Below are 52,088 nucleotides of genomic sequence, written 5' to 3'. Positions count from 1 at the left end.
ATGATGCCTAACCCATTCGATTTCGTGATGTTCGTGCTGCTGGTCATCAGCGCACTTCAGGGCATGGGGTGGCTGCCATGGTGAGCAAGCTCAAACAGCGGCGCTTGCGCCGCCTTAAAGCGGATGTAGCCTGGTGGATGGCCGAAGCGCAGGACTGGAAGGATATCGCGCTGGAGCACGCAGTCGAGATAGACAGACTCAAAAAGCTGGTTATCCGCGTTCCGATGCCAGTGGTGGTGCCGGAGTCCGTGGCCGATGAACTGAAACTGAGAGAGGTTGGATGATGCATTTGTTTACTATGCCTAAATGGGCTGCGCTTATTTTGTCAGTAATTTTTGGACCGTTTATTACCGCCATAGTGATATCTATCCTCCTGCGTAATAGCGACTACAACATCAACGGGGTATTGGCTGGTGTCATGATTTGCATCTTCTGCAGGGAGGTGAAGAAAGTGTGGGGGAAATACAGAAATGGCTAACGTAACCCAGGAATCGCTGGCCGCCCGTATCGCGGAACTGGAATCCGGCCCGCGCTCGCTGAAGGAGGATTTTGCGCTGCAGGCGTACCGGATGCTGTTGCCTCATATTAGCGCAGACCCGAATGAGTTTACCGAGGTGTGCGGTCCGGTTTTCTATGATGCCGTCCATTCTCTGGACGCAAAGATGTACCACCTGAATATGGACGATGTTGCATTCGAAATTGACGGTGAGACGATCGCGCGCAGAACAGGCCCCAGAAGTCTTCACGAGTCTGAATCTTTTTACCTCAAGAGGAAATTTGTCGGGGTGAGCAATGGCTAAGACAGCAGCAGAGCGCAAAGCAGCGCAGCGCGCCCGCCAGGCTGAAGCCGGTGAACGCAAGCTGGAGCTGGTGCTCGACGAGCAGGAAATGGAGATGCTGGCGCGGAACTGCGCCGGGCGTCGACCAGGGCGCGACCCATACGAACTGAGCGAGTACATTGCTCTGCTGATCCGCCAGGATGATGCCCGGGTGCGTGGCCGCATCAAAGCTATCAGCGCCAACCAGTGCGGCAAGTGCGGCGACATCCTGCCGGTGAAGTCCTGCCCGTGCGCCGGTGATTCGGCTTGCTGGGTAACGCAGGGCTGGCATGAAACGAAACTTGCGGTGTGACAGGTCACAGCGTATTGACTAAATCCTCACATGATTATACTGTTTAAATGTACAGTATTTTTATGTGAGGTTCCATATGGGCTTTCCATCTCCGGCAACAGACTACGCAGAATCCCGCCTTACCATCACCAGCATGTGCGGCTACGACGGCAACTGTCGTACCATCGAGACGTCGGCGGGCTACGCAATCATCAACGTTTCCCTCAAACCACATCCGGGTGATACCGTGCTGATTTCGTATTGCGGCCGCACGGAATTCGCGGTCGTTCAGGGAAAGGCGCTGATCACTCCTGACGGTGAAGCACTGGAAGGCGAGGCGCTGGACGACACGACGGTGCACGGCGTGGTGACCCACTTCCTGAATCGCGCAGGCAATCAACGGCCAGACCCGATACCAGTCATGTAACATCTGCGCGGGCGTGATAGTATTACCTACATGGTAATAAAATTACTCAGGTGGTAATGATGCCCGCGACACCAAAAACCCACAAACGCAAATCAACGCAATATAAGCCTCTTACAGCGATGCAGGAGGCTTACTGCCAGTCCTACATTAAGACACCTGAAAATCAGTCTCAGGCGGCGATTGACGCAGGATTTTCGCCTAATACGGCAGCGGTCAAAGCCAGCGTGATGATGCGAGATGAAAGAATCCAGAAACGAATCGCTGAACTGATGGAGGAGCGCAACAAGCGCATGCGCGTCAGCGCTGATTACGTCCTAATGCGCCTGGTGGAAATCGACCAGATGGATGTGCTGGATATCCTGAACGACGACGGCAGCCTGAAACCGATCAGCGAGTGGCCGAAAATCTGGCGTACCACGCTCAGTGGGTTCGACCTGTCCTCAACCATCATGAACATGAACGAGGATTCGATAGAGACCATCCTCAAAAAAATCAAATGGCCTGACAAGGTGAAGAACCTCGAGCTCATCGGTAAGCACGTCGACGTCAACGCGTTCAAAGAGCGTCTGGAGGTTTCCGGCACCGTCACCATCGCCGACCGCATGGCAGCCGCGCGACGCCGCGTCAAAGAGCAGGCTGGTGGTGAAGAATGACAGCCGCAGCCATGTCGCCGGAAGAGCAGCTCGTCGAGGATATTGCTTCGTTCACGTATGACCCGCTGGGATATGCGCTGTATGCGTTTCCGTGGGGAGAAGAGGGCACAGAGCTGGCGCACGCCACCGGGCCGCGTAAGTGGCAGGCTGATGCATTCCGCGAGATACGCGATCACCTCCAGAACCCAGCGACGCGTCACCAGCCGCTGATGCTGGCCCGCGCATCTGGTCACGGTATCGGTAAATCTGCGTTCATCTCGATGCTGATTAACTGGGGCATGTCCACCTGCGAGGACTGCAAGGTGGTGGTGACCGCCAACACCGACAACCAGCTGCGCACCAAGACCTGGCCGGAAATCATCAAATGGTCGAATCTGGCTATCACGAAAGAGTGGTTCACCTGCACCGCCACGGCGATGTACAGCAACGATCCTGGCCACGATAAACGCTGGCGCGCTGACGCAATCCCGTGGTCTGAGCACAACACAGAGGCGTTCGCCGGGCTGCACAACGAGCGCAAGCGCATCATCGTGGTATTCGACGAAGCGTCCAATATTGCAGATCTGGTGTGGGAGGTTGCCGAGGGGGCGCTGACGGACGAAGACACGGAAATCATCTGGGTGGCGTTCGGGAACCCGACGCGTAACACCGGGCGTTTCCGCGAATGCTTCCGCAAATATAAACACCGCTGGAAGTGCGCGCAGATTGACAGCCGCACCGTGGAAGGAACGAACAAGCAGCAACTCCAGAAATGGGTGGATGACTACGGCGAGGACAGCGACTTCGTGAAGGTCCGTGTGCGGGGGATCTTCCCTGATGCTTCTGAGCTTCAGTTTATCCCGACCGGTCTGACCGAAGAGGCAATGAAGCGCGTCGTTACCGCTGCGCAGGTGGCGCACGCACCGGTGATTATCGGCGTCGACCCGGCTTATTCCGGCGTGGATGACGCAGTGATATACCTGCGGCAGGGGCTGCACAGCAAAGTCCTCTGGACAGGAAACAAGACCACCGACGATCTGATTATGGCGAAGCGTATCGCCGACTTTGAGGACCAGTACCAGGCTGACGCGGTGTTTATCGACTTCGGTTACGGCACCGGGCTGAAGTCCATCGGTGACGGCTGGGGCCGGACGTGGCAGCTAATCCCGTTCGGCGGTGGCTCGACCGACCCGCAGATGCTCAACAAGCGCGGCGAGATGTTCAACAGCTGCAAAACGTGGCTTAAGTTGGGCGGCGCGCTGGACGATCAGGAGACTGCCGATGACCTGTCTGCGGCAGAGTACAAAGTCAGAGTGGACGGCAAGATCGTCATTGAACCGAAGGAAGATATCAAAGAGCGCCTGGGTCGCTCGCCGGGCAAGGGTGACGCGCTGCTGCTGACGTTTGCTTTCCCGGTCACGAAGCGCCTACGCATTCCTGGGCAGGAGAGCAAACAGGGTAAGGCAGTTACGGATTACGACCCGTGGAAATAATAAAGCCCGCATTAGCGGGCTTGTTCGATTCTACGTGCAATGATTTGCCTCAGCTCATCGCGGATAAATTCTTTAAATTCCTTCAGTCGAATATCGCTTCTGAGGTAGATGCTTTCATGACGGAAGTGCCAGTCAATGCCATCAGGAAGGATGAAATCCCACTGCACGTATCCCTCACCAGTAAGATGAACATGTTGCTTTTTGAAAAGCGGCTTATCACCATCAGCGTTAAGCGGCGCCATTGCTAACAACTCGTTTTCGTGTGAGAAGTGTTGCTCTTGCATATTCGGTCCCCATTTATCCCATTCAGGCAGTATACACAAAGCCCGCGCATCGGCGGGCTGATTGTGACATGTCACGGCGCTAAAAGTCGTCGAATTCGTCTGTCATTTCTCGCTCAGTTTCTGCTTCAGCAGATAACCTTACAGCATCCAGATTTTATTCACCGCGTTCTCGCGAGCAATCTTGCGGCCGATCTCCGGGTCGAAGTTTTCCGGGCTGGCGCATGCGCTTTCGCCGGTGACGGTGAAGCCGTTGCGCAGAACCAGGACGCAGAAGGTCAGGAGTGATAGCGGCTCATATTCCTTTCCAATGTCGTCTTTGTCATGCCAGATTTGCTCTACTTCTTCACCGCCAGATTTAGCGCCATCATAAGCGGTAAAATAATGTTCACTTTGAATAATGCTCTCAATATGGTCTGACGTAACGCGCGGCGCGGTTAAGCTTTTGGCCTGAATTTCCTGCTCGATAGCCATGCAGGATGGTGCTGGGGATGCGGTTGATACCATGGTTGCTTACCTCAGAAAGTAATTTTATCGAATGCGGCGTTGATCGCTTCTGCTGCATTGTTGGCTGAATTTTTGTCAATGAATGACTGTTTACCAAGCACCTCAGCCAGGCACTGCAATTTGGTGTGGTATAGGTTCTCTTTTCGTAATTGTTCGTCTGATTGATGAACAGTGCTAATGGCTTTAGAGAATTTTTCTTCACGCCATTCATGTTCAGAAATCACGTTTCCTGCATCGTCTGTAAGAGAGTGACCAACGAGGCTGCTAATGATCAGCTCATCCGGGGATTCATGGTTTTCTCTATAGCCAAATAATTGTGATGTCGCTGGATGCATAAAAATACCAGTGGTGTCATTCGGCCACTGATTAAGATACTTTGCTAAAAGCTCTACGGTCTTCATGGTTATCACCTTAAAAAAATGCCCGGACGAACCGGGCGAATAATCAACGGAGTGCCTTCCTTGGCGGGTGATGCAGGGTTTACAGCGCAACGTCATCGGAATGGCGCTCTGCTGTAAAAAGGGCGGTGGTCAGTCCATCATGGGCGCAACTGCCACCGCCAAAGCTACACGCATTGCCTGTACTGCCGTATCACGGTCCTAAGGCGTGATTGGGTTGTGGTGGCATGAATCGAACATGCTTCCATCGGTGCGCTGCCGATTGGGTTACGCGCGACGCACGGATACTTAGCTAGCTTTTCACCGTGAACCTATTCCCTAGCTCGCCATTGAGCTTCACCACAACATTGAGAGCACTGCACTTTGCTTCGTACTCCGTGGCAATCATGTCCACCATGTAAACCTGCAATGCTCTCATCGTTGTATCCTCGTCTCTTCCGAGGTGTCACACCGTATCGCCACGATGGTGAGTCGTCATGTCGTGCATACCGAGAGCATTGACTTGCACATTCCGGCTACCCGCTCGGGGGTAAGGAAACCAAGGAACCCCTCCGGACCGCTGCGGCACATGTGCCATATACCGTACTGCTCACACCTGGAAGCGCACTCACCAGTTTGATTTAGCGACAAGACCTCACAGAACCGACATCAAAGTGCGCTTTCATGTTGTGTTACCTGAAGGGTAATAATTGCACGGCATTATGTCAATACACTACGTAAAATAATCCGTATATGGTTAAATTGGTAATAATTTAATCGTGTGTGAGGTTATCGCTATGTGTATCGGCAGCAAGCCATCAGTGCCAGCGGCACCAGAAGTCCAGGCCGCACCTCAGGAGCAGGACGCCGCTGTGGTCAGTGCCCGCGATGACGAAGAGCGCCGCCGCCGCGCAGCAGCAGGCACCAAATCGACAATGCTGACTGGCGCCCAGGGCGACACCTCCGCAGCCAACACCAGCGGTAAAACGCTGCTCGGTCAGTAACGGAGCGCGCAGAGATGGCGGAAACCGAAAAAGAGCGGCTGCTGAAGCAGCTCGCGCAGCTGAAGAATGAGCGCACATCGTTCGAGCCGCACTGGCGCGACCTGAGCGACTTTATCAATCCGCGCGGTTCCCGCTTCCTGACGTCTGACGTTAACCGTGACGATCGCCGCAACACCAAGATTGTTGACCCGACCGGATCAATGGCTCAGCGCATCCTGTCCAGCGGCATGATGTCCGGCATCACCAGCCCGGCCCGTCCGTGGTTCAAGCTGGCTACGCCTGACCCTGACATGATGGATTACGGACCGGTGAAAATCTGGCTGGAAGTCGTGCAGCGCCGCATGAACGAAGTGTTCAACAAGTCGAATCTGTATCAGTCCCTGCCTGTCATGTACGCCAGCCTGGGTACATTCGGCACCGCCGCAATGGCTGTGCTCGAAGATGACCAGGATGTGATCCGCACGATGCCTTTCCCGATTGGCAGCTACTACCTGGCGAACAGCCCGCGCGGTAGTGTCGATACCTCCTTCCGCCAGTTCTCCATGACTGTGCGCCAGCTGGTGCAGGAATTCGGCCTGGAAAACGTGAGCACGTCCGTTAAGGGCATGTGGGATAACGGCACGTATGAGTCATGGATTGAGGTTAACCACTGCATCACGCCAAACATCAACCGCGACAGCGGCAAGATGGACAGCAAGAACAAGCCGTTCCGCTCTGTCTATTTCGAGACCGGCGGCGACTCCGACAAGCTGCTGCGTGAGTCCGGATTCGATGAATTCCCGATCCTGGCGCCACGCTGGGAAGTTAACGGCGAGGACGTATACGCGTCTTCCTGCCCCGGCATGCTGGCTCTCGGGCAGGTTAAAGCGCTGCAGGTTGAGCAGAAGCGTAAAGCTCAGCTGATCGACAAAGCCACTAACCCGCCGATGGTTGCGCCGACGTCGCTGAAGAATCAGCGCGTTTCGCTGCTACCCGGTGATGTTACCTATCTCGACGTGCTGAGCGGCCAGGACGGTTTCAAGCCTGCTTACCTGGTCAACCCGAACACCGCAGACCTGTTGGCTGACATTCAGGACACCCGCCAGACCATCAACAGCGCCTACTTCGTCGACCTCTTCATGATGCTTCAGAACATCAACACCCGCTCTATGCCGGTGGAAGCGGTGATCGAGATGAAGGAAGAGAAGCTGCTGATGCTCGGCCCGGTGCTGGAGCGCCTGAACGACGAAGCGCTCAACCCGCTTATCGACCGAGTTTTTTCCATCATGGCGCGCAAGAACATGCTGCCGCCGCCTCCGGAAGTTATGCAGGGTATGCCGCTGCGCATCGAGTACATCTCCGTGATGGCGCAGGCGCAGAAATCTATCGGCCTCACCAGCCTGTCGCAGACCGTTGGCTTTATCGGCCAGCTCGCGCAGTTCAAACCTGAAGCGCTCGACAAGCTCGACGTGGATCAGGCTATCGACGCGTTCTCCGAAATGTCCGGCGTATCGCCGACCGTCATCGTTCCTCAGGAACAGGTGCAGGGCATTCGCGATGAGCGCGCCAAACAGCAGCAGGCCGCACAGGCAATGGCTATGGGTCAGGCAGCTGCACAGGGTGCCAAGACGCTCAGCGAGACGCAGACCACTGACCCAAGCGCACTGACCGCAATCACTAACGCAGTGGGGGCGCAGCAGCAATGACGGACTTCGACGAAGAAGAGCTGCGCATCCAGAACGAGCGGAAGAAGCACGATCTGGAACAGCGCGAGAAGGATGACATCAAGTTCGTCATGGATAGCGAGCAGGGCCGCCGTGTCGTCTGGTCACTGCTGGAGAAAGGTCAGGTGTTCGGTGCCTGCTTCAACGTAGACCCGCACATCACAGCATTCAACGAAGGGCAGCGCAACCTGGCGCTGGTTCTGTTTCAGCGCGTCATGGCGCACTGCCCGGATCAGTATCTGAAGATGGCCGCAGAGGCCAGTGAACAGGAGTAACCATGAATTTATTTGAACGTTTGCTGCATCGCCGTCTTTGCAATGAGCAACCTGCTGATGGTGGCGCTGCACCGGCACCTTCTGAGCCATCCGCACCTGCTGCTGATGCTCCTGCACCTGCAGGCGAACCAGCGAAACCAGAAGGCGATAAGCAACAGCCTGGCACTGAAGATGACAAGTCTCAGGAAGGCAAACCTGCTGATGGTGATAAGCCAGCCGATAAGCCTGACGACAAAGAGCAGAAGCCAGAAGGCGCGCCGGAGAAATATGAATTTACCGCTGGCGAAGGCGTTGAGCTTGATACCGAAGCTCTGAAGGACTTCGAACCGGTTGCCCGCGAGCTGAACCTGACCAATGAGCAGGCTCAGAAGCTGGTGGACGCGTACCCGAAAATTTTGGCCGGTGTGCAGCAGCGTCAGGCAGAAGCCTGGCAGGCGCAGACAGAACAGTGGGCAGCCGACGTGAAGGCTGACAAAGAGATCGGCGGCGACAAGCTGACCGCAAATCTCAGCGCTGCTCAGCGTGCACTGGACATGTTCGGTGGCCCTGTTCTGAAAGAATACCTGAACACAACCGGGCTTGGTAACCACCCTGAACTGGTTAAGACGTTCGTGAAAATCGGTAAAGCCATGTCTGAAGACGGCATGGTCGATGGCAGTAATCAAGGCCAGCGTAGTGCGGCCGAAGTGCTCTATGGCAAATAAGAGAGGATATAACCATGGCTGTTAAAGGCTTAACTGCGCTGACGCTGGCTGACTGGGGTAAGCGCATCGACCCAAACGGGAAAGTCGATAAGATTATCGAGCTTCTCGGTCAAACCAACCCGATCCTTCAGGATATGCCTTTCGTTGAAGGCAACCTGCCAACCGGTCACCGCACCACCATTCGTTCTGGTTTGCCGCAGGCTACATGGCGTTTGCTGAACTATGGTGTGCAGCCAAGCAAATCAACCACCGTCCAGGTTACCGACTCAGTCGGCATGCTTGAAACCTATGCCGAAGTCGATAAGTCTCTGGCTGATCTCAATGGCAACACTGCTGAATTCCGCCTGTCTGAAGATCGTGCGTTCATCGAAGGCATGAACCAGCAGATGGCTCAGACGCTGTTCTACGGCGATACCAGCGTGAACCCGCAGCAGTTCATGGGGCTATCATCCCGTTACTCCAGCAAGTCGGCTGGCAACGGCCAGAACATTATCGACGCTGGTGGTACAGGCACCGATAACACCTCCATCTGGCTGGTTGTTTGGGGCGAAAATACCGTTCATGGCATCTTCCCTAAAGGCCAGAAGGCAGGCCTGCAGATGGAAGATAAAGGCCAGGAAACGCTGTTTGATGCCAATGGCGGGCGCTATGAAGGCTACCGCACCCACTACAAGTGGGATAACGGGCTTTCCCTGCGTGACTGGCGCTATGTTGTGCGCATCGCCAACATCGATGTGAGCGATCTGTCAGTGCCAGGATCAGCAGCAAACATCGTAAGCCTGATGGTTAAAGCGCTGCATCGCATTCCAAACCGAGGCATGGGTAAGCCGGTGTTCTACATGAACCGCACCGTCGCCCAGGCTCTCGATCTTCAGTCTCTGGACAAAGCCTCTCTGGCTCTGACCGTAAAAGAGACTGAAGGCGAATGGTGGACTGCGTTCCGTGGCATCCCAATCCGTGAAACCGATGCGATTCTGGAAACAGAAGCGCGCGTTGTTTAACGCCTGTCATTAACTGATGGGCCTTAACCGGCCCATGAATGGAGAAAGAAAATGATCCTCGACAAACTGTTGATGTTCTCCGAAGCGCAGGCGGTTACGGCTTCTGCTGCTTCAACTGACGTTATCGACCTTGCTCCTATCGACGGCACCCGCCGCGATATCGGCGTTGGCGAGCCTCTGGAGTTCTGGGCAAACGTGAACACCACTGCAACAGCAGCTGGTGCCGCTACCCTGAACGTTCAGTTGCAGACCAGCCCGGATAACTCCACCTGGACCACGCTGTACGACAGCGGCACGCTGGCACTGGCGGCGTTGACCGCTGGTAAACGCCTGTTCTCTGCCAAGGTTCCGGCAGGTGTTCAGCGCTATCTGCGCGTCAACTACGTGGTCGGTACCGGCCCGCTGACCGCTGGTGCGTTTACCTCGGGTATTAACCTGGATGTTGACAACAACACTCCATACTACCCAATCCGCTCCAAAGTGACAGGCTAAGGTGACTGCGATGGAAAAAGCAAAATACCGCGTCCTGCGCTTATCCCATATTCACAATAACCTCTGGCCGGAAGGCTCTGAGATTGAATATGACGGTGAGCCAGGTTCGGCGCTGGAGCCGATCAACGCAGCAGCGAAGGCGGCAAAGAAAAAGGCAGAACAGAAGCGCGGCATCTTGCCTGTTGATTCTCAGCCTGAACCTCAGCCTGAACCTCAGATTAAGGATGAGGCAGGGGAAGAGAATGACATCAATGATGCCAATACCTTCAGTGAAGATGAAGCCTCGTTACGTCAGCAGTACGAAGAACTTTTCAACAAGAAGCCTGGCAACATGAATGTTGAAACGATCAAAGAGCGTATTGCTGAAGAGCGGCAGAAACTGGGCGTCTGAGCCTCGCTAATCAAACAAGGGGCTTCGGCCCCTTTATTGCAGGAGTCCGTTATGGAACTGGTAAACCTCAAAACCGGCACCGACAGCTACCAGGATGAATCTGGTGAAACAAAAACACGCGATGATTATCCGTGGGGTCTATGCATCAATCTTGACAATGAAACACTGAAGAAACTCGGTGCAACTCCACAGCCTGTCGGTACTGAAGTGATGATCTCCGCCAAAGCCATAATCAAAAGCATGTCGACTCGCGAAGATGGAGAAGGTGTCCGGCACGATGCCAGCTTGCAGATCACCGATATGGCACTCAGCCCGGTATCAGGTGAAAAGCCAAAAACTGCCGCCCAGACTCTCTATGGCGGGGAGGATGATTAATGGCCTCCGTTATCGAGATCTGCAACCGCGCGCTGAGCAATATCGGCAACAGCCGAAGCATTAACAGCCTGACAGAGGCCAGCAAAGAGGCCGGGCAGTGCTCCCTGCATTTCGATTCATGCCGCGATGCTGCGCTGGCCGACTTTGACTGGAACTTCGCCACCAAGCGCCTGGCTCTGGCAGATACCAATAATCCGCCGCCTGACTGGCAATACGCATACCAGTACCCGACTGATTGCGTGCGCATCACCGAAATTATGGTGCCCGGTGTTCGTAACCCGACGGCTGTCATGCGCATCAACTATGAGGTCGGCTCCAACGGTGACGGCACTGGGAAGCTGATCTACACCGACCAGCCTCAGGCGTGGCTGAAGTACATCGCGCGCGTCACCGACGTGAACATGTTCGATCCCATCTTTATGGAAGCTCTGTCCTGGCGTCTGGCCGCCGCCATTAACATGCCGCTAACCGGCAGCGCAGATCTCGGTAACAACGCCCTGAACATGTACCAAAAAGTCATCCTTAGTGCTGGCTCTCACAGCCAGAACGAATCTCAGGAGCCGCAGCCACCAGTCGATGAGTTTACAGCAGCGAGGTTGTCATAATGGCTATCAGCTGGATACAGCCGAGCTTTGCCGGTGGTGAGATTGGCCCGTCACTGTACGGGCGCATCGATATGTCGAAGTATCAGGTGGCGCTGCGCAAGTGCGATAACTTCATAGTCCGCCAGTATGGTGGGGTTGAGAATCGCCCGGGAACGCGCTTCGTCGGCGAAGCAAAATATTCGAACAAAAAATGCCGCCTTATCCCGTTCCAGTTCTCGACCGTTCAGACCTATGCGCTGGAGTTCGGCGACGGTTACATGAGGGTTATCAAAGACGGCGCGTATGTCTTGAACAGCAGCAATGTAATCTACGAGCTGGCGATGCCGTATACAGAGTCCGATCTGTTTCGCATTAAATTCACGCAGAGCGCCGATGTTCTTACGCTGGTGCATCCAGCATACCCGCCGAAGGAGCTGCGCCGCTACGCGCACGACAACTGGCAGATCGTCGACGTCACCACCAAAAACGGCCCGTTCGAAGATATCAACGTTGACGAGTCAGTGAAGGTTTACGCCAGCGCCAGCACCGGCACAATTACGCTGACGGCAAGCTCTGCCATCTTTGGCTCTGAGCAGGTAGGTAAGCTCTTTTATCTTGAGCAGCCTGCGGTTGATTCCGTTCCTGTCTGGGAGACCAGCAAGACCACGGCCATCAACGATGTGCGCCGCGCTGACAGCAACTACTACCGGGCCAACACCGCAGGGAAGACCGGCACTCTTCGCCCTTCGCATACTGAAGGCATGTCCTGGGATGGCTGGGGTGGTACCGGGGATAGCGATACAGGCATCCAGTGGGAATACTTGCACAGCGGTTTCGGTATTGTTCGTATCACGGCTGCGTCCGGCACTACCGCCACCGCTACGGTGATCAGCTACATCCCATCTCAGGTTGTCGGATCTGCCAATGGCAGCTACAAATGGGCAAAATACGCATGGAACAGCGTCAACGGCTACCCGAGCACTGTCGTCTATTATCAGCAGCGCCTGTATTTCGCTGCGTCCACAGCGTACCCGCAAACTATCTGGGCCAGTAGAACCGGCGACTATAAAGACTTCGGCAAGAACAACCCTATTCAGGATGACGATCGCATCATCTACACCTACGCCGGGCGTCAGGTAAATGAGATCCGCCATCTTATTGATGTTGGCAGCCTGGTCGCGCTGACGTCTGGCGGGGAATATACGATATCCGGAGACCAGAATAAGGTGCTCACGCCGTCGGCGTTCTCATTCAGCTCTCAGGGCAATAACGGGTCCAGTAATGTGCCGCCTATCTCCGTTGCCAACATCGCGCTTTTCATCCAGGAGAAGGGCAGCGTGGTGCGCGATCTGGCCTACTCCTTCGACGTAGACGGGTACCAGGGTACCGACCTTACCATACTGGCAAACCACCTGTTCCAGAAGCGCAGCATTGTCGACTGGTCATTCTGCATCGTGCCTTACAGCAGCGCGTTCTGTATCCGCGACGACGGCAAACTGCTGGTATTGACCTATCTGCGTGATCAGCAGGTTTTCGCCTGGGCGCCACAGTCCAGCACCGGGAAGTATGAAAGTACGTGCTCCATCAGCGAAGGCAGCGAGGATGCTGTTTATTTCGTGGTTAACCGCACTATCAACGGCCAGACGAAGCGTTACATTGAGCGCCTTTCAAGCCGCTTGTTTACCAGTGACGAAGATGCTTTCTTTGTCGATTGTGGCCTGAGCTATGACGGACGTAACACATCATCCAGGACGATGACCATCAGCGGCGGCACTGGCGACTGGAGCTACCAGGTCGACTACCCGGTAACGATTAGCGGCGGGGCATATTTCGTAAGCACTGACGTAGGTGCGCAGATCCAGTTCCCGTACTCAGAAACTGATCCTGACACTGGATCGGTGGTGGCGAAAGAGTTACGCGGCGATATTGTTTCGGTAACCAGCAGCACGGCGGTGGTTGTGCGCTTTAACCGTAACGTTCCTGCAGTACTGCGCAGCGCGGCCACGACTAACTGGCAGATGGCCCGTCAGACTTTCGGCGGCCTGTCGCACCTCGAAGGCCAGACAGTAAACATCCTCTCAGATGCCAGCGTGGAGCCGCAGAAAACCGTCTCTGGTGGTACTGTCACGCTGGAATCACCGGGCGCAGTGGTGCATATCGGGCTGCCGATCACTGCTGAATTTGAAACACTGGACATCAACATCAACGGGCAGGAAACACTGCTGGATAAAAAGCAGGTCATTCCAAAGGTCACGCTAATCGTAAACGCCAGCCGCGGCATTGAGGCGTCAACTCCTGGTGGAGAATGGTACGAATACCCGCAACGTGAATTCGAGTTCTACGACGATCCAGTTGATGACGCAACAGGTAAAGTTGAGGTGAAACTCGACAGCGTCTGGGATAACAACAGTCGCGTGAAGGTTCGCCAGACAGACCCGTTACCGCTATCGGTACTGGCTGTTATTCCTCGCCTGACTGTAGGGGGGAATTAATGGTTAACGCTCAGATCGTACCGGCCACTGCAGATCACATCGAAGCCATGTTGCCACATGTCAGGCAGGCAGACGTTGAAGAGTTCCTGGCGACAAACGGCTGGAGCCCGCGACGCGTGCTTGAAACCGGGCTGCGCACTTCAACATTCTGCTGCGCCGGGCTGGTAAACGGGGAGGTGGTAACCATCTTCGGCGTGGCCCCGGCATCCATGATCGGCGGTAGCGGCATTCCCTGGCTGGTAGGCACTGATGCGCTGGAGAAATACCAGCGCACCTTCCTGCGCCGCTGCGGGAAAGTGGTCAATGCAATGCTGACAGTTTACCCGTATCTTGAAAATTACGTTGATGCCCGCAACCACGTCGCGCGCGTATGGCTGCACTGGCTTGGGTTCACCATTGAAAAGCCGAAGCCATATGGCATCCACAATCTCCCGTTCCACCGTTTCCACATGGAGAGAAAATAATGTGTAGCCCAGCTATTGCACTGGTCGCAGTCACGGTAGCCTCTGCTGCTGCCAGCGCGTACAGCCAGAACCAGCAGGCAAAATATACTTCTGCTGTAGCTGAGAAGAACGCAGATATTGCTGAAGCTCAGGCGCAGGATTCAATCAACCGAGGTAATGCTCAGGCTGATGAGATTCGCCGCCGTAACCGTCAGGCTGCTGGGACCCAGGCCGCAACAATGGGTGCGACAGGCGCAGAGCTTTCCACGGGCAACGCTCTGGATATCTTCGGAGATACGGCACAATTCGGCACCCTGGATGCTCTGACCACTGTCAACAACGCTCAGCGTGAGGCTTATGGCTATCAGGTGCAGGGTAGTAATTATCAGTCTCAGGCTAATGCAACTCGCAGCGCGAACAGTGCAGCACTAACCCAGACGCTGCTGACAACCCCGTTGAAAGCATATGGCGCGTATCAGATGGGCGGCGGCACATGGTCGCCATTCACCCAGAAAGCAGCTCCTATCAGCGCTGCTGTCGGCACGCCAACCGGCCGATAAGGAGATATCATGCCAACAGTACCAACTGTAAACGGCCGTCAGGTAGAAAGCAGGGGATTCCAGTCACCTGGGCTTCAGGCGTTCGATACGCCTCAAACCGCTGATGTTCTTGGTCAGGTCGCAGAGCAATACGCAGGAGCATTCGCTCAGGCTAAGCAGCGTGCTGATGTTGCCCAGGCACAGGATGCATCCCTGCAACTCAGCCAGATTTCCAGCGATCTGTTGACGAACCCTGATACCGGACTGCTCAACTTGCAGGGTAAAAATGCACTCGGCAAGGGGCAGGAGTACACCCAGCAGTTTGATTCACAGGCTGAGCAGATCGCCATGACTCTGCCTGAGGGGGCGCGCGCAGGCTTCATGCAGCAGGCACAGCAAATGCGAACCCAGTTCACGACGCAGGCCGGTCGCCACGAGATTAGCCAGTTGAATGCCTACGAAGAAGGGCAGTTTCAGGCGACGCTGGCGAACAACGGGAAACTGGCTGCAGCCGCATACGGCGATAATGCTAACTATGTGCTGTACAACCAGCAGACTTTCCAGCAAATCGACGACTACGGCGCTGCGCATGGCTGGAGCGCCGAGCAGATTCAGGCGAAAAAAATTGAGTTCAAGGAGAAGGTTGCCGATGCTTCACTTTCTCAGTGGTCAGCCAACAATGCTATCGACTTCATTCACAGCAATGGCGAATTGAGCGACACGGCAACAGGCTCCCGCCGCGCGGTATCGGAAGGCGGTAGCGGTGACGGTGCGCGCGGCATCCGGAACAACAATCCCGGAAACCTCGAGTACAGCAAAACTAACCCGTGGATTGGGCAGACAGGCGATGACGGTCGATTTGCCAAATTCGAGACACCAGAGCATGGCATCCGCGCGCTGGGACGAAACCTGCTATCATACCAGCGCCAGGGCATTGATACCGTCAGTGACATTATCAACCGCTGGGCGCCGCCGTCTGACAATAACAATACAGACGCGTACATCAAAGCCGTTTGTGCTCAGCTCGGCGTGACAGCAGACCAGCAGCTTGACGCATCAAACCCTGACACGCTGAAGGCCCTGTGTGCTGCAATCATCCAGCATGAGAACGGTAGCCAGCCATACAGCGACCAGCAGCTCACCACCGGTGTCAGTGCAGCTATTGGCCTGTCTCAGCTTCCGACCAGCACCAAGCGCTACACCGGGAACGCAGCATTTGACGCCGCATCCCCGGAGGCGCAGGCAACCTTCCTTCGCCAGGCTGACCAAATCCGTAAGCAGCAGCAGGCGGAATATCGCACCAGTATCGACAGCCAGGTCCGCGACGCAACGGCGGCTTACATGCGCGGCGTGGATTTCCCAAATGCGCCAACACAGACCGACTTCCTCGCTGCCTATGGCGTGCGCGAAGGCAACCTGCGGTATACGGAGTTCAAAAACACGCAGATCGCCGGGCAGTACATTGGCTCATTCCGCAACATGCCGACGAGCAGCATCACTGCCTACGTCAATCAGCTGAAGCCAGGAACCGAGGAAACTGGCGAGGGGTATGCATCCCGCGCTGAATTATTCGATCAGGTGTCGGCGGCGGCCACGAAAGTAATCAGCCAGCGCCAGAACAACCCGTTCAATGCTGCGGTTGAGATTGGCGCCTATAAGCCGATCGCCAGCAACAACCCTAACGATATTACAGCCGAGGTGGCTAACCGTTTCTCTTCACAGGAGAGCCTGCGCGCGCTGGGCATCAATGCGCCTATCCTGTCCAGTGAGGAGGCTGCGGCCCTGTCCGAGCAGGTACGTGGCACCAAAGACGTTAACCAGACCATCAGCCTGTTGCAGAGCATGGGTGAAACTCTGTCGGCACCGGCTATGCGCCAGGTTGCATCTGCCATCGCGCCGAACAACGCAGCTACAGCCTATTCCGCGCTGCTGCTGGGCACACCGGATAACCAGTACGACAATACCAAGCCGTCTATCGCCTACAGTCAGTTCATCGGCTACAAGCCGACCATGAACAAGTACGATGTTTCGAAGGTGATCCTGGCTGGTGACCAGTTGCTGAACCCGACTAAAGCGATGAAAGACGCCGGGATAACTCCGGTCCAGTTGCCGAGCGAAGATAAGCTTAAGCGTGCTTTCGACGATCAAGTGGGTAATGCCTTCGCCAATAACGCACAGGCGCGCCAGCTCAGTTACAACCTTTTCAAAGCAGCTTACGCCGGGATCGCTTATCAGTCCGGCGATGCCTCAATGACGCGCACTGATGCAGCCAACTCCGACGTAGTGGAAAAGGCAGCGCAGTACGCCACAGGCGGCGTATACAAGGGCTTTAATGGTGGAGACGTGGTAATGCCATTTGGCATGGACAAATCCACTTTCAAGGACCGCTACACCGCATCTGCGCAGCAGGCGCTGAAGGATGCCGGGCTGAACGTCAACGCCGCGTCAAACTTTACCCCGGTAAATATCGGCAACAACCAGTATAGGCTGGTAAGCGGTAGCGGGCGCTGGGCGACGGATCCGAAAACCAATGAAGCTATCGTCGTGAGGGTTGAATAATGTCTGATGTATTTTCTCTGGCGCCGGAAGGCCAGGCTTGGACCGACGATAAAACAGCATCCAACCCTGCGCGACCTGAAGACTACGAGCCGACATTCTTCCAGGGCTCAATAGCTGCGCCGGTGCGCGGCGTGGCGGAAGGCACACTCGGCCTGGCGCAGTCTGCAGTTGGATTCAGCAAGCGCCTGATCAGCGATCCGGCATTCACCGCAGACATTGCGCCGACGGTCAATATCTTCCGGGTGATGTTCCCGGATGCCGACAAAGCCCTGAACGACACCTACGACACGATCGGCAAACAGCTGCAGGATGCTCGCGGATATGTGAAGCCTGACGCTGGCAGCCAGGGCACTGCCGCTGAAGTGCTTTACGGCCTCGGGCAGTTCGTTCCAGCCATCGGTGCGACCATTGTCGGCGGTCCTACCGTCGGCGCAGCGACAGCATTCAGCTCTACGTATGAGCAGTCCTATCAGGATTTCAAAGGGAAGGGTGTAGACGAATCAACGGCGCGCAACCTGGCAACGCAGCAGAGCCTCTTCAACGCGGCTGGGATGGCCCTGCCTGCTGCCGTCGGCACCACACTGGCAACGCGCATCGCCTCTGGTGTCGCAATCAACACCGGGTTCGGCGGCCTTAACCGTTACTCGGTTGGCGAAACGCTGGAGGAGAAAGGCTACACCGAGATGGCGAAGCAGTACCGGGTATTTGACGGTCAGGCCATGCTGGTGGATGCCGTGCTTGGCGGTGCATTTGGTGGTGCGCATCACCTGGCTGCGCGAAATGCTGACGTACCTCCGCCGCCAGATGCTGAAACGCCGATCCCGGCAGCAGAGGTTCAGAGCGTTCCTGATGCAACCACAGAGGCAGCACCTGTCGCAGACGCTTCGCCAGTAACAGATGCCCCTGGCGCGCCAGTGCGATCTGATGCTCAGGCACCAGTGACAGATACCACCGCAGCGCCAGATATTCCCGCCATTAAGCCAAGCGACATCGACGCCGCTCACACGCTGAATGAAGGGCTGTATTACGATCTGGAATCTGCTCCAGTGCTGCACGCCAGCAACGAGAGCATAAACAGCCATGTGGCTGCCATGGATGAAGCATACCGCCAGCTGAATGACGGCCAGCCCGTTAACGTCGGGATGATGGCGCGCGGGCTGGATGGTCCTGCGCGGCCCGGCATGCTGGAATCCGCAAACGAGCAGTACCATGCAATGCAGCGGGTTTTCGAAGAGAATGGTGTCAGGTATGAAACGCCGTCAGATCTGGCTGGCGAAGCTCCGGCGCCGCGGGCAGAAAGTGCATTCACTGCAGCAGCCGAAACTGGCGGGCAGGTAAGTGTCGACCCAGACACCGGCCAGGCGATTTCATCCAACAGTTACGACCTGATGGCGGCGCGCGATATGGCGACCACCAATCCGGATCTGACAATTACGCACCCAGACACCGGGCAGCCGGCGAAACTCTCCGATGTTCTGGCTGAATTTGATGAGCAAATCCAGACCGTGCAGAACGAATCAAAAGTGTATTCCGTCGCCGCCGCGTGCTTCCTGAGGAACCCATAATGAAACAGGCATGTGTTGAAGCCATTGCGCAGACACTTGGCCGCCAGCCAAAGGCTGACGAGCTGAAAGGTATTGAGGACCGCATCAAAGAAGCCGTGCGCCAGGTGCATAAAAAAAATGCCAGGGAAGGCAAGACTGGCATCCCGGATGCGCAGACGTACATGGAGGCCGCAGATCTTGTTCGTCAGCGCGTTGTGCATGACGTCTATAAGAAGCGCCAGCGCGTCGCTCAGAACGCGATCGCCATCAGAAGGGTGACAGATGCCCTCGACGCCAATATCCCACCAGAGCAGCAAACACCTGCCAATTTGCAGCAGTTTATCTTTGCCGGGCGGCGCACGAAGGTATTCGGTAAAGATCCAGATATCAACGTGACCTCTGCTGAAGAACTGGCAACCGGTGCATACCAGGACTGGTCACGCCAACTCAGTGCTGAATTGCTCAAGGCTGGCGATGATGTCCGCAAATTCTTCGAGCAGAGTAAGGCTCTTGGAGAGCAGCGTTTCCGTAGCCTGTTCGACCAGCAGGCGGCTAAGTCGGCACAGTTCCAGATCCTGAAAGAGCTTTACGGCGAGGACACCGGGAATCCACAGGCGAAGAAAATCGCCCAGGTATGGAATGACGTTACCAGTCGCGCCCGACAGGAGATGAACGATAACGGGTTTGATATCGGCCTGCGCGATGACTGGCACCTGCCGTATGTGGATGATGCCGATTTTATTCGCAACGCCGGGCGTGATGAATGGCTGGCGTCGTTGCCGGTGGCAGAGCAGGCTAAAGCGCGTCTTTCTGGCCGCCAGCCTCCTATTGAATTCGCCCGCCAGGCATGGGTGGATGACGTTTACAACACGCAGGATCGCAGCAACTACGTTAATCCGGACGGCAGCCCGATGAATGATATCGAGTACCGCCAGGCGCTGGAGGCGATCTTTGAAACGAAGGCCACCGACGGGGCCAACAAAATTGACCCTGGCGCATTCATGGGCACCGGCGGGATAAAGAACCGTGGATCGCAGAGCAGGGTAATGGCTTTCAAGGATGCTCAGTCGCACTTTGCCTACATGGAGCGCTATACCCAGCAGCCGGTGGCGGGCGTAATGATGTCTCACCTGCAGTCATCTTCCCGTGATCTGGGCGTGGTTAAAGCGTTCGGCCCGGATGCTGCCCGTAACTTTTCCCTGGTGCTGGACCGCGTATATCAGCGTGCGGTAACCGGCGGGAAGGAAGTCGGCAAGATGAACGATGAGCGCAAGATGGTTGAGCGCATGTTTAATTCAATGGCGGGGCTTAACGGTGCGGCCACATCGAGCGTGTTCACGTCGGCGGTTGGCGGCCTGCGCAACCTGATGACCAGCGCCATGCTCGGCACCAGCGTACTGACGGCAACCAGCGATCAGGCGATCATGCGCGCCAATGCCCAGGCTCTTGGCTTTACCCGAGACGGCATGCGCCTGTCTGCAAACACCATTCGCAACCTGTTCAGCGGTGATGCCAAAAAGGCCAATGCCGAGCTCGGCCTGCTGGTGGATTCGCACGCTGCTGTCGTATCGAAGATGGGTGGATTCGACCTGTCTCGCGGCATAACCGGCTGGTTTGCAGAGAAGACCCTGAAGTGGTCCGGGCTGATCGCTATGGACCGCGCCAACAAAGCGGCGTTCGGACTGCTTATGTACAAAAACATTGGCGAACTGACCCGCAAGTTTAAGACTCTGGACGACGTTAAGGGATCGGATAAGACCATTCTGGCGAGCAAGGGCTGGAGTAATGAGGACTGGGCTATCATGGCTGCTGCAGACCTCCAGCCAATGACCACCGCCGGGCATATGGGAATGACGCCTGATGCGATTTATGCCGTTCCTGATGAAGTGATCACCGGCATCATGGCGGACCGTATCGCGCAGGTGCGTGCAGGTAGTGATGCAGCGCTGGCCGCGCTTGGCGATATTCCACCAGAGCGCCTGAAGAAAATGAAAGAGGCGTTCGACGCTGAAGCAGAGCAGACCATCACGCGCATGGTGCGCAATGCCCGCGCCGAGGCCGCTCAGAAACTGCTGGGTGTCACGCACGGCGAGATGACCAGCGCCGTAACCACCGCTACCGGCCTGGACACCTACGCACGCGATGATGCCGGGCAGCTGATCAAGAGCTTCATGCTCTTCAAAACAACGCCGTTTGCAGGTTTCCGCCAGCTCGTAAACAGGGCCAATGATCTTGATACGGTGCCTGCTCTTAAGTTTCTGGCGTCTTACATCGCTGGCACGACACTTGCCGGAATGTTCGCTAACCAGATGAACAGCCTGCTGACAGGGAATGACCCGCTCGACATGACAAAAGTTACAACTTGGATCCAGGCGCTGCTGAAAGGTGGCTCCTTTGGCATCTACGGCGATTTCCTGTTCCAGGACCATACTCAATATGGCTCCAGTATCGCAGCCACCATCGGCGGTCCGGTGCTGAGTTTTGCTGAACAGTTAACAAAACTGCTAATCACTAACCCGCAGAAGGCGCTGCAAGGGGAGGAAACCTCATTCGGTGCCGACGCACTGAAGACAGCCCGCATGATCACCCCATTCGCCAACCTCTGGTATGCTAAGGCCATAACCAATCACCTGATCCTGCAGCAGCTTCAGGAGATGGCGAACCCGGGATACAACGACAGGGTGAGGGACCGCGCTCAGCGGGAATTCAATACAACAAGCTGGTGGGAGCCTGGCGAGACAACGCCACGCAGAGCGCCAGATTTAGGGAAAGCGGTGGGTAATTGATGAAAAATATCATGCGTATCATCGGTATAATTACAGGTCTGATTACGCTATTGGGGTCAGGATTCTATTTCGTTGAGAACTCATTCGATAACCTTTTATATGGCAACCTTTTTCTGAATATCTCAACTGGGATTGTTTTCGTCTTCTCCCTTATCGGGCTATATTTCATATGGAATAGTAAGTCGTGACATGTCACAAAGGCCGCCGAAGCGGCCTTTTTCATATCAGAACTCTGCTGTGTTTTTAGTGATGTACTGCGCGTGGGTGCGGATGTCGTTCAGGCATTTGCTGACGCCGACGATATAACTCACCATGGTAGTGAACTCCGCCGCCGCGCCGGAAACATCGTGCCCGTCATCCTGCATGCGGTTTAGCAGGTTCATCAGCAGGGAATGCTCAGCCAGGCCGAGAACGCCTTCAGGTGAATGGATATGCTCGCGGTAGCCTGGCTTCAGCGGGACGTTGTATTCCTGCTTCTCTCCCGACTTCATCGCTTCCAGTATCGCTGGCATAAAGCTGGCGACAACCTTCTGAGCTTTATCTGCTGGCGATAACTCTTCTCGAACGTAACGGCCGGTCTGGCGGATCTGCGGAAGCACTTCACCAGTGACCCATTTGCGGAAACGGTAGGCGGATGTTCCTTCAACTCCAGCCTTTCGGCACCTTAGCATTAGCCAATAGAGACCTGATTCGTTCACAACGCTTAACGACTGGAAACCTCCACGGGTCCGTATTGAATACGTACCCTTTTCATCGCTGTCTACTTTACGTAAAGCGACATCTACACTCTGGATTCCAAGGGCGCTACAAACATCCTGGGCAACGAAATAGGGGCGCTGGTCAATCATGACCATGCGGATGTTGACGGTGGATTCGAAAGAAAAGACGGTTGGTGCAGTTTGTGCTGACATAGTGATCACCTTTTTGATTAGGTTAATCACCACCTCTGAGACCAATCAGTTTGGTGGTGAGACGTACAGGGTTGGTCTTGCCGGTCACTATGAAACCCGGTGAGCCTTACGGCTCCCCTGCACGCCCCACCATAAAGATGTGCGTGTGTTTAGCGCATAAAAAAACCGCTAACGCGGTGTATGCGTCATAGTGAATTCCGGGAGACCAATCCCGGCACTGGATTTTGCCAGTGCCTGATTACTATGGCACAAGATTTATGCAATGTAAATTTACCGTAAAGGTAATGATTACATGAAATTTAGGTAATTACAAACCCTATCTGGTTTGCTTCTTCAGCTGCTCAGCGCAGTAATCAAGATGCATCTGCAGATCCTTCATGGACATCTGCGAGCTGGTGACATAGTTCACCAGGGCAGTCAGCTCTGCCATCGGGCCATCAACATTAAAGCCGTCCTCATTCAGCTGTCGCAGCAACGTCATCAGGTGTGATTCTTCAACAAGGGAGCGGACGCCTCCCGGCGTGTGTATGCGTTCGGCTAATCCTTTTTCCAGCGGGTGATGATACTGACGTTGCATCTCATGTTCTCCATGCAATTACTGTATGTATAAACAGTATCAGATGAGCTCAATCTTATCCAGCACGATATGCAAATTACCCCATCGGTAATAAGTTACCTGTTTCTTATTCAATCAATTCATATAAGGTTTGGCAGGTAATAAACTGTCCAGATGATGCACGCGCGCCGGGCGCTGCTTTACTGGAGACAGGCCATGACGGTATCAACCGTAGTTGACCATAACGATTACACCGGGAACGGCGTCACGACATCTTTCCCGTATACCTTCCGGATTTTCAAGAAAACCGATCTGACGGTTTCTGTAATCAACCTCGACGAAACCATTTCAGTACTTGTTCTTGATACGGACTACACAGTAACTAATGCCGGTGGTTACAACGGGGGGAATGTTGTACTGACTTCCCCTCTGGCATCCGGCTGGCAGATCTCAATCGCGCGAGATCTGGAACCTACCCAGGAAACAGACCTGCGCAACCAGGGCAAGTTTTTCGCAGAAGTTCATGAAGATGCATTCGATAAGCTGACGATGCTGATCCAGCAGGTAGGAAGTTTGTTCCGCCTGGCGCTACGGAAACCATCCAGCATTGCCAACTGGTACGATGCGCTAAACAACTACATCCGCAATGTGAAAGATCCTCGCGACCCGCAGGACGCCGCGACGAAAAACTACGTCGACACGTTGTCTGGTTCAAACAATTCCAGAACTCTGCGAACGCCTGAGCCTATCCCACAGCTTCCGGCTGCAGCATCCAGGGCAAATAAAATCATCGGCTTCGATAGCTCAGGGAACCCGGTTATGCTGGTGCCAGAATCCGGGTCAGCCTCTGATGTGCTGCTGCTTCTCCTTGCTGATGACGGCTACAAACGGATCCCGAGCATCTTCAGGGTCAATGCAGATGTACCAGTTGAGTCGTTTCGCTCAACCGGAATGACCGATCAGCAGGTAGTGCAGGCGGCAAATGATTATGCTGCATCGGTAGGGCGCAGGCTCATTTTTGAGGCCGGATTAACTTACCAGGTGGTAACCCTCAATTGCACGTGCGAATGGAGCGGACCGGCAACTATCAAGCGTCAGGCTGGCGTATCATCGACGCTGATCAACATGGCATCCGGTGCGCGTATTACAGGCAAGATGACCATCGATGGTAACAGCGCAAACTGCACTGGCTCAGCATCAAACGTCGTTATGAACGGGGTAAGCGGGTGCGTCCTGAATGATTTCTCTTCTATCAATGCCTGCGGCCACAACATTGAGATCAATAACTCTGTTTACAGCGATAACCGCCTGCCAAACAAAGTAAAAAATGGCGTGGTCAATGGTGCAGCAATCGGTCATGCCATCAGCCTATATAACGCGGCTAATGAGGTTCTCGAGGAACTTGAACTGATTAACGGTGGAGATGGGTTAAATGCATCAGGTAGCACACGCTCTATCAGGCCATTGATAATCAGTAAGGTAAATGCAAGGAAAAACAGAAATAACGGATTTGCTGTTAACTTCATCTCCACCGCTGATACGCCTGTGTATGACATGGTTAAATTCAGCGATTGTTTTGCCCGTGAGAATGGAGTTAATGGATTTGCTGTACAGAGCCATTACACGTCACTCACAAACTGCCAGGCCTACAAAAACGGAACAACAAAGGACCACCAGGGGTTCCTGTTTAATGCTAACGGCGTAACATTTAGCAGTCTTCTCGCTTTCCAGAACAAAGGTGTAGGGTTTGATTTTGGTGATTGTCGTAAGTGTGCTGGCTCAGGTCTGTTTGCAGAATCCAGCGGCTGGCATGGACTTGAAATAAACTCCTGTGAGGACATGGCTATCTCTGGTGTTGTACTGAATGATAGTTTCAAAGGGCAAGTTGACGGAGCGCTTCAGGCCGCCCTTATTATTCACAAAGGTAACGGTGGATATCCATTCCCTGGTGACAGCAAAAATATCTCCCTCAGTGCTGTAACAATCGGCAGTGGCGAGGGGCAGCGTTATGGCGTGTATGTTGATGCGGATTCGTACAATGTTGTAATAAACGGAGTGAACGCAAAAAATGCAGCTCTGTTAGAGGATATTTTCACAGCCTCTCCAAATGTAATTATTACTGGAAACACAACACGATGGGATCCATTGGGTGATGCCCGTGGAACATTAAGTGGCGGTTATATTCATATTCCTAGTGTCGCAAACACAGTCAGCGTCAATGGCTCTGGTAGTTGCGTTAATATCGCGATAGGAAACAACGGGGCATTCGTAAAAGACAGAACCGTAAGAATAAAGGCAGTTAGCGGGTTTACATTAGAGAACTCGGGAGGAACTCCAGGTGGCAACCTGTATCTTGGGGCATCCGTGGTGCTTACTGCTGGTCAAAGTATTCTTCTCTACTCTGACGGTAGTGGTGGCTGGGTAAAGTATAATGCCCTCAGCAACAGTGCTGGGGGCATTATAAACAATGTTGCAGTATTTGGTGACAGCACTGTAGATGGTTATGGCACTACCCCGTGGGTCCAGAATCCAATCACGCCAAACCATTACCACAACTCTGAATCTCCAATGGCTTGGGTATCTATGCTGGACGGAATAGTAGGTAAGAGGGTATTTAACAACGGATATTCAGGTAAGAGCATCATTGATGGTTGGGCTATCTCAAACATAACAAATTTAGTTTTTAATAACACAACAAACATAAACACAAAATATGTCATGTTAGTGTTTGGTCTCAATGATATTGGTCAGCCGAACTGGTCTACTTCATTGTATTCAAGCAAATATACAGAGTTGATTAATTTCGTAAAAAATCAAGGGTTAATACCGATTGTTGTGACCTCGGACCCAATCAGCAATGTGAATGATACATTTGTACAAAACACATTAGTGCCTTTGCAAAGGCAGATTGCTACAGATAATAGCGTTCAGTGCCTTGATCTTAATGCTGGCCTGGTTTCATGGTCTGACTATAAGTCAAACCAGCCAGACCAGATACACTTCAACAACACAGGGAACGCCAAGAAACGAGACCTTGCACAAACCTTCGTGCAATCATTACCTTAAAATTAAAGGGCCACTGTTAATTGGTGGCTCTTTTCATTTGCCTAAGGATCCTTACCGTGTAAAATAGCACAATGTAAATATATGATTACAAATTCAATAAGATGAGAAAACTAAAGTCAATACAGGCACTTAGAGCCATTGCTGCAATATTGGTTGTGATAGATCACGTCTTTTCAAGAGTAGAAGGGCTTAACCCTGGCTCAACATTTTTCAGTGAGGCTACATATCACTACCTTGGTGAAATTGGTGTTCAGGTTTTCTTCTGCATTAGTGGTTTTATCATGGTCCATACATCGAATGGGAGCGGGGGAATATCAGATGCGTTAGTTTTCTTGAAGAAAAGGGCCATCAGAATTTATCCTATTTATATCATTACGCTGCTCGTGTTTGTTGTAACTGTAAAACATTTTGCAGCCACCTATAACATAAATTTCTGGGTTGATATTTCAGACACAAACGTTTTTAAAAGACTATTCCTCCTGCCTACATTCATTTATGGTAATGGCTGGAATAATATTTTAATGCAGTCATGGACACTGGTTTATGAGGTATATTTCTATATGGTGTTTGCATTTTGCATGATGCTGGTATCTACAAAGCATATACCATTACTTGCAACATTGTTTATACTTTCTGTTATGTCAGTCGTGGTATTCACTGGAGGCAGGGAAGATTCGAATACTTCTACTTACATATTGAATGTTTTGGGTAGCAAAAACCTATTATTCTTTATTTTCGGAATGCTTGTTTCATTTGCAGAGAAACATGTTGCAAGAAAATTAATGTTAATTAACAACAGCGCTCTGTTTTATTCGCTGTCAGCAATCCTTATTTTAGTTTCAATTGCTCTGACAGATTATGTGTCAGTGTATGGGATAAGCATTTCCATACTGGCCCTTATGTATATATCAACTATTGTCGAGATTAATGGTGATAACCCAATAAACAAATTAATGGTATACCTTGGAGAGGCATCTTACAGCCTATACCTCGTGCACATTTTTGCTTATATAGCCTCACCATATTTTAATGTTCTTAATATTAACAACAATATTTATTGCTCTTTGATGTCAGTTGTTGCAATCATTCTTGGTTGTATCGTGCATTCTTTTATGGAAAAGCCGATCGTCACCTTGCTCAACAAATCATTTACTTATAAAGAAAGAAAAACAGCAGCATAAATTACCTCTAGGGTAATTTTGCTAAGAGTAATCCGATCAAATTTAATCCACATATGGTTTATTGTGTATGATGAACTCACCAACTAAGGGGGTTCATTATGCACATTAAACGGTGGTCACTATGGCGCATGTGCTGACAACGGAGTCAGTAAATCAGGGATTAAGCCTGACGGCACTGGCGTCCGTGTTCGTTGGTATACCGCCGGAGGTCGCGTTAGGTGCTCTGGCTGGTGCGGTAATTTTCGTTACCTCAGCAGTAGAGTACCCGATAAAGCGCCGGTTGCTCCTGGCGCTTCTCAGCTTCCTCTGTGGCGTTCTCTTCTACAAAGCGACAGCATCCATTCTTATCGGCGTTGCCAGCCTTATTCCCACGATTACACAGGACTCTTTCGAGAAGGGGATTGTGTTTTCTGCGGGGGCATTTGTCTCGGCTATCGTCGCTGTAAGAATCGGCATCTGGCTGTATCACCGTTCTGAAAATCCGCGCGACCTGATCCCGGGGAGAAAAGACGATGACCAGTCCTGATCTGCTTCTCATCCTGAACGCCGCTATCTGCGGCGGCATTGCAATCCGAGTCCTGCTTTTTCGCCGTGACGGGTCACGCCATCGCTGGTGGGGTGGATGGCTCGCCTACATCCTGATCGTCGTGGCTGCCAGCGTTCCTATCCGGACTTTCTACGGGTACTACGTCAGCGCAGACTGGTCAGAAGTCATCATCAAAGCCGTGTTCCTGGCTGCGCTCATCAAGACAAAAGGGAACGTGGTGCAAATTTTCAAGATAACGAGGTCCCAGCATGGACATTAAAAAATTCCAGCGCGCAGCTGGCATCAGTGAGGTGCTGGCCGCGCGCTGGTACCTGCATATCACCGCAGCCATGAAAGAGTTTGGCATCGAGCAACCGCTACACCAGGCGATGTTTATCGCGCAGGTGGGCCATGAGTCCGGCGGCTTCACCCGGCTGCAGGAGAACTTCAACTACAGCGTTACTGGGCTGGCAGGATTCGTCCGCGCCGGGCGACTAACCCAGGGCCAGGCTAACGCGCTGGGCCGTCGTGCTGGTGAGCCATCGTTACCGCTGGAGCGCCAGCGTGCGATCGCCAACCTGGTGTACAGCAAACGCATGGGGAATAACGGGCCGACAGACGGCTGGTTTTACCGCGGGCGCGGGCTTATACAGATCACCGGCCTGAACAACTATCGCGACTGCGGCAACGGCCTGAAGGTGGATCTGGTTAAGCAGCCTGAGCTGCTGGCGCAGGACGAGTACGCGGCCCGCAGCGCGGCGTGGTTCTTCGCTACCAAAGGTTGCATGAAGTACACCGGCGACCTGGTGCGCGTCACGCAGATCATCAATGGCGGGCAGAACGGTATCGACGACCGGCGCGCGCGGTATATCACAGCCAGCAAGGTGCTATCGGTATGATCTGGGCATTCGTTAAAGCGTACTGGAAGCAACTGTATATCGTCGCAATGGTTATAGTGTCGATTATTGCCTGCCGGGTAGCCTGGGTGAAGCATGGGGATATCCAGTACGACGCCGGATACGCGCAGGCGCAGTCAGACCAGAAACAGGCTGATGATGAGGCCAGGTCACAACGTGATCAGGAGAAAACACAAATTGAACGTGAAGCACAATCCCGTATCGATGTGGCGCGTGTTGATGCTGAGCATGCTAATACCGCTGCTGACGGCCTGCGCGCCGAGCTTGACAAAACCAAGCGACTCGCCGAACACTATACCGGATCTTTCCCCACTGGCACGCCAGCCAGCAAGGTCATCGGTGTGCTCGCCGACATGCTTGAAGAAAGCAACCGATCTTACATCTCAGCAGCAGAAGAGGCTGAGCGATATCGGTCTGCAGGACTCACATGCGAGAGGCAGTACGACTCCCTGAAAATGGGGCACTGATTTCTGGTGACGGTATATAAAGCGGTACGGTGAAAATCAGGTTTCGAAATGTTGTTATCAGTCAATTGGTTATGCGTGCCGTAAACAATTGAGTGGGAATGATGTATAGCTAGCTCATAGCTCATCATATCTATTCATTTTAATATCTAACCCTCTGTAATTGCAGAGGGTTTTTGTTTATATCTACTCATATCTATTCACTCTACACCACATTTTTCGTCGGTACAGGTGACGGTATTACCCGAAAGGTATACTCTCGTACCGACAAAAACATGGATGCATTACGGGTGAATTATGCTTACCGATACCAAACTGAAAAACCTGAAGCCGCAAGAGAAACTTTATAAGGTTTCCGACCGTGACGGCCTGTATGTCGCCGTGCTCACGTCAGGCTCTGTCTCGTTCCGCTACGACTACCGCATCAACGGCCGCCGGGAAACGCTGGTGATCGGCCAGTATGGGCGTGACGGTATCAGCCTGGCAGAAGCACGCGAGGAACTCATTGCCGCCAAAAAGTTGCTGAAGGCAGGCCAGTCGCCCGCTGCGGCGAAACGAGACGGTATTAAAAAAATACGCGGTGCGGAGACGTTTGCGGTACATACCGACGCGTACATGAAGCACGTCACCCTAGCTGACAGCACCAGAGCCATGAAGCAGGCGGTAATTGAGCGTGATATTTTCCCCGCGCTAGGCAATAAAGTGATGGAAGAAATAAGCACTGTAATGGTCAGAGACCTGTGCGATAAAATCCTGGCTCGTGGTGGCCGTGCAACTGCGGTGCAGGCCAGGCAAATAATTCACAGCGTCTATCGTTACGCTAACGATCGCGGGCATGGATATGTCAATCCAGCAGCATCTATAAATCCGACCTCGATAGCAATCTTCAGGCCAAAGGTGCGAACATTAACCCCTGAGGAAATTGGCACGCTGTTTCGCGCGCTGGATAAAGTAAGCACACTCCCTACCCTGAAACTTGCCGTTAAACTGGTGCTTCTAACACTGGTTAGAAAAAGCGAGTTCACACTTGCGACATGGAAAGAAATTGATTTCCGCAAGGGTACATGGTCGATACCTGCCGGGAGGATGAAGGCTGGTCGCGATCACGTAATCTATCTCTCCAGCCATGCTCAGGATCTAATGGTTGGACTTCAGATGTGCGCTGGCGGAAGTGAATACCTTTTGCCAGGGCGTTACGACATAACGAAACCGCTGTCTAACGCTGCGCTAAATTCTGTTATCGACCGGGCCATTGAAGTTGCAAACAAAAATGGCGAGGAGTTACAGCCTCTCTGTGTTCATGACCTGCGCAGAACTGGCAGCACGCTATTACACGAGGCAGGATATCCGTCTGACTGGATAGAAAAAGCGCTGGCTCATGAGCAGAAGGGCGTGCGCGCGGTGTACAACAAAGCGGAGTATGCCCGGCAGCGCGCCTATATGTTGCAGCAGTGGGCAGATATGGTTGATTCATGGATTAACGGGGAGCACACCGATCTGGTGCCGTTCTCCCCTTCGAAGTTTGAGAAGTGGATGGAGTCGCAGGATTAAGCGGCCTCCGCTTTTATAATGTCAACCGCGCATCCTGGCAGTAGCTGCACCGCCGGACCTTCGCACTGGTTGCCCCATACGTCAAAACCATGCGACGACTGCCGGGCGAATAGCTCGATGCGCGGCACATCACCTAGTAACTGAACCAGTTTTTCCCGTATCACGTCAGGCTTGCGCGAGTTCTCCAGGCGCGGCGCCGTGACGTGCTGGCAGATCGAGGCGTCCATGCGCGCCGGCAGTTTGCCTCGCACCGCAAACAGACAGTCTTCGCTGTTCGCCCTGGTCATGTGGCCCATTCCGATCGAGCTGTTGCCTTTGTGCTTGTTCGTCTTGTGCCAGGTGAATCCCTTCATTGTCATCAGGCGGAATCCCCACGCCTCGATAACCTTCAGCGCTTCAACCGGCTGAGTCGGAACCCACCACATAGCCAGCAGGCAATCTTCGGCAGCCAGATCCCAAACGGGCAGGCGGCAGATATCCAGTACGTTCATGACCGGGTATTTGAACCCGGCACCGCGGTTCCCGTCTGCTGCTTTGTCGCGGTATACCCAAGGCGGATCTGCGTAGATAAGAGTGTATTTTCCGGTCATGCTGCACCGCCTTTCACGAAAATTACCCAGTGGGTTTTGTCAGACTTTCCGGTGCGCTGCCAGATGACCGGCTTCTCATCGGTAAGCGCCAGGATATTGCTTACCGGGATCTGCGTTTCGTTCCATTTGAAGATGAGTACGCCGTGTGGCCACAACACACGAAATGCTTCTGCGAATCCTGCGCGCAAATCATCTCGCCACGTTTCTTTGTTGAGCCGCCCGTACTTTTTACCCATCCACGCTTTATCGCCGACGCGCTCGAGGTGCGGGGGATCAAATACGACGACAGGGAAAGTGTTATCAGCAAAGGGAAGGGCACGGAAATCTGCAATAAGGTCCGGGCTGATAACTAACTGGCGGCCGTCGCAAAGTTCATGCTGCTCGGAGCGGATATCACTGAAAACCGCGCGCTCGTCCTGCTTGTCGAACCAGAACATGCGTGACCCGCAGCACATGTCCAAAATCGTTGCGTCAGTCATGCTGCCACCTTCTTGCTGTTCATCAGCTCAGCCAGGCGCTGAGCCTTCAATGGGTTTCTGATAACCTGGCCGCCGGGTGCCAACCACCCGCGGCGCAGAGATGAATAAACCAGCGTGATACTGCCGACGCGGATATTGTCGTGAGGGTTAGTCATACACCACCCCGCGACATCCGATCCCGCTGTAGTCCAGGTGCGGGGTGCGGTTACCTTTGGTGATGCACTGCTGGCGGCGCACCGCGATACGGGCTCGCTCTACTTCTCCTACGGCCGCATCCAGGCACTGGAGCCAGAGGCGGGCCGCGATGCGGTAATGCCCACGGCGCTCGCGCTCGATGGCGCGGCTTTCGATCTCCATTGCTTCCGGGGTTACTGCCACCACTCTTTCAACACGGCGCTGCGAGACGTAGTCTTCGTGATAGCGCTCAAGCTTCGTCTTTTTCATTTGATCCAGACCTCTCAACTGATAACTGACGCTACCCACATCAGGTAGGCCACTATGGTCAGGCACAGATACACCTCTGACCATCTGTCGATATGCCTTCCGAGCGCCTTCATGCTGCTGCACTCACGGGGCGATACACGCGGCGGTCAACTGGCGGCTTTTTTCCGGTGAACGTCGCCGGACTTGCCGCCTTACGTTTATCCAGCCAGGCTTCAACTTCGCTCTGGTCCCACGCGCAGCGGCGATCGGTGATCCAGAAACGGGACGGGAATTCGCCAGCCTGTTCCAGGCGGTCAATCGTGCTCCATGACAGTGGCACCACCGCCAGGAGTTCCTTCTTACCAAATGCACCTTTCATAAATACCTCTCTTGGTTGCAGGTGTGGCGCCGTGGCGCCACGGTGGTGATTACATAGGGACTTCGTTCAGCTCATCGCGGCGGATGGTGTAAACGTCAGTGGCTTTAGCCAGTCGGTCATCATCGTTGGCGAGCTTTTTGGCAACGTATTTGTATGCGTTGTCCAGATCCTTCAGCGTGTTGTAGCCCATCGCTGCGTCAGTGAAAGCGCACAGAATTTCTTCCGGGTCGCGGTCATCGCTGCTCTTTGGTTTCTCTTCCTGGTGCTGCTCAGGCTTAGAGTTGATCAGCTTGTTCATACCGGATGCGGTGGCAGGAGCAGGCGTGATATCGCGCTCAACACGCGGTGCCGTCTCCTGCAATTCGTCAGGGGTATACACACCAAGCAGGACGTCAGGAGCATTAAGGCGAGCCCAGCGCTTAACGCACAGGTATGCGAGCTGCTGGCGAGGATCCTGCTCCCACAGAGGGGAGTTACGCACACCAGCCTGTGCCATGCTGATCGTCAGCTCGCGCGGCTCTGATTCCCCTTTTAGGGTCGCCCACACGGTTACGGTCAGGTTCGGCGACTTGTCGGTTTTCCCGCTGACGCGCGACCAGTCACCATCCCAGCGATAATTCAGACGTGTTGCCAGCAGATTGGAGGAAGACACAACCGCGTTAACCAGTTGCGCTTCATAGCCCAGCGTGCCGTTAACAACGTGAGTTTTCTGCGCCACGGCGAACGGGTTCATTCCCCATTGCGCCGCCTGCATGGTCACTGCCAGGCAGTCGGAAGGTTTGCCAGCAAGATGCGCCGGAACGGTAGCTTTACTGGCTGCCATCAGCTCTGCGAAGCGCACCAGTTGATTCATGCCTTCCGGGCTGAAGATTGCCGCAGCAGTGCCAACGGTAGCGCCAGGCTGCGATGTGATTGCGATGTCGTTGCTCATACGTACATATCCTGTTTGCGTGCCCACTCAGGGCGTTTAATAATTTCAAATCCACCCCAGTCGCCCGTTTCACGGCACTGGTGGAAGGTATTCAGATCCCGGCGGAACAGTGCGTGCCCGGCATCTACGTCCGGCGCATCCAGTTCGAACACACGAACCGGGTAGCGCCCGCAGTCGATGGTTTCGCTCACTGCCAGGAAGAAGAATCCGTGCGGCTCACCGGTAGTCTGCTGCGCGCCTTCGCGGTACATGGCGTCCTGAACGTGGTACCGGAATTCCTCGACGTGGCGGGCGAACCGCTCCATGTCCGCCACTTTCTTCACGTCCAGCAGCACCGGGTGATACTTCAGGCGCTTGTCCGGGCGTATGCGGCACAGCTCGCCAGTCTCCGGATCCGTCCAGTAATGCGATGCTTCGCAGAAACCTTCAGCTTCCAGAAGCCACCGCGCCGCCGGGTGTGCCATCGCGCTGTCGCGCATCAGTTGCAGCTTACGGCCCTGCTCAGCGTCCATTACCGTCATGCCCATTCCCGCAACATCATTCAGGAACGCAGCCTCATCCTCTTTGCCGGCGGTAGTGCGACGGTTGAACTGCGGCGCCACGATGAAACGCTTATCGAATTCTTCCGGCTCCAGCAGCAGGCAGTGCAGGGCGGTTCCCATGTCCAGCGCCTTCAACTTTTCGGTGTCGACCGGCGCGGATTTCTGCCACTGCAACAGGGCCGGGCTCAGCGCCACCATATCCAGCTGCGACTTACTCACGCCGTCGCCGGCGTGGTAATCCTCGTTGCTGATGTCGAAATAGATGCCAGGTTTCACGCCGCGTTCCTCGCCGTATCCAGTTGGTCAGCCAGATCCCACTTCGCGATGATGCTGGTCAGCGCGGCCTGGTATGCTGCGAGTGCCTCTTCGAATTCCGGGCTCATCATCAGCTCTTCGAGAATCTCGGTGCGCACGCCTTTGCGCTCCAGCTCGTAGAAAGGTTTCTGCAACTGGTGGTACTTGATGGCGTCGATCAGCTCTACCTGCCGCTCGTAATGCAACTGGCTCAGCTGGTAGTCGCTGTCGATGCTGGTCATGATTTTTTTCAGGTTATTAATCTGCTGAGTGTTCATGAGCACCTCAGTATTTAATTGTCTGACCGGAAACTTTTCCGGAAGCGAAAGAAACCAGGCATTTTTCAGCCCATTCAATTGGAATTCCCTGCTTCACCAGATCGGCAATAACCTGGCGATTGACGGTGCGGCGATGCTCTTTGTCAGCAGCGCGGCGCGCTTCTTCATCGGCGATGCGTTTCTGTTCTGCCAGGCGTGCAGCTTCCACTTCTTCCTGGTGGCGGCGCTCCGCTGCGATAGCAGCGTTCTTTTCCTGCTCGGCTTTTTCCGCAGCAGCTTTTGCTTCACGCTCTGCTTTCTGCTGGGCTTCAATTTTTTCGCGCTCTGCGCGTTCAGTTGCAGCTCTGGATTCAGCTTCACGGCGTGCAGCAGCATCAATCTCTGCCTGTGCTTTTGCTTCTGCATCACGCTTAGCCTGTTCAGCAGCTTCCCGGCGGATAGCCTCTTCATGCTCAAGGCGTGCTTTTTCTTCGGCCTCTTTACGCAGGCGTTCCAGCTCAGCAGCTTCATGCTCGCGCTTTTGTGCCACTGCCAGCGATGCTTCCAGCTGCTGAATGGTTGAGTCTTTAGCCACTCCAGCCTCTGCTGCACGTTCCTGCCATGTTTCATCAAGCACCACGGATTTAGCTTCCTGAATGCGAGCCTGTATATCAGCAGATGGCAGGTAGTTACCGGCGGTGTCGATCACGTCAGCCAGTGCACGCAAATCAACAAGACGCTGCTGCAGGGCTTCAGTGCGTGCCTTTTCCGCGTCTTCCCACTCGGTAAGAGGGCGGCGTACTTCATCGCGAAGCTGATCGCATTCAGTCACGAAGCGGCGCAGCTCGGCCTCAACCACTTTCGGTTGTTCCTTCAGGCGTTTCAGGTAATCACGGCCTGGCTTTTCAACGGCCGTTTTGCTGCGTGATACCTGGGCAGCCAGGGATGCGATACGGGCGCGGCCTTTTGCGGTGCTCAGGTCAGGAACCTCTTTGACGCCTTCACGGATCTGTTCAAGGAATTTATCAAGACCGTTTTCTACGTAGATGCTTGGCGCCAGGTCCGGCGCGATTTCGATGATTGCTAATTCACTCACTTGCTCACCCCCATATCCATTTCAGTTTTGAATGCCATCTTGGTGACAAACGCCCAGTTGATGGCCTCATGCAGAGTGCGGCACTTGGTGCTCATCAGCCCGCACGCCGTAACGCAGTACCAACCGTTGATGATTTTCCACTGCATAATTCGTTACCTCAGTGTTACCGTTGAGGTAATAATTATCCTTATATGGTTTGAAGTCAATAGGTATGATTATAAATAATTACCCTAAAGGTAATGATAAGGGCAATAAAAAAGCCGCTCAATGGCGGCTTAGTATCTGAAATGTATGGAGTTATTCTTGCGTTTTACCGTTCTGAACAATCACGAAATCGACGTAGCTCTCGATCTTACTTTTTTCGCTCTCAGGTAACAATGCGTAGCGGGCCCGGTCGTAATGGATGGTCGCCGGGTCGCGAGGATGGATGAGCAGCTCATAACCGCGACGCCCGAACGCGCTGGCGATCGCCTCCAGGGTGGAGATGGAAACGCTAACCTCATTGTTCAGCATGCGCTGGATTGTCGCCTGGGCAACTCCGGACGCTTTCGACACCTTGCCCTGAGACGACAGGTCGCGGTTGTTCTGCATCCACGCTTCGAGGTTATGCGCCGCCAGCTGGCCGATATCGGAAGGGGTGATCTCCTCCTGCGGTATGGCAACGGCAGATAATGAGTGGTCGATGTCCAGCCAGTTGGTTGGCTTGTTAGCCGCTTTCTCAATCTTGCGCGCTACCGTGTCGCCGACAACCTTCTGCCCTCGGGCCCAGCGGTTCACCAGGTTTGCCTGAGTTCCCAGTTTTTCCGCCAGACGAGTCTGCACCCCGTTAAAGTCACGGTCGATGATATCGTTAATATTCTGCCTGCGGATATCCTGAATACTTTTCATGCTCTGGTGAATCGCCTCATATATGAATTAGTTAGTGGTTCAATTAAAAGCGAATTTACCTCACAGGTAAATGCACCTCACAGGTAACAAACCTTGATTTTTATTACCTTCTGGGTGAATATTTGTTATCTGAAATTAATATCAGGCAATAGCTATGAGCGAGAACGAAAAATTCGACTTCAAAAAACACTGGTTGCAGCTCACTCCTGATGAGCGAAATGCCTTTGCTGACGAGGCCGGAACGACCAGCCACTACATCCAGACGCATCTGACAGGCCGTCGGAAAATGCCCGGTAAGACATTGATGAATGGGCTATTTAAGGCATGTAAGCAACGCGGGTGGGTCAGAACGAAGCCGGAACTGGCTATCTTCTTCTACGAATAAAACCTCTTTCAAACCCCCATCAGGCCGCCTTCTGGCGGTCTTTTCATATCTATTCAGTCCTCTCAGGTAATAATGATCCGAATATGGTTGATCTTTTTTCGGCCATCGCACAAAATCATCGTAACCATAACCAGAATCTGAGGTGAAGTGTGGAGATTATCACTCGTATGTCAGCTGCAAAGGCTGGACTGAAGCGTTATTACACCGGGAAACAGTGTAAGCGAGGCCATGACAGCGAGCGCTGGGTTTACAACGGCCATTGTGTGGAATGCACCATGGAGTCAAACCGCAGGCGCCAGGCTGAGATTAAACGGATTATGGATGAAGCTGCGAAAGGCAACGTGCCGGAGGTGATCTGATGGCGCGCATCCGCACAATTAAGCCTGAGTTCTGGACAGACGAGGATATGGCAGAGCTTTCAGAACCGGCATGCCTTTTAGCGATTGGATTGCTGAATTATGCCGACGATGAAGGGTACTTCAACGCCAACCCTAAACTGATAAAAGCGGCTGTATTTCCCATCCGTGAACCGTCCGTTCCTATTCCGGTACTGATACAGGAGCTTTCCAACTGTGGTTATTTGTCCATGTTTTCCACCTCAGATGGCAAGCAATTTGGGGCAATTACAAACTTCCTCAAACATCAGGTCGTAAACAAGCCAAAGGAAAGCAAAATCAAATGCTTACCTCTTATACCGTATGAGTACGGTACTTATACCGGACAAGTACCATTAGGAATGGATCAGGGATCAGGGATCAGGGAAAGTAAAACCCCTCTCTCTGCGCGCGAAGAAATTCAAATCCCTCCTGTTGTCGTTCCAGGTATCGGAGAACCGATCGGCAAATTCACCATGCATGAAAACTGGCAGCCGTCAGATGACTTTGTCATGCGCGCCAGAATGTGGGGGCATGCATTACCTGCTGACGGATACAAGAAATCTGATCTGATTGAATTCATCACCTACTGGATGGCAGAAGGCAATGTGATGCAACACGTGCAGTGGGAGCAGAAGTTTGCCCGGCTGCTGATGAACAGGAAAAAAAGAGCGGCAGGAAAGCGCGGTGACAGCTCTGACGATGACGTACCACACTGGAACAGCCCAGAGGGCTGGAAGGATTTCTTATGAGTAACGTATTCGCAGCAATTCAGAATCGTGATGCTGGTGCTCTGGCTCGCATGATGGGCCCTGACAATCATCATGACCAGCAGGACAACGTTGTAAACATGAGCGCCGAGCGTCTCGTCGATGCCCTGTTCAAGCAGCTTAAGCAGCTCTTCCCTGCGGCCGAGCAGACAAACCTGAAGACCGTGCAGCAGGAAACCGACGCGAAGCGCCAGTGGATCGCCGCATTTGCCGAAGGTGGGATCCGTACCCGCGAGCAGGTGTCGGCAGGCATGCGCCATGCCCGTGCCAGCGAATCACCGTTCTGGCCGTCTCCGGGTCAGTTCATCAAGTGGTGCAAGGACAGCAAGATGGTGCTGGGAGTGAGCATCGAGGACGTAATGGGGGAGTTTCACCGTTACGCCAAAGAGAAAAGCTTCCAGCCTGGCGGCCCGGAGCGGTTCCCGTGGCGCCACCCGGTCATGTACTGGATTGTGTGCGATACCCGCCGTGCGATGTACCAGCGCCAGCTGAGCGAGATTGAAGTCGAGAAGCATGCGCGCAAGCTGCTGGAGGAATGGGCTGCAAAAGTGGCGGCCGGTCACCAGATTCCGGATCCGGTTCTCAGCATCCAGGCGAAGCCAGAGCCGATACAAACGCCAGTGGACACAGGGGGTAGTGCGTACCACCCTCCCGGCAAAAGCTTCGGATGCATGCCGAACGCTGCCACCCTGGGAGGGCTGACACCGGCCCAGTGGCTGATGGAGGAATACCGGCGAGGGAAGGAGGCAGGACTCATCAGGTAGCACCAGCGCGGCAGCGCATTTTTTTACGCCTGACAATTACCTTGCAGGTAACAAAATATGCGCATAGCTATTGATTTTAACTCTAATGTGGATTTAAATTACCTAAGGGGTAAATCATGACAGCAGTTTTAGGGATTGACCCGGGATGCAGCGGCGCGCTGGTTCTCGTAACTGAACAGGGCGGCTACATCGACCACCTGGCAATGCCAACCATCAAGGTCGGCACAAAGTCCAGGGTGAACGGCGCAGCGGTGGCTGCATGGGTTAGGCAGTACGGAATCACTCATGCGTACCTTGAGCAGGTCGGTGCAATGCCCGGGCAGGGAACGGCAAGCATGTTCACGTTCGGGCATGCAGCTGGCGTAGCGGAGGGGATCCTTCAGGGTCTCAGCATTCCGTACACGCTGGTGACGCCGCAGGCCTGGAAGAAGTCAGCCGGGCTTATCGGCAGCGACAAGGACGCAGCGCGCAGCAGGGCTATTCAGCTTTACCCGGAACTCAGGGTGCTGGATGCCAAAGCGAAAGGCCAGGCCATTGCGGATGCGCTGTTAATCGCGAGGTATGGGATCGGCGTTAAATAACGATCCTTTTTGATATCAACGTAATCAATAACTTATACGGGTAAGCGGGGGTAAAGATGAAACCGAGTTATGAAGAATTGGAAGCCAGATGCGCGGCGCTGACTGCGGAAAGCTCGACTACAAATGAACGGTTACAAAGACTTATCCATATTATCAACAATGCCGACAACAGTTATTGCATGTGTGGAGAAGCAATGGAAACCCACACGCACGGTGGTTGTGGACACCCGACGGGAATGTTTGATTATCACTATGACAAGTGGCTGGAGTCAGTCAAGCAAACCCCGGCGACAGACTCTTTCCTGGCTGAAGTGCGTACCAACGCTATCAAATCCGCACTCAACGATTGTACGGAGTGCCTCGATAGGGATTGCATCATGGACTTGCTCGGTATCAGTTATGAAGATGCTGCACTCCGTGAAGCGGGTGCTATGGCACTGCATGATGCGTTACTTCGCAAAGGAGCGCAGTCATGAGCAATAAAACAAAAATCACTGGTGAGCGTTACGCATCAGATCACGGTCAGTATCTGAAAAGCGGAGGTGAGTGGTACGCGCTCATGACTGATCTGAAATGGCATAAGAAAGTTATGTATCCACGCGTTCTGGCCACCCTAAAACTAGTCGAAAGCAATGCGTCAATCAACGTGTGGGAGGCCGCCCAATGAGCAACATCGACAAACGCGCATTACGTGAAGCGGCTGAAAAGGCGACGCCGGGTGTATGGGTTTACCTCCCGAAAAATACCAGCATTGAATACGACTACGGTAGCGATGACTCTCAGGGCTCAGTCACCTACATGGATAGCGGTGATTTCACGCAAAAGCAGACTGATCTGAATGGAGCCTTCATCGCCGCAGCCAACCCCGCTAATGTGCTGGCGCTGCTGGATGAGCTGGAAGCAAAAGACGCGAAAATAGCCAACCTTACCGCCGAACTCGATGCTCTTCGTGAAGGCGCGCGGGCATCGCTTGAAGCGGAGGCTGTGGGTTACTTCGGAAGATTCGACGCGGATGACGAAGACCTGATCGACCAGTGCAGCCCAAACATCAGTGGAGCTTTCCCGCTCTACGCCGCCCCGCCAGCGCCGGTAGTGCCGGATAAAATTACATCGGCCAATGCGCCTGAAGTTTTCGAGATTGCTACTGAAGCTGAACGTCTTGGATTGCGGGGCGCCTATGCATCATACGCTGTTGGTTGGAACGCCTGCCGCGCCGCCATGCTTCAGGGTGCCGGTGAAAACTCTCCTGTGGTGCAGGATGGTTTACCCGCAGTATGCGCTGAGGCTTATCAGGTTGTTGGTGTCATGGCCGAGGCGCTTGGTGTTTTCGATGATGCGTCTATTCAGAAGGTCATGGACAACCTTGCACAGCAAAAACTTGTTCACTGTGATGTGTTGCCATTCTCCCTTCCAGCAGCACCGCAGCAGGAGGTGAAGTCGTGAACCGTAAATTCTGGCTAGTGTACCTGTTGATTATCGCTTCAGTATGTGTGTTCGTTGCTGGCTTTGAATTTAACTTCATAACATTTTCTGGTGTTGGGCTATTCGGAATGTTCATATCCGGGATTGTTATTGGCGACCACGGAGGAAGATTCGGATACTTCGGGGGCGATGATGCCTAACCCATTCGATTTCGTGATGTTCGTGCTGCTGGTCATCAGCGCACTTCAGGGCATGGGGTGGCTGCCATGGTGAGCAAGCTCAAACAGCGGCGCTTGCGCCGCCTTAAAGCGGATGTAGCCTGGTGGATGGCCGAAGCGCAGGACTGGAAGGATATCGCGCTGGAGCACGCAGTCGAGATAGACAGACTCAAAAAGCTGGTTATCCGCGTTCCGATGCCAGTGGTGGTGCCGGAGTCCGTGGCCGATGAACTGAAACTGAGAGAGGTTGGATGATGCATTTGTTTACTATGCCTAAATGGGCTGCGCTTATTTTGTCAGTAATTTTTGGACCGTTTATTACCGCCATAGTGATATCTATCCTCCTGCGTAATAGCGACTACAACATCAACGGGGTATTGGCTGGTGTCATGATTTGCATCTTCTGCAGGGAGGTGAAGAAAGTGTGGGGGAAATACAGAAATGGCTAACGTAACCCAGGAATCGCTGGCCGCCCGTATCGCGGAACTGGAATCCGGCCCGCGCTCGCTGAAGGAGGATTTTGCGCTGCAGGCGTACCGGATGCTGTTGCCTCATATTAGCGCAGACCCGAATGAGTTTACCGAGGTGTGCGGTCCGGTTTTCTATGATGCCGTCCATTCTCTGGACGCAAAGATGTACCACCTGAATATGGACGATGTTGCATTCGAAATTGACGGTGAGACGATCGCGCGCAGAACAGGCCCCAGAAGTCTTCACGAGTCTGAATCTTTTTACCTCAAGAGGAAATTTGTCGGGGTGAGCAATGGCTAAGACAGCAGCAGAGCGCAAAGCAGCGCAGCGCGCCCGCCAGGCTGAAGCCGGTGAACGCAAGCTGGAGCTGGTGCTCGACGAGCAGGAAATGGAGATGCTGGCGCGGAACTGCGCCGGGCGTCGACCAGGGCGCGACCCATACGAACTGAGCGAGTACATTGCTCTGCTGATCCGCCAGGATGATGCCCGGGTGCGTGGCCGCATCAAAGCTATCAGCGCCAACCAGTGCGGCAAGTGCGGCGACATCCTGCCGGTGAAGTCCTGCCCGTGCGCCGGTGATTCGGCTTGCTGGGTAACGCAGGGCTGGCATGAAACGAAACTTGCGGTGTGACAGGTCACAGCGTATTGACTAAATCCTCACATGATTATACTGTTTAAATGTACAGTATTTTTATGTGAGGTTCCATATGGGCTTTCCATCTCCGGCAACAGACTACGCAGAATCCCGCCTTACCATCACCAGCATGTGCGGCTACGACGGCAACTGTCGTACCATCGAGACGTCGGCGGGCTACGCAATCATCAACGTTTCCCTCAAACCACATCCGGGTGATACCGTGCTGATTTCGTATTGCGGCCGCACGGAATTCGCGGTCGTTCAGGGAAAGGCGCTGATCACTCCTGACGGTGAAGCACTGGAAGGCGAGGCGCTGGACGACACGACGGTGCACGGCGTGGTGACCCACTTCCTGAATCGCGCAGGCAATCAACGGCCAGACCCGATACCAGTCATGTAACATCTGCGCGGGCGTGATAGTATTACCTACATGGTAATAAAATTACTCAGGTGGTAATGATGCCCGCGACACCAAAAACCCACAAACGCAAATCAACGCAATATAAGCCTCTTACAGCGATGCAGGAGGCTTACTGCCAGTCCTACATTAAGACACCTGAAAATCAGTCTCAGGCGGCGATTGACGCAGGATTTTCGCCTAATACGGCAGCGGTCAAAGCCAGCGTGATGATGCGAGATGAAAGAATCCAGAAACGAATCGCTGAACTGATGGAGGAGCGCAACAAGCGCATGCGCGTCAGCGCTGATTACGTCCTAATGCGCCTGGTGGAAATCGACCAGATGGATGTGCTGGATATCCTGAACGACGACGGCAGCCTGAAACCGATCAGCGAGTGGCCGAAAATCTGGCGTACCACGCTCAGTGGGTTCGACCTGTCCTCAACCATCATGAACATGAACGAGGATTCGATAGAGACCATCCTCAAAAAAATCAAATGGCCTGACAAGGTGAAGAACCTCGAGCTCATCGGTAAGCACGTCGACGTCAACGCGTTCAAAGAGCGTCTGGAGGTTTCCGGCACCGTCACCATCGCCGACCGCATGGCAGCCGCGCGACGCCGCGTCAAAGAGCAGGCTGGTGGTGAAGAATGACAGCCGCAGCCATGTCGCCGGAAGAGCAGCTCGTCGAGGATATTGCTTCGTTCACGTATGACCCGCTGGGATATGCGCTGTATGCGTTTCCGTGGGGAGAAGAGGGCACAGAGCTGGCGCACGCCACCGGGCCGCGTAAGTGGCAGGCTGATGCATTCCGCGAGATACGCGATCACCTCCAGAACCCAGCGACGCGTCACCAGCCGCTGATGCTGGCCCGCGCATCTGGTCACGGTATCGGTAAATCTGCGTTCATCTCGATGCTGATTAACTGGGGCATGTCCACCTGCGAGGACTGCAAGGTGGTGGTGACCGCCAACACCGACAACCAGCTGCGCACCAAGACCTGGCCGGAAATCATCAAATGGTCGAATCTGGCTATCACGAAAGAGTGGTTCACCTGCACCGCCACGGCGATGTACAGCAACGATCCTGGCCACGATAAACGCTGGCGCGCTGACGCAATCCCGTGGTCTGAGCACAACACAGAGGCGTTCGCCGGGCTGCACAACGAGCGCAAGCGCATCATCGTGGTATTCGACGAAGCGTCCAATATTGCAGATCTGGTGTGGGAGGTTGCCGAGGGGGCGCTGACGGACGAAGACACGGAAATCATCTGGGTGGCGTTCGGGAACCCGACGCGTAACACCGGGCGTTTCCGCGAATGCTTCCGCAAATATAAACACCGCTGGAAGTGCGCGCAGATTGACAGCCGCACCGTGGAAGGAACGAACAAGCAGCAACTCCAGAAATGGGTGGATGACTACGGCGAGGACAGCGACTTCGTGAAGGTCCGTGTGCGGGGGATCTTCCCTGATGCTTCTGAGCTTCAGTTTATCCCGACCGGTCTGACCGAAGAGGCAATGAAGCGCGTCGTTACCGCTGCGCAGGTGGCGCACGCACCGGTGATTATCGGCGTCGACCCGGCTTATTCCGGCGTGGATGACGCAGTGATATACCTGCGGCAGGGGCTGCACAGCAAAGTCCTCTGGACAGGAAACAAGACCACCGACGATCTGATTATGGCGAAGCGTATCGCCGACTTTGAGGACCAGTACCAGGCTGACGCGGTGTTTATCGACTTCGGTTACGGCACCGGGCTGAAGTCCATCGGTGACGGCTGGGGCCGGACGTGGCAGCTAATCCCGTTCGGCGGTGGCTCGACCGACCCGCAGATGCTCAACAAGCGCGGCGAGATGTTCAACAGCTGCAAAACGTGGCTTAAGTTGGGCGGCGCGCTGGACGATCAGGAGACTGCCGATGACCTGTCTGCGGCAGAGTACAAAGTCAGAGTGGACGGCAAGATCGTCATTGAACCGAAGGAAGATATCAAAGAGCGCCTGGGTCGCTCGCCGGGCAAGGGTGACGCGCTGCTGCTGACGTTTGCTTTCCCGGTCACGAAGCGCCTACGCATTCCTGGGCAGGAGAGCAAACAGGGTAAGGCAGTTACGGATTACGACCCGTGGAAATAATAAAGCCCGCATTAGCGGGCTTGTTCGATTCTACGTGCAATGATTTGCCTCAGCTCATCGCGGATAAATTCTTTAAATTCCTTCAGTCGAATATCGCTTCTGAGGTAGATGCTTTCATGACGGAAGTGCCAGTCAATGCCATCAGGAAGGATGAAATCCCACTGCACGTATCCCTCACCAGTAAGATGAACATGTTGCTTTTTGAAAAGCGGCTTATCACCATCAGCGTTAAGCGGCGCCATTGCTAACAACTCGTTTTCGTGTGAGAAGTGTTGCTCTTGCATATTCGGTCCCCATTTATCCCATTCAGGCAGTATACACAAAGCCCGCGCATCGGCGGGCTGATTGTGACATGTCACGGCGCTAAAAGTCGTCGAATTCGTCTGTCATTTCTCGCTCAGTTTCTGCTTCAGCAGATAACCTTACAGCATCCAGATTTTATTCACCGCGTTCTCGCGAGCAATCTTGCGGCCGATCTCCGGGTCGAAGTTTTCCGGGCTGGCGCATGCGCTTTCGCCGGTGACGGTGAAGCCGTTGCGCAGAACCAGGACGCAGAAGGTCAGGAGTGATAGCGGCTCATATTCCTTTCCAATGTCGTCTTTGTCATGCCAGATTTGCTCTACTTCTTCACCGCCAGATTTAGCGCCATCATAAGCGGTAAAATAATGTTCACTTTGAATAATGCTCTCAATATGGTCTGACGTAACGCGCGGCGCGGTTAAGCTTTTGGCCTGAATTTCCTGCTCGATAGCCATGCAGGATGGTGCTGGGGATGCGGTTGATACCATGGTTGCTTACCTCAGAAAGTAATTTTATCGAATGCGGCGTTGATCGCTTCTGCTGCATTGTTGGCTGAATTTTTGTCAATGAATGACTGTTTACCAAGCACCTCAGCCAGGCACTGCAATTTGGTGTGGTATAGGTTCTCTTTTCGTAATTGTTCGTCTGATTGATGAACAGTGCTAATGGCTTTAGAGAATTTTTCTTCACGCCATTCATGTTCAGAAATCACGTTTCCTGCATCGTCTGTAAGAGAGTGACCAACGAGGCTGCTAATGATCAGCTCATCCGGGGATTCATGGTTTTCTCTATAGCCAAATAATTGTGATGTCGCTGGATGCATAAAAATACCAGTGGTGTCATTCGGCCACTGATTAAGATACTTTGCTAAAAGCTCTACGGTCTTCATGGTTATCACCTTAAAAAAATGCCCGGACGAACCGGGCGAATAATCAACGGAGTGCCTTCCTTGGCGGGTGATGCAGGGTTTACAGCGCAACGTCATCGGAATGGCGCTCTGCTGTAAAAAGGGCGGTGGTCAGTCCATCATGGGCGCAACTGCCACCGCCAAAGCTACACGCATTGCCTGTACTGCCGTATCACGGTCCTAAGGCGTGATTGGGTTGTGGTGGCATGAATCGAACATGCTTCCATCGGTGCGCTGCCGATTGGGTTACGCGCGACGCACGGATACTTAGCTAGCTTTTCACCGTGAACCTATTCCCTAGCTCGCCATTGAGCTTCACCACAACATTGAGAGCACTGCACTTTGCTTCGTACTCCGTGGCAATCATGTCCACCATGTAAACCTGCAATGCTCTCATCGTTGTATCCTCGTCTCTTCCGAGGTGTCACACCGTATCGCCACGATGGTGAGTCGTCATGTCGTGCATACCGAGAGCATTGACTTGCACATTCCGGCTACCCGCTCGGGGGTAAGGAAACCAAGGAACCCCTCCGGACCGCTGCGGCACATGTGCCATATACCGTACTGCTCACACCTGGAAGCGCACTCACCAGTTTGATTTAGCGACAAGACCTCACAGAACCGACATCAAAGTGCGCTTTCATGTTGTGTTACCTGAAGGGTAATAATTGCACGGCATTATGTCAATACACTACGTAAAATAATCCGTATATGGTTAAATTGGTAATAATTTAATCGTGTGTGAGGTTATCGCTATGTGTATCGGCAGCAAGCCATCAGTGCCAGCGGCACCAGAAGTCCAGGCCGCACCTCAGGAGCAGGACGCCGCTGTGGTCAGTGCCCGCGATGACGAAGAGCGCCGCCGCCGCGCAGCAGCAGGCACCAAATCGACAATGCTGACTGGCGCCCAGGGCGACACCTCCGCAGCCAACACCAGCGGTAAAACGCTGCTCGGTCAGTAACGGAGCGCGCAGAGATGGCGGAAACCGAAAAAGAGCGGCTGCTGAAGCAGCTCGCGCAGCTGAAGAATGAGCGCACATCGTTCGAGCCGCACTGGCGCGACCTGAGCGACTTTATCAATCCGCGCGGTTCCCGCTTCCTGACGTCTGACGTTAACCGTGACGATCGCCGCAACACCAAGATTGTTGACCCGACCGGATCAATGGCTCAGCGCATCCTGTCCAGCGGCATGATGTCCGGCATCACCAGCCCGGCCCGTCCGTGGTTCAAGCTGGCTACGCCTGACCCTGACATGATGGATTACGGACCGGTGAAAATCTGGCTGGAAGTCGTGCAGCGCCGCATGAACGAAGTGTTCAACAAGTCGAATCTGTATCAGTCCCTGCCTGTCATGTACGCCAGCCTGGGTACATTCGGCACCGCCGCAATGGCTGTGCTCGAAGATGACCAGGATGTGATCCGCACGATGCCTTTCCCGATTGGCAGCTACTACCTGGCGAACAGCCCGCGCGGTAGTGTCGATACCTCCTTCCGCCAGTTCTCCATGACTGTGCGCCAGCTGGTGCAGGAATTCGGCCTGGAAAACGTGAGCACGTCCGTTAAGGGCATGTGGGATAACGGCACGTATGAGTCATGGATTGAGGTTAACCACTGCATCACGCCAAACATCAACCGCGACAGCGGCAAGATGGACAGCAAGAACAAGCCGTTCCGCTCTGTCTATTTCGAGACCGGCGGCGACTCCGACAAGCTGCTGCGTGAGTCCGGATTCGATGAATTCCCGATCCTGGCGCCACGCTGGGAAGTTAACGGCGAGGACGTATACGCGTCTTCCTGCCCCGGCATGCTGGCTCTCGGGCAGGTTAAAGCGCTGCAGGTTGAGCAGAAGCGTAAAGCTCAGCTGATCGACAAAGCCACTAACCCGCCGATGGTTGCGCCGACGTCGCTGAAGAATCAGCGCGTTTCGCTGCTACCCGGTGATGTTACCTATCTCGACGTGCTGAGCGGCCAGGACGGTTTCAAGCCTGCTTACCTGGTCAACCCGAACACCGCAGACCTGTTGGCTGACATTCAGGACACCCGCCAGACCATCAACAGCGCCTACTTCGTCGACCTCTTCATGATGCTTCAGAACATCAACACCCGCTCTATGCCGGTGGAAGCGGTGATCGAGATGAAGGAAGAGAAGCTGCTGATGCTCGGCCCGGTGCTGGAGCGCCTGAACGACGAAGCGCTCAACCCGCTTATCGACCGAGTTTTTTCCATCATGGCGCGCAAGAACATGCTGCCGCCGCCTCCGGAAGTTATGCAGGGTATGCCGCTGCGCATCGAGTACATCTCCGTGATGGCGCAGGCGCAGAAATCTATCGGCCTCACCAGCCTGTCGCAGACCGTTGGCTTTATCGGCCAGCTCGCGCAGTTCAAACCTGAAGCGCTCGACAAGCTCGACGTGGATCAGGCTATCGACGCGTTCTCCGAAATGTCCGGCGTATCGCCGACCGTCATCGTTCCTCAGGAACAGGTGCAGGGCATTCGCGATGAGCGCGCCAAACAGCAGCAGGCCGCACAGGCAATGGCTATGGGTCAGGCAGCTGCACAGGGTGCCAAGACGCTCAGCGAGACGCAGACCACTGACCCAAGCGCACTGACCGCAATCACTAACGCAGTGGGGGCGCAGCAGCAATGACGGACTTCGACGAAGAAGAGCTGCGCATCCAGAACGAGCGGAAGAAGCACGATCTGGAACAGCGCGAGAAGGATGACATCAAGTTCGTCATGGATAGCGAGCAGGGCCGCCGTGTCGTCTGGTCACTGCTGGAGAAAGGTCAGGTGTTCGGTGCCTGCTTCAACGTAGACCCGCACATCACAGCATTCAACGAAGGGCAGCGCAACCTGGCGCTGGTTCTGTTTCAGCGCGTCATGGCGCACTGCCCGGATCAGTATCTGAAGATGGCCGCAGAGGCCAGTGAACAGGAGTAACCATGAATTTATTTGAACGTTTGCTGCATCGCCGTCTTTGCAATGAGCAACCTGCTGATGGTGGCGCTGCACCGGCACCTTCTGAGCCATCCGCACCTGCTGCTGATGCTCCTGCACCTGCAGGCGAACCAGCGAAACCAGAAGGCGATAAGCAACAGCCTGGCACTGAAGATGACAAGTCTCAGGAAGGCAAACCTGCTGATGGTGATAAGCCAGCCGATAAGCCTGACGACAAAGAGCAGAAGCCAGAAGGCGCGCCGGAGAAATATGAATTTACCGCTGGCGAAGGCGTTGAGCTTGATACCGAAGCTCTGAAGGACTTCGAACCGGTTGCCCGCGAGCTGAACCTGACCAATGAGCAGGCTCAGAAGCTGGTGGACGCGTACCCGAAAATTTTGGCCGGTGTGCAGCAGCGTCAGGCAGAAGCCTGGCAGGCGCAGACAGAACAGTGGGCAGCCGACGTGAAGGCTGACAAAGAGATCGGCGGCGACAAGCTGACCGCAAATCTCAGCGCTGCTCAGCGTGCACTGGACATGTTCGGTGGCCCTGTTCTGAAAGAATACCTGAACACAACCGGGCTTGGTAACCACCCTGAACTGGTTAAGACGTTCGTGAAAATCGGTAAAGCCATGTCTGAAGACGGCATGGTCGATGGCAGTAATCAAGGCCAGCGTAGTGCGGCCGAAGTGCTCTATGGCAAATAAGAGAGGATATAACCATGGCTGTTAAAGGCTTAACTGCGCTGACGCTGGCTGACTGGGGTAAGCGCATCGACCCAAACGGGAAAGTCGATAAGATTATCGAGCTTCTCGGTCAAACCAACCCGATCCTTCAGGATATGCCTTTCGTTGAAGGCAACCTGCCAACCGGTCACCGCACCACCATTCGTTCTGGTTTGCCGCAGGCTACATGGCGTTTGCTGAACTATGGTGTGCAGCCAAGCAAATCAACCACCGTCCAGGTTACCGACTCAGTCGGCATGCTTGAAACCTATGCCGAAGTCGATAAGTCTCTGGCTGATCTCAATGGCAACACTGCTGAATTCCGCCTGTCTGAAGATCGTGCGTTCATCGAAGGCATGAACCAGCAGATGGCTCAGACGCTGTTCTACGGCGATACCAGCGTGAACCCGCAGCAGTTCATGGGGCTATCATCCCGTTACTCCAGCAAGTCGGCTGGCAACGGCCAGAACATTATCGACGCTGGTGGTACAGGCACCGATAACACCTCCATCTGGCTGGTTGTTTGGGGCGAAAATACCGTTCATGGCATCTTCCCTAAAGGCCAGAAGGCAGGCCTGCAGATGGAAGATAAAGGCCAGGAAACGCTGTTTGATGCCAATGGCGGGCGCTATGAAGGCTACCGCACCCACTACAAGTGGGATAACGGGCTTTCCCTGCGTGACTGGCGCTATGTTGTGCGCATCGCCAACATCGATGTGAGCGATCTGTCAGTGCCAGGATCAGCAGCAAACATCGTAAGCCTGATGGTTAAAGCGCTGCATCGCATTCCAAACCGAGGCATGGGTAAGCCGGTGTTCTACATGAACCGCACCGTCGCCCAGGCTCTCGATCTTCAGTCTCTGGACAAAGCCTCTCTGGCTCTGACCGTAAAAGAGACTGAAGGCGAATGGTGGACTGCGTTCCGTGGCATCCCAATCCGTGAAACCGATGCGATTCTGGAAACAGAAGCGCGCGTTGTTTAACGCCTGTCATTAACTGATGGGCCTTAACCGGCCCATGAATGGAGAAAGAAAATGATCCTCGACAAACTGTTGATGTTCTCCGAAGCGCAGGCGGTTACGGCTTCTGCTGCTTCAACTGACGTTATCGACCTTGCTCCTATCGACGGCACCCGCCGCGATATCGGCGTTGGCGAGCCTCTGGAGTTCTGGGCAAACGTGAACACCACTGCAACAGCAGCTGGTGCCGCTACCCTGAACGTTCAGTTGCAGACCAGCCCGGATAACTCCACCTGGACCACGCTGTACGACAGCGGCACGCTGGCACTGGCGGCGTTGACCGCTGGTAAACGCCTGTTCTCTGCCAAGGTTCCGGCAGGTGTTCAGCGCTATCTGCGCGTCAACTACGTGGTCGGTACCGGCCCGCTGACCGCTGGTGCGTTTACCTCGGGTATTAACCTGGATGTTGACAACAACACTCCATACTACCCAATCCGCTCCAAAGTGACAGGCTAAGGTGACTGCGATGGAAAAAGCAAAATACCGCGTCCTGCGCTTATCCCATATTCACAATAACCTCTGGCCGGAAGGCTCTGAGATTGAATATGACGGTGAGCCAGGTTCGGCGCTGGAGCCGATCAACGCAGCAGCGAAGGCGGCAAAGAAAAAGGCAGAACAGAAGCGCGGCATCTTGCCTGTTGATTCTCAGCCTGAACCTCAGCCTGAACCTCAGATTAAGGATGAGGCAGGGGAAGAGAATGACATCAATGATGCCAATACCTTCAGTGAAGATGAAGCCTCGTTACGTCAGCAGTACGAAGAACTTTTCAACAAGAAGCCTGGCAACATGAATGTTGAAACGATCAAAGAGCGTATTGCTGAAGAGCGGCAGAAACTGGGCGTCTGAGCCTCGCTAATCAAACAAGGGGCTTCGGCCCCTTTATTGCAGGAGTCCGTTATGGAACTGGTAAACCTCAAAACCGGCACCGACAGCTACCAGGATGAATCTGGTGAAACAAAAACACGCGATGATTATCCGTGGGGTCTATGCATCAATCTTGACAATGAAACACTGAAGAAACTCGGTGCAACTCCACAGCCTGTCGGTACTGAAGTGATGATCTCCGCCAAAGCCATAATCAAAAGCATGTCGACTCGCGAAGATGGAGAAGGTGTCCGGCACGATGCCAGCTTGCAGATCACCGATATGGCACTCAGCCCGGTATCAGGTGAAAAGCCAAAAACTGCCGCCCAGACTCTCTATGGCGGGGAGGATGATTAATGGCCTCCGTTATCGAGATCTGCAACCGCGCGCTGAGCAATATCGGCAACAGCCGAAGCAT

General features: G+C 54.0%; 72 protein-coding genes (2 of these 72 cut by a window edge). 53 read left to right on the top strand and 19 right to left on the bottom strand.

Annotated elements, in window-relative coordinates:
• The 7 genes from APT89_RS24715 to APT89_RS12160 all read left to right on the top strand — a co-directional run.
• Positions 1-84 carry the 3' portion of a hypothetical protein gene (locus APT89_RS24715; protein ID WP_275077726.1) on the top strand. 39 nt of this gene lie to the left of the window's left edge, so 84 of the gene's 123 nt are visible here — the last part of the coding sequence; its start codon lies off the left edge, out of view; the stop codon is at positions 82-84.
• Complete coding sequence (locus APT89_RS12190; RefSeq protein WP_192841525.1) at positions 78-284, top strand: hypothetical protein; 207 nt, start codon at positions 78-80, stop codon at positions 282-284. The genes APT89_RS24715 and APT89_RS12190 overlap by 7 nt, the downstream gene beginning before the upstream one ends.
• Before the next feature lie 186 nt (positions 285-470).
• Positions 471-800 carry a hypothetical protein gene (locus tag APT89_RS12180; RefSeq protein WP_060572493.1) on the top strand — a complete coding sequence of 110 codons (330 nt, stop codon included), beginning with the start codon at positions 471-473 and terminating at the stop codon, positions 798-800.
• Positions 793-1,131, top strand: coding sequence for a hypothetical protein (locus APT89_RS12175; protein ID WP_060572490.1), 339 nt, complete (start codon positions 793-795; stop codon positions 1,129-1,131). The genes APT89_RS12180 and APT89_RS12175 overlap by 8 nt, the downstream gene beginning before the upstream one ends.
• Before the next feature lie 76 nt (positions 1,132-1,207).
• On the top strand, positions 1,208-1,537 hold the full coding sequence (locus APT89_RS12170) for a hypothetical protein (protein WP_060572489.1): 330 nt from the start codon (positions 1,208-1,210) through the stop codon (positions 1,535-1,537).
• Between the two features lie 56 nt (positions 1,538-1,593).
• Entirely contained in the window at positions 1,594-2,190 is a 597-nt protein-coding gene (locus APT89_RS12165) for a terminase small subunit (protein ID WP_072201735.1), read from the top strand.
• Positions 2,187-3,662 carry a hypothetical protein gene (locus APT89_RS12160; protein WP_060572484.1) on the top strand — a complete coding sequence of 492 codons (1,476 nt, stop codon included), beginning with the start codon at positions 2,187-2,189 and terminating at the stop codon, positions 3,660-3,662. Before APT89_RS12165 ends, APT89_RS12160 begins: the two co-directional genes overlap by 4 nt.
• Before the next feature lie 11 nt (positions 3,663-3,673).
• On the opposite strand, the gene APT89_RS12155 is transcribed toward APT89_RS12160, so the two are convergent.
• The 3 genes from APT89_RS12155 to APT89_RS12145 form a co-directional block, all read right to left on the bottom strand.
• On the bottom strand, positions 3,674-3,946 hold the full coding sequence (locus APT89_RS12155; protein ID WP_060572482.1) for a hypothetical protein: 273 nt from the start codon (positions 3,944-3,946) through the stop codon (positions 3,674-3,676).
• A gap of 138 nt (positions 3,947-4,084) precedes the next feature.
• Positions 4,085-4,450: a Gp49 family protein gene (locus tag APT89_RS12150; RefSeq protein WP_120787293.1), complete on the bottom strand. Its 366-nt coding sequence runs from the start codon at positions 4,448-4,450 to the stop codon at positions 4,085-4,087.
• Positions 4,451-4,461: 11 nt separating this feature from the next.
• Positions 4,462-4,851, bottom strand: coding sequence for a hypothetical protein (locus APT89_RS12145; RefSeq protein WP_060572478.1), 390 nt, complete (start codon positions 4,849-4,851; stop codon positions 4,462-4,464).
• 773 nt (positions 4,852-5,624) lie between these two features.
• On the opposite strand from APT89_RS12145, the gene APT89_RS12140 reads away from it, so the two are divergent.
• From APT89_RS12140 to APT89_RS12070, 15 genes are read left to right on the top strand one after another with little or no spacing between them, the layout of a single operon-like run.
• The gene (locus APT89_RS12140) at positions 5,625-5,831 is read left to right on the top strand and encodes a hypothetical protein (RefSeq protein ID WP_048982097.1); all 207 of its coding nucleotides are present in this window, start codon (positions 5,625-5,627) and stop codon (positions 5,829-5,831) included.
• Positions 5,832-5,845: 14 nt separating this feature from the next.
• Positions 5,846-7,516: a portal protein gene (locus APT89_RS12135; protein ID WP_060572475.1), complete on the top strand. Its 1,671-nt coding sequence runs from the start codon at positions 5,846-5,848 to the stop codon at positions 7,514-7,516.
• The gene (locus tag APT89_RS12130) at positions 7,513-7,809 is read left to right on the top strand and encodes a Bbp19 family protein (RefSeq protein ID WP_060572473.1); all 297 of its coding nucleotides are present in this window, start codon (positions 7,513-7,515) and stop codon (positions 7,807-7,809) included. The genes APT89_RS12135 and APT89_RS12130 overlap by 4 nt, the downstream gene beginning before the upstream one ends.
• 2 nt (positions 7,810-7,811) lie before the next feature.
• Positions 7,812-8,513, top strand: coding sequence for a peptidase (locus APT89_RS12125; RefSeq protein ID WP_060572470.1), 702 nt, complete (start codon positions 7,812-7,814; stop codon positions 8,511-8,513).
• Positions 8,514-8,527: 14 nt separating this feature from the next.
• Positions 8,528-9,514, top strand: a complete 987-nt coding sequence (locus tag APT89_RS12120; protein WP_060572468.1) for a major capsid protein — start codon at positions 8,528-8,530, stop codon at positions 9,512-9,514.
• 51 nt (positions 9,515-9,565) lie between these two features.
• Complete coding sequence (locus APT89_RS12115) at positions 9,566-10,006, top strand: Bbp16 family capsid cement protein (RefSeq protein ID WP_060572466.1); 441 nt, start codon at positions 9,566-9,568, stop codon at positions 10,004-10,006.
• 10 nt (positions 10,007-10,016) lie between these two features.
• The gene (locus APT89_RS12110; RefSeq protein ID WP_060572464.1) at positions 10,017-10,397 is read left to right on the top strand and encodes a hypothetical protein; all 381 of its coding nucleotides are present in this window, start codon (positions 10,017-10,019) and stop codon (positions 10,395-10,397) included.
• A gap of 51 nt (positions 10,398-10,448) precedes the next feature.
• Positions 10,449-10,772 (top strand): capsid staple protein, encoded by a 324-nt coding sequence (gene gp10 / locus APT89_RS12105; RefSeq protein WP_060572462.1) that lies wholly within the window; start codon positions 10,449-10,451, stop codon positions 10,770-10,772.
• Positions 10,772-11,377 (top strand): hypothetical protein, encoded by a 606-nt coding sequence (locus APT89_RS12100; protein WP_060572460.1) that lies wholly within the window; start codon positions 10,772-10,774, stop codon positions 11,375-11,377. Before gp10 (APT89_RS12105) ends, APT89_RS12100 begins: the two co-directional genes overlap by 1 nt.
• Complete coding sequence (locus tag APT89_RS12095) at positions 11,377-13,848, top strand: hypothetical protein (RefSeq protein WP_060572458.1); 2,472 nt, start codon at positions 11,377-11,379, stop codon at positions 13,846-13,848. Before APT89_RS12100 ends, APT89_RS12095 begins: the two co-directional genes overlap by 1 nt.
• Complete coding sequence (locus APT89_RS12090; protein ID WP_060572456.1) at positions 13,848-14,312, top strand: hypothetical protein; 465 nt, start codon at positions 13,848-13,850, stop codon at positions 14,310-14,312. The genes APT89_RS12095 and APT89_RS12090 overlap by 1 nt, the downstream gene beginning before the upstream one ends.
• A complete protein-coding gene (locus APT89_RS12085; protein WP_060572454.1) occupies positions 14,312-14,851 on the top strand; it encodes a virion core protein, T7 gp14 family in 540 nt (179 codons plus the stop codon). The genes APT89_RS12090 and APT89_RS12085 overlap by 1 nt, the downstream gene beginning before the upstream one ends.
• Before the next feature lie 9 nt (positions 14,852-14,860).
• Entirely contained in the window at positions 14,861-17,389 is a 2,529-nt protein-coding gene (locus APT89_RS12080) for a hypothetical protein (RefSeq protein ID WP_060572452.1), read from the top strand.
• The gene (locus APT89_RS12075) at positions 17,389-18,954 is read left to right on the top strand and encodes a hypothetical protein (RefSeq protein WP_060572450.1); all 1,566 of its coding nucleotides are present in this window, start codon (positions 17,389-17,391) and stop codon (positions 18,952-18,954) included. The genes APT89_RS12080 and APT89_RS12075 overlap by 1 nt, the downstream gene beginning before the upstream one ends.
• Positions 18,954-21,719: a hypothetical protein gene (locus APT89_RS12070; protein ID WP_060572448.1), complete on the top strand. Its 2,766-nt coding sequence runs from the start codon at positions 18,954-18,956 to the stop codon at positions 21,717-21,719. The genes APT89_RS12075 and APT89_RS12070 overlap by 1 nt, the downstream gene beginning before the upstream one ends.
• Before the next feature lie 224 nt (positions 21,720-21,943).
• Here APT89_RS12070 and APT89_RS12060 read toward each other — a convergent pair whose 3' ends face one another.
• Complete coding sequence (locus APT89_RS12060) at positions 21,944-22,630, bottom strand: BRO-N domain-containing protein (RefSeq protein ID WP_060572442.1); 687 nt, start codon at positions 22,628-22,630, stop codon at positions 21,944-21,946.
• A gap of 316 nt (positions 22,631-22,946) precedes the next feature.
• Positions 22,947-23,207: a hypothetical protein gene (locus APT89_RS12055; RefSeq protein ID WP_060572440.1), complete on the bottom strand. Its 261-nt coding sequence runs from the start codon at positions 23,205-23,207 to the stop codon at positions 22,947-22,949.
• 195 nt (positions 23,208-23,402) lie between these two features.
• On the opposite strand from APT89_RS12055, the gene APT89_RS23835 reads away from it, so the two are divergent.
• The 7 genes from APT89_RS23835 to APT89_RS12020 all read left to right on the top strand — a co-directional run bounded on the left by APT89_RS23835 (position 23,403) and on the right by APT89_RS12020 (position 30,891).
• The gene (locus tag APT89_RS23835; protein WP_082632952.1) at positions 23,403-26,252 is read left to right on the top strand and encodes an SGNH/GDSL hydrolase family protein; all 2,850 of its coding nucleotides are present in this window, start codon (positions 23,403-23,405) and stop codon (positions 26,250-26,252) included.
• Between the two features lie 101 nt (positions 26,253-26,353).
• The gene (locus APT89_RS12045) at positions 26,354-27,433 is read left to right on the top strand and encodes an acyltransferase family protein (protein ID WP_060572438.1); all 1,080 of its coding nucleotides are present in this window, start codon (positions 26,354-26,356) and stop codon (positions 27,431-27,433) included.
• A 121-nt stretch (positions 27,434-27,554) separates the two neighbouring features.
• Positions 27,555-27,959: a putative holin gene (locus APT89_RS12040; RefSeq protein WP_047344980.1), complete on the top strand. Its 405-nt coding sequence runs from the start codon at positions 27,555-27,557 to the stop codon at positions 27,957-27,959.
• Entirely contained in the window at positions 27,946-28,239 is a 294-nt protein-coding gene (locus APT89_RS12035; RefSeq protein WP_060572436.1) for a phage holin family protein, read from the top strand. Before APT89_RS12040 ends, APT89_RS12035 begins: the two co-directional genes overlap by 14 nt.
• Positions 28,229-28,858, top strand: coding sequence for a glycoside hydrolase family 19 protein (locus APT89_RS12030; RefSeq protein WP_060572434.1), 630 nt, complete (start codon positions 28,229-28,231; stop codon positions 28,856-28,858). Before APT89_RS12035 ends, APT89_RS12030 begins: the two co-directional genes overlap by 11 nt.
• Entirely contained in the window at positions 28,855-29,343 is a 489-nt protein-coding gene (locus APT89_RS12025; protein ID WP_060572432.1) for a DUF2514 family protein, read from the top strand. Before APT89_RS12030 ends, APT89_RS12025 begins: the two co-directional genes overlap by 4 nt.
• Before the next feature lie 294 nt (positions 29,344-29,637).
• The gene (locus APT89_RS12020) at positions 29,638-30,891 is read left to right on the top strand and encodes a tyrosine-type recombinase/integrase (protein ID WP_060572522.1); all 1,254 of its coding nucleotides are present in this window, start codon (positions 29,638-29,640) and stop codon (positions 30,889-30,891) included.
• Here the strand turns inward: APT89_RS12020 and APT89_RS12015 are convergent.
• The 11 genes from APT89_RS12015 to APT89_RS11975 all read right to left on the bottom strand — a co-directional run bounded on the left by APT89_RS12015 (position 30,888) and on the right by APT89_RS11975 (position 36,770).
• Entirely contained in the window at positions 30,888-31,481 is a 594-nt protein-coding gene (locus APT89_RS12015; RefSeq protein ID WP_060572520.1) for an MT-A70 family methyltransferase, read from the bottom strand. The genes APT89_RS12020 and APT89_RS12015 overlap by 4 nt on opposite strands.
• Positions 31,478-31,960 carry a class I SAM-dependent methyltransferase gene (locus APT89_RS12010; protein ID WP_060572518.1) on the bottom strand — a complete coding sequence of 161 codons (483 nt, stop codon included), beginning with the start codon at positions 31,958-31,960 and terminating at the stop codon, positions 31,478-31,480. Before APT89_RS12010 ends, APT89_RS12015 begins: the two co-directional genes overlap by 4 nt.
• Entirely contained in the window at positions 31,957-32,115 is a 159-nt protein-coding gene (locus tag APT89_RS23405) for a DUF1317 family protein (protein ID WP_066019140.1), read from the bottom strand. Before APT89_RS23405 ends, APT89_RS12010 begins: the two co-directional genes overlap by 4 nt.
• Positions 32,108-32,404, bottom strand: a complete 297-nt coding sequence (locus APT89_RS12005) for a PerC family transcriptional regulator (protein WP_032634921.1) — start codon at positions 32,402-32,404, stop codon at positions 32,108-32,110. The genes APT89_RS23405 and APT89_RS12005 overlap by 8 nt, the downstream gene beginning before the upstream one ends.
• Before the next feature lie 109 nt (positions 32,405-32,513).
• Positions 32,514-32,762 (bottom strand): helix-turn-helix transcriptional regulator, encoded by a 249-nt coding sequence (locus APT89_RS12000; protein ID WP_032634922.1) that lies wholly within the window; start codon positions 32,760-32,762, stop codon positions 32,514-32,516.
• Between the two features lie 49 nt (positions 32,763-32,811).
• A complete protein-coding gene (locus APT89_RS11995; protein ID WP_060572516.1) occupies positions 32,812-33,693 on the bottom strand; it encodes a RecT family recombinase in 882 nt (293 codons plus the stop codon).
• Entirely contained in the window at positions 33,690-34,511 is an 822-nt protein-coding gene (locus tag APT89_RS11990) for a PD-(D/E)XK nuclease-like domain-containing protein (protein ID WP_060572514.1), read from the bottom strand. The genes APT89_RS11995 and APT89_RS11990 overlap by 4 nt, the downstream gene beginning before the upstream one ends.
• A complete protein-coding gene (locus APT89_RS11985; protein WP_060572512.1) occupies positions 34,508-34,807 on the bottom strand; it encodes a hypothetical protein in 300 nt (99 codons plus the stop codon). Before APT89_RS11985 ends, APT89_RS11990 begins: the two co-directional genes overlap by 4 nt.
• A gap of 7 nt (positions 34,808-34,814) precedes the next feature.
• A complete protein-coding gene (locus APT89_RS11980) occupies positions 34,815-35,882 on the bottom strand; it encodes a hypothetical protein (RefSeq protein WP_060572510.1) in 1,068 nt (355 codons plus the stop codon).
• Positions 35,879-36,028: a hypothetical protein gene (locus tag APT89_RS24450; RefSeq protein WP_192841526.1), complete on the bottom strand. Its 150-nt coding sequence runs from the start codon at positions 36,026-36,028 to the stop codon at positions 35,879-35,881. Before APT89_RS24450 ends, APT89_RS11980 begins: the two co-directional genes overlap by 4 nt.
• 151 nt (positions 36,029-36,179) lie before the next feature.
• On the bottom strand, positions 36,180-36,770 hold the full coding sequence (locus APT89_RS11975) for a helix-turn-helix domain-containing protein (protein ID WP_060572507.1): 591 nt from the start codon (positions 36,768-36,770) through the stop codon (positions 36,180-36,182).
• Between the two features lie 154 nt (positions 36,771-36,924).
• Between APT89_RS11975 and APT89_RS11970 the strand changes: the two genes are divergently transcribed.
• The 15 genes from APT89_RS11970 to APT89_RS11895 all read left to right on the top strand — a co-directional run bounded on the left by APT89_RS11970 (position 36,925) and on the right by APT89_RS11895 (position 44,917).
• Positions 36,925-37,155: a hypothetical protein gene (locus APT89_RS11970; protein WP_032634928.1), complete on the top strand. Its 231-nt coding sequence runs from the start codon at positions 36,925-36,927 to the stop codon at positions 37,153-37,155.
• Positions 37,156-37,304: 149 nt separating this feature from the next.
• On the top strand, positions 37,305-37,514 hold the full coding sequence (locus APT89_RS11965; protein WP_032634929.1) for a hypothetical protein: 210 nt from the start codon (positions 37,305-37,307) through the stop codon (positions 37,512-37,514).
• Complete coding sequence (locus APT89_RS11960; protein WP_060572505.1) at positions 37,514-38,281, top strand: DnaT-like ssDNA-binding domain-containing protein; 768 nt, start codon at positions 37,514-37,516, stop codon at positions 38,279-38,281. The genes APT89_RS11965 and APT89_RS11960 overlap by 1 nt, the downstream gene beginning before the upstream one ends.
• Positions 38,278-39,063 (top strand): replication protein P, encoded by a 786-nt coding sequence (locus APT89_RS11955; protein WP_060572503.1) that lies wholly within the window; start codon positions 38,278-38,280, stop codon positions 39,061-39,063. The genes APT89_RS11960 and APT89_RS11955 overlap by 4 nt, the downstream gene beginning before the upstream one ends.
• Before the next feature lie 116 nt (positions 39,064-39,179).
• On the top strand, positions 39,180-39,644 hold the full coding sequence (locus APT89_RS11950) for a crossover junction endodeoxyribonuclease RuvC (protein ID WP_060572501.1): 465 nt from the start codon (positions 39,180-39,182) through the stop codon (positions 39,642-39,644).
• 56 nt (positions 39,645-39,700) lie between these two features.
• Positions 39,701-40,120: a hypothetical protein gene (locus tag APT89_RS24595; RefSeq protein ID WP_239689086.1), complete on the top strand. Its 420-nt coding sequence runs from the start codon at positions 39,701-39,703 to the stop codon at positions 40,118-40,120.
• Positions 40,117-40,311: a hypothetical protein gene (locus APT89_RS11940; protein ID WP_060572499.1), complete on the top strand. Its 195-nt coding sequence runs from the start codon at positions 40,117-40,119 to the stop codon at positions 40,309-40,311. Before APT89_RS24595 ends, APT89_RS11940 begins: the two co-directional genes overlap by 4 nt.
• On the top strand, positions 40,308-41,087 hold the full coding sequence (locus APT89_RS24590) for an ead/Ea22-like family protein (RefSeq protein WP_060572497.1): 780 nt from the start codon (positions 40,308-40,310) through the stop codon (positions 41,085-41,087). Before APT89_RS11940 ends, APT89_RS24590 begins: the two co-directional genes overlap by 4 nt.
• 129 nt (positions 41,088-41,216) lie before the next feature.
• Positions 41,217-41,339 carry a hypothetical protein gene (locus APT89_RS24710; RefSeq protein WP_275077726.1) on the top strand — a complete coding sequence of 41 codons (123 nt, stop codon included), beginning with the start codon at positions 41,217-41,219 and terminating at the stop codon, positions 41,337-41,339.
• Positions 41,333-41,539 (top strand): hypothetical protein, encoded by a 207-nt coding sequence (locus APT89_RS11925; protein WP_192841525.1) that lies wholly within the window; start codon positions 41,333-41,335, stop codon positions 41,537-41,539. Before APT89_RS24710 ends, APT89_RS11925 begins: the two co-directional genes overlap by 7 nt.
• Before the next feature lie 186 nt (positions 41,540-41,725).
• Complete coding sequence (locus tag APT89_RS11915) at positions 41,726-42,055, top strand: hypothetical protein (protein WP_060572493.1); 330 nt, start codon at positions 41,726-41,728, stop codon at positions 42,053-42,055.
• The gene (locus APT89_RS11910; protein WP_060572490.1) at positions 42,048-42,386 is read left to right on the top strand and encodes a hypothetical protein; all 339 of its coding nucleotides are present in this window, start codon (positions 42,048-42,050) and stop codon (positions 42,384-42,386) included. Before APT89_RS11915 ends, APT89_RS11910 begins: the two co-directional genes overlap by 8 nt.
• A 76-nt stretch (positions 42,387-42,462) precedes the next feature.
• The gene (locus APT89_RS11905; RefSeq protein WP_060572489.1) at positions 42,463-42,792 is read left to right on the top strand and encodes a hypothetical protein; all 330 of its coding nucleotides are present in this window, start codon (positions 42,463-42,465) and stop codon (positions 42,790-42,792) included.
• 56 nt (positions 42,793-42,848) lie between these two features.
• The gene (locus APT89_RS11900; RefSeq protein WP_072201735.1) at positions 42,849-43,445 is read left to right on the top strand and encodes a terminase small subunit; all 597 of its coding nucleotides are present in this window, start codon (positions 42,849-42,851) and stop codon (positions 43,443-43,445) included.
• On the top strand, positions 43,442-44,917 hold the full coding sequence (locus tag APT89_RS11895) for a hypothetical protein (RefSeq protein WP_060572484.1): 1,476 nt from the start codon (positions 43,442-43,444) through the stop codon (positions 44,915-44,917). Before APT89_RS11900 ends, APT89_RS11895 begins: the two co-directional genes overlap by 4 nt.
• 11 nt (positions 44,918-44,928) lie before the next feature.
• Here APT89_RS11895 and APT89_RS11890 read toward each other — a convergent pair whose 3' ends face one another.
• From APT89_RS11890 to APT89_RS11880, 3 genes are all read right to left on the bottom strand, one after another.
• On the bottom strand, positions 44,929-45,201 hold the full coding sequence (locus APT89_RS11890) for a hypothetical protein (protein WP_060572482.1): 273 nt from the start codon (positions 45,199-45,201) through the stop codon (positions 44,929-44,931).
• 138 nt (positions 45,202-45,339) lie between these two features.
• Entirely contained in the window at positions 45,340-45,705 is a 366-nt protein-coding gene (locus APT89_RS11885) for a Gp49 family protein (protein WP_120787293.1), read from the bottom strand.
• An 11-nt stretch (positions 45,706-45,716) separates the two neighbouring features.
• Positions 45,717-46,106 carry a hypothetical protein gene (locus APT89_RS11880; protein ID WP_060572478.1) on the bottom strand — a complete coding sequence of 130 codons (390 nt, stop codon included), beginning with the start codon at positions 46,104-46,106 and terminating at the stop codon, positions 45,717-45,719.
• A gap of 773 nt (positions 46,107-46,879) precedes the next feature.
• Here APT89_RS11880 and APT89_RS11875 point away from each other — a divergent pair.
• The 9 genes in view from APT89_RS11875 to APT89_RS11835 are tightly spaced (at most 51 nt apart) and all read left to right on the top strand, a layout consistent with a single transcriptional unit that may run on beyond the window.
• The gene (locus tag APT89_RS11875) at positions 46,880-47,086 is read left to right on the top strand and encodes a hypothetical protein (RefSeq protein ID WP_048982097.1); all 207 of its coding nucleotides are present in this window, start codon (positions 46,880-46,882) and stop codon (positions 47,084-47,086) included.
• A 14-nt stretch (positions 47,087-47,100) separates the two neighbouring features.
• Positions 47,101-48,771, top strand: coding sequence for a portal protein (locus APT89_RS11870; protein ID WP_060572475.1), 1,671 nt, complete (start codon positions 47,101-47,103; stop codon positions 48,769-48,771).
• On the top strand, positions 48,768-49,064 hold the full coding sequence (locus APT89_RS11865) for a Bbp19 family protein (RefSeq protein WP_060572473.1): 297 nt from the start codon (positions 48,768-48,770) through the stop codon (positions 49,062-49,064). The genes APT89_RS11870 and APT89_RS11865 overlap by 4 nt, the downstream gene beginning before the upstream one ends.
• Positions 49,065-49,066: 2 nt before the next feature.
• The gene (locus tag APT89_RS11860) at positions 49,067-49,768 is read left to right on the top strand and encodes a peptidase (RefSeq protein ID WP_060572470.1); all 702 of its coding nucleotides are present in this window, start codon (positions 49,067-49,069) and stop codon (positions 49,766-49,768) included.
• Between the two features lie 14 nt (positions 49,769-49,782).
• The gene (locus APT89_RS11855; RefSeq protein ID WP_060572468.1) at positions 49,783-50,769 is read left to right on the top strand and encodes a major capsid protein; all 987 of its coding nucleotides are present in this window, start codon (positions 49,783-49,785) and stop codon (positions 50,767-50,769) included.
• Positions 50,770-50,820: 51 nt separating this feature from the next.
• Positions 50,821-51,261, top strand: a complete 441-nt coding sequence (locus tag APT89_RS11850; RefSeq protein WP_060572466.1) for a Bbp16 family capsid cement protein — start codon at positions 50,821-50,823, stop codon at positions 51,259-51,261.
• A gap of 10 nt (positions 51,262-51,271) precedes the next feature.
• Positions 51,272-51,652 carry a hypothetical protein gene (locus APT89_RS11845; RefSeq protein ID WP_060572464.1) on the top strand — a complete coding sequence of 127 codons (381 nt, stop codon included), beginning with the start codon at positions 51,272-51,274 and terminating at the stop codon, positions 51,650-51,652.
• A gap of 51 nt (positions 51,653-51,703) precedes the next feature.
• Complete coding sequence (gene gp10, locus APT89_RS11840) at positions 51,704-52,027, top strand: capsid staple protein (RefSeq protein WP_060572462.1); 324 nt, start codon at positions 51,704-51,706, stop codon at positions 52,025-52,027.
• A protein-coding gene (locus tag APT89_RS11835; RefSeq protein WP_060572460.1) for a hypothetical protein crosses the window boundary here: on the top strand, positions 52,027-52,088 show its start. It continues 544 nt past the right edge of the window; only the first 62 of its 606 coding nucleotides appear in the window; it begins with the start codon at positions 52,027-52,029; its stop codon lies beyond the right edge, outside the window. Before gp10 (APT89_RS11840) ends, APT89_RS11835 begins: the two co-directional genes overlap by 1 nt.

Source organism: Enterobacter sp. 50588862, assembly GCF_001462935.1.
Taxonomy (GTDB): domain Bacteria; phylum Pseudomonadota; class Gammaproteobacteria; order Enterobacterales; family Enterobacteriaceae; genus Enterobacter; species Enterobacter bugandensis.
The sequence above is the reverse complement of the archived record's forward strand: the minus strand, read 5'-3'. Positions and strand labels throughout refer to the sequence as shown.

What these genes read in the sequence shown, in the direction of transcription:
- APT89_RS12155 (WP_060572482.1), bottom strand. Translation starts at nt 3,946, where the DNA reads ATGCAAGAGCAACACTTCTCACACGAAAACGAGTTGTTAGCAATGGCG.
- APT89_RS11910 (WP_060572490.1), top strand. Translation starts at nt 42,048, where the DNA reads ATGGCTAAGACAGCAGCAGAGCGCAAAGCAGCGCAGCGCGCCCGCCAG.
- APT89_RS12150 (WP_120787293.1), bottom strand. Translation starts at nt 4,450, where the DNA reads ATGGTATCAACCGCATCCCCAGCACCATCCTGCATGGCTATCGAGCAG.
- APT89_RS12085 (WP_060572454.1), top strand. Translation starts at nt 14,312, where the DNA reads ATGTGTAGCCCAGCTATTGCACTGGTCGCAGTCACGGTAGCCTCTGCT.
- APT89_RS11850 (WP_060572466.1), top strand. Translation starts at nt 50,821, where the DNA reads ATGATCCTCGACAAACTGTTGATGTTCTCCGAAGCGCAGGCGGTTACG.
- APT89_RS12130 (WP_060572473.1), top strand. Translation starts at nt 7,513, where the DNA reads ATGACGGACTTCGACGAAGAAGAGCTGCGCATCCAGAACGAGCGGAAG.
- APT89_RS11995 (WP_060572516.1), bottom strand. Translation starts at nt 33,693, where the DNA reads ATGAGCAACGACATCGCAATCACATCGCAGCCTGGCGCTACCGTTGGC.
- APT89_RS12140 (WP_048982097.1), top strand. Translation starts at nt 5,625, where the DNA reads ATGTGTATCGGCAGCAAGCCATCAGTGCCAGCGGCACCAGAAGTCCAG.
- APT89_RS12055 (WP_060572440.1), bottom strand. Translation starts at nt 23,207, where the DNA reads ATGCAACGTCAGTATCATCACCCGCTGGAAAAAGGATTAGCCGAACGC.
- APT89_RS12015 (WP_060572520.1), bottom strand. Translation starts at nt 31,481, where the DNA reads ATGACCGGAAAATACACTCTTATCTACGCAGATCCGCCTTGGGTATAC.
- gp10 (WP_060572462.1), top strand. Translation starts at nt 10,449, where the DNA reads ATGGAACTGGTAAACCTCAAAACCGGCACCGACAGCTACCAGGATGAA.
- APT89_RS11860 (WP_060572470.1), top strand. Translation starts at nt 49,067, where the DNA reads ATGAATTTATTTGAACGTTTGCTGCATCGCCGTCTTTGCAATGAGCAA.
- APT89_RS12060 (WP_060572442.1), bottom strand. Translation starts at nt 22,630, where the DNA reads ATGTCAGCACAAACTGCACCAACCGTCTTTTCTTTCGAATCCACCGTC.
- APT89_RS11875 (WP_048982097.1), top strand. Translation starts at nt 46,880, where the DNA reads ATGTGTATCGGCAGCAAGCCATCAGTGCCAGCGGCACCAGAAGTCCAG.
- APT89_RS12035 (WP_060572436.1), top strand. Translation starts at nt 27,946, where the DNA reads ATGACCAGTCCTGATCTGCTTCTCATCCTGAACGCCGCTATCTGCGGC.
- APT89_RS11925 (WP_192841525.1), top strand. Translation starts at nt 41,333, where the DNA reads ATGGTGAGCAAGCTCAAACAGCGGCGCTTGCGCCGCCTTAAAGCGGAT.
- APT89_RS12095 (WP_060572458.1), top strand. Translation starts at nt 11,377, where the DNA reads ATGGCTATCAGCTGGATACAGCCGAGCTTTGCCGGTGGTGAGATTGGC.
- APT89_RS12090 (WP_060572456.1), top strand. Translation starts at nt 13,848, where the DNA reads ATGGTTAACGCTCAGATCGTACCGGCCACTGCAGATCACATCGAAGCC.
- APT89_RS12145 (WP_060572478.1), bottom strand. Translation starts at nt 4,851, where the DNA reads ATGAAGACCGTAGAGCTTTTAGCAAAGTATCTTAATCAGTGGCCGAAT.
- APT89_RS12190 (WP_192841525.1), top strand. Translation starts at nt 78, where the DNA reads ATGGTGAGCAAGCTCAAACAGCGGCGCTTGCGCCGCCTTAAAGCGGAT.
- APT89_RS11955 (WP_060572503.1), top strand. Translation starts at nt 38,278, where the DNA reads ATGAGTAACGTATTCGCAGCAATTCAGAATCGTGATGCTGGTGCTCTG.
- APT89_RS11855 (WP_060572468.1), top strand. Translation starts at nt 49,783, where the DNA reads ATGGCTGTTAAAGGCTTAACTGCGCTGACGCTGGCTGACTGGGGTAAG.
- APT89_RS11915 (WP_060572493.1), top strand. Translation starts at nt 41,726, where the DNA reads ATGGCTAACGTAACCCAGGAATCGCTGGCCGCCCGTATCGCGGAACTG.
- APT89_RS23405 (WP_066019140.1), bottom strand. Translation starts at nt 32,115, where the DNA reads ATGACTAACCCTCACGACAATATCCGCGTCGGCAGTATCACGCTGGTT.
- APT89_RS24450 (WP_192841526.1), bottom strand. Translation starts at nt 36,028, where the DNA reads ATGCAGTGGAAAATCATCAACGGTTGGTACTGCGTTACGGCGTGCGGG.
- APT89_RS12110 (WP_060572464.1), top strand. Translation starts at nt 10,017, where the DNA reads ATGGAAAAAGCAAAATACCGCGTCCTGCGCTTATCCCATATTCACAAT.
- APT89_RS11975 (WP_060572507.1), bottom strand. Translation starts at nt 36,770, where the DNA reads ATGAAAAGTATTCAGGATATCCGCAGGCAGAATATTAACGATATCATC.
- APT89_RS12010 (WP_060572518.1), bottom strand. Translation starts at nt 31,960, where the DNA reads ATGACTGACGCAACGATTTTGGACATGTGCTGCGGGTCACGCATGTTC.
- APT89_RS24595 (WP_239689086.1), top strand. Translation starts at nt 39,701, where the DNA reads ATGAAACCGAGTTATGAAGAATTGGAAGCCAGATGCGCGGCGCTGACT.
- APT89_RS12000 (WP_032634922.1), bottom strand. Translation starts at nt 32,762, where the DNA reads ATGAAAGGTGCATTTGGTAAGAAGGAACTCCTGGCGGTGGTGCCACTG.
- APT89_RS12025 (WP_060572432.1), top strand. Translation starts at nt 28,855, where the DNA reads ATGATCTGGGCATTCGTTAAAGCGTACTGGAAGCAACTGTATATCGTC.
- APT89_RS12080 (WP_060572452.1), top strand. Translation starts at nt 14,861, where the DNA reads ATGCCAACAGTACCAACTGTAAACGGCCGTCAGGTAGAAAGCAGGGGA.
- APT89_RS12135 (WP_060572475.1), top strand. Translation starts at nt 5,846, where the DNA reads ATGGCGGAAACCGAAAAAGAGCGGCTGCTGAAGCAGCTCGCGCAGCTG.
- APT89_RS11900 (WP_072201735.1), top strand. Translation starts at nt 42,849, where the DNA reads ATGATGCCCGCGACACCAAAAACCCACAAACGCAAATCAACGCAATAT.
- APT89_RS23835 (WP_082632952.1), top strand. Translation starts at nt 23,403, where the DNA reads ATGACGGTATCAACCGTAGTTGACCATAACGATTACACCGGGAACGGC.
- APT89_RS11895 (WP_060572484.1), top strand. Translation starts at nt 43,442, where the DNA reads ATGACAGCCGCAGCCATGTCGCCGGAAGAGCAGCTCGTCGAGGATATT.
- APT89_RS11950 (WP_060572501.1), top strand. Translation starts at nt 39,180, where the DNA reads ATGACAGCAGTTTTAGGGATTGACCCGGGATGCAGCGGCGCGCTGGTT.
- APT89_RS12120 (WP_060572468.1), top strand. Translation starts at nt 8,528, where the DNA reads ATGGCTGTTAAAGGCTTAACTGCGCTGACGCTGGCTGACTGGGGTAAG.
- APT89_RS12040 (WP_047344980.1), top strand. Translation starts at nt 27,555, where the DNA reads ATGGCGCATGTGCTGACAACGGAGTCAGTAAATCAGGGATTAAGCCTG.
- APT89_RS11940 (WP_060572499.1), top strand. Translation starts at nt 40,117, where the DNA reads ATGAGCAATAAAACAAAAATCACTGGTGAGCGTTACGCATCAGATCAC.
- APT89_RS12170 (WP_060572489.1), top strand. Translation starts at nt 1,208, where the DNA reads ATGGGCTTTCCATCTCCGGCAACAGACTACGCAGAATCCCGCCTTACC.
- APT89_RS11865 (WP_060572473.1), top strand. Translation starts at nt 48,768, where the DNA reads ATGACGGACTTCGACGAAGAAGAGCTGCGCATCCAGAACGAGCGGAAG.
- APT89_RS11885 (WP_120787293.1), bottom strand. Translation starts at nt 45,705, where the DNA reads ATGGTATCAACCGCATCCCCAGCACCATCCTGCATGGCTATCGAGCAG.
- APT89_RS12165 (WP_072201735.1), top strand. Translation starts at nt 1,594, where the DNA reads ATGATGCCCGCGACACCAAAAACCCACAAACGCAAATCAACGCAATAT.
- APT89_RS12070 (WP_060572448.1), top strand. Translation starts at nt 18,954, where the DNA reads ATGAAACAGGCATGTGTTGAAGCCATTGCGCAGACACTTGGCCGCCAG.
- APT89_RS12180 (WP_060572493.1), top strand. Translation starts at nt 471, where the DNA reads ATGGCTAACGTAACCCAGGAATCGCTGGCCGCCCGTATCGCGGAACTG.
- APT89_RS12045 (WP_060572438.1), top strand. Translation starts at nt 26,354, where the DNA reads ATGAGAAAACTAAAGTCAATACAGGCACTTAGAGCCATTGCTGCAATA.
- APT89_RS11880 (WP_060572478.1), bottom strand. Translation starts at nt 46,106, where the DNA reads ATGAAGACCGTAGAGCTTTTAGCAAAGTATCTTAATCAGTGGCCGAAT.
- APT89_RS11970 (WP_032634928.1), top strand. Translation starts at nt 36,925, where the DNA reads ATGAGCGAGAACGAAAAATTCGACTTCAAAAAACACTGGTTGCAGCTC.
- APT89_RS12005 (WP_032634921.1), bottom strand. Translation starts at nt 32,404, where the DNA reads ATGAAAAAGACGAAGCTTGAGCGCTATCACGAAGACTACGTCTCGCAG.
- APT89_RS11985 (WP_060572512.1), bottom strand. Translation starts at nt 34,807, where the DNA reads ATGAACACTCAGCAGATTAATAACCTGAAAAAAATCATGACCAGCATC.
- APT89_RS11890 (WP_060572482.1), bottom strand. Translation starts at nt 45,201, where the DNA reads ATGCAAGAGCAACACTTCTCACACGAAAACGAGTTGTTAGCAATGGCG.
- gp10 (WP_060572462.1), top strand. Translation starts at nt 51,704, where the DNA reads ATGGAACTGGTAAACCTCAAAACCGGCACCGACAGCTACCAGGATGAA.
- APT89_RS12160 (WP_060572484.1), top strand. Translation starts at nt 2,187, where the DNA reads ATGACAGCCGCAGCCATGTCGCCGGAAGAGCAGCTCGTCGAGGATATT.
- APT89_RS12100 (WP_060572460.1), top strand. Translation starts at nt 10,772, where the DNA reads ATGGCCTCCGTTATCGAGATCTGCAACCGCGCGCTGAGCAATATCGGC.
- APT89_RS12115 (WP_060572466.1), top strand. Translation starts at nt 9,566, where the DNA reads ATGATCCTCGACAAACTGTTGATGTTCTCCGAAGCGCAGGCGGTTACG.
- APT89_RS11960 (WP_060572505.1), top strand. Translation starts at nt 37,514, where the DNA reads ATGGCGCGCATCCGCACAATTAAGCCTGAGTTCTGGACAGACGAGGAT.
- APT89_RS12175 (WP_060572490.1), top strand. Translation starts at nt 793, where the DNA reads ATGGCTAAGACAGCAGCAGAGCGCAAAGCAGCGCAGCGCGCCCGCCAG.
- APT89_RS12125 (WP_060572470.1), top strand. Translation starts at nt 7,812, where the DNA reads ATGAATTTATTTGAACGTTTGCTGCATCGCCGTCTTTGCAATGAGCAA.
- APT89_RS12020 (WP_060572522.1), top strand. Translation starts at nt 29,638, where the DNA reads ATGCTTACCGATACCAAACTGAAAAACCTGAAGCCGCAAGAGAAACTT.
- APT89_RS24590 (WP_060572497.1), top strand. Translation starts at nt 40,308, where the DNA reads ATGAGCAACATCGACAAACGCGCATTACGTGAAGCGGCTGAAAAGGCG.
- APT89_RS12075 (WP_060572450.1), top strand. Translation starts at nt 17,389, where the DNA reads ATGTCTGATGTATTTTCTCTGGCGCCGGAAGGCCAGGCTTGGACCGAC.
- APT89_RS12030 (WP_060572434.1), top strand. Translation starts at nt 28,229, where the DNA reads ATGGACATTAAAAAATTCCAGCGCGCAGCTGGCATCAGTGAGGTGCTG.
- APT89_RS11870 (WP_060572475.1), top strand. Translation starts at nt 47,101, where the DNA reads ATGGCGGAAACCGAAAAAGAGCGGCTGCTGAAGCAGCTCGCGCAGCTG.
- APT89_RS11905 (WP_060572489.1), top strand. Translation starts at nt 42,463, where the DNA reads ATGGGCTTTCCATCTCCGGCAACAGACTACGCAGAATCCCGCCTTACC.
- APT89_RS11845 (WP_060572464.1), top strand. Translation starts at nt 51,272, where the DNA reads ATGGAAAAAGCAAAATACCGCGTCCTGCGCTTATCCCATATTCACAAT.